Source organism: Allorhizobium sp. nf9_anc (assembly GCF_056323085.1).
Map to the genome: position 1 here is coordinate 2,373,399 of NZ_CM150481.1, position 54,947 is coordinate 2,428,345.

Consider the following 54,947-nt stretch of genomic DNA (forward strand, 5'->3'; position numbering starts at 1 on the left):
GACCACGGGATCCTTGCGCGCCCTGAACGAAGACATGGCGCGGCATGGCGAAGGTGAAGTTGGTATGGATCGCTTCCGGCCCAACATCGTGCTCGACTGCGACGAGCCCTGGGCCGAGGACGCCTGGACGGGGCTGGAGATTGGCGGCATCCACTTCGATTTCGTCAAACCCTGCCCGCGCTGCATCATGACAAGCCAAGACCAGCAGACCGGATCGCGCGAGGGCGCCAATCCCATGCCGGCCATGGGGCGGCTCCGGATGTCCGCAGACCGGCGCGTGCCGGGGGTGCTGTTCGGGTGGAATGCGGTACCGCTTGGCGAGGGGCTGGTGCGGGTCGGGGATGCGGTGACGGTGCTCGGCAGCCGCGAGGGTTGGCCGATCAAGCAGCGGTGAGGTTGCTGGGACTTACGGCTTAGAACGGTGGTTGCGGCTTTTGCCCCTCACCCTACCCTCTCCCCGCAGGCGGGGAGAGGGGGAGCGCGACGCTTGCGGAGTGGCCTTCTCCCCGCCTGCGGGGAGAAGGTGCCCGAAGGGCGGATGAGGGGCTTTGATGGCAGACGGCCGCGGATCGCCACCTAACATCCATCAAATCCCCTGATGGCCAGTTCATCAAAAGGCGTTTCTGCTCATCGATCGACTGCACTATTGTGTGATCGACAGAGGAGAATCCCCCATGACGACCACCAGCCGTCCTGCCATGCCCTGGCTCATCATTCTCGCGGGATCGCTGATTGCGGTGATGACCTTCGGGCCGCGCTCGGCCATGGGCTTCTTCCAGCTGCCGATGCTCGCGGATCGCGGGTGGGATCGGTCGACCTTTGGGCTCGCCATGGCCTTCCAGAACCTGTTCTGGGGTATCAGCCAGCCGTTTTTCGGCGCGCTTGCCGACAAATACGGGACCGGCCGCGTGCTCGTCATGTCCGGCGTGCTGTACGCGGCGGGCCTGGTGATGATGGCCCATGCAGCAGCGCCGATCTGGCTGCATATTGGCGGCGGCGTGCTGGTTGGCACCGCCATCGGGGCCGGCTCGTTCAGCGTCATTCTCTCGGCCTTTGCCCGCAATGTGACGCCTGAGCAGCGGTCGATGGCGTTTGGCATCGGCACGGCTGCGGGTTCGGCCGGCATGTTCCTGTTTGCGCCGCTCAGCCAGGGTTTCATCTCGGCCTTCGGCTGGTCGGACAGTCTCGTCATCATTGCCGTGATGATGCTGGTCGTGCCGCTCTTGGCCTTCCCGCTGCGCGGAAATGCGCAGTCCGGCAGCCAGTCGGGCAACCAGTACAAGCAGACGGTGGCGGAAGCGCTGAAGGAGGCGTTTGCTCACAAGAGCTACCTCCTGCTCACCACCGGCTTCTTCGTCTGCGGCTTCCAGGTCGCCTTCATCACCGCGCATTTCCCGGCCTATCTCGGCGATATCGGCATTGAAGCAAGCTATGCGGTCATTGCCATGGCGCTGATCGGCTTCTTCAACATCATCGGCTCACTCGCCGCCGGTTGGATCGGGCAGCGCTACTCGAAGCCCTATTTCCTCGCGTTGATCTATATCGGTCGCTCGATCACGGTGACGCTCTTCCTGCTTCTGCCGCAGACGCCGGCCTCCGTCGTCGTCTTTGCTGCCGTGATGGGCCTCTTGTGGCTTTCTACCGTACCGCCGACCAATGGGCTTGTGGCCATCATGTTCGGCACGCGCCACCTCGGTCTGCTGGGCGGCCTGGTGTTTCTGTCGCACCAGATCGGCTCTTTCCTCGGCGTGTGGATGGGCGGCTACCTCTATGACCTGTTCGGAACCTATGACCAGGTCTGGTGGCTGGGTGTAGCGCTTGGGATCTTCGCGGCTGTGGTGCATTGGCCGATCAGCGAAAAATCGGTCGAGCGACCAGAAATCGCAGTGGCGTAATTTTGCCCAAAGTAAGATCATATTTCGGCATTCGCCCTATGCCGGATCAAAATTCCTGTGTTTTCAGCTCACAGCGACTGTCACAGAAAATTATTTTATTTTTCCCGGACTGACCGTTGACGGATTCCGAGCCAGCACCTACCTTGTGCGAGCTGGTTCGGACACTGACGACGAACCTTGAACGGCCTCACCTTTTGAGGCCGCAGCCAAAGAAGGAGGTCAGCGAAATGCAAGTTGTGTTTCTTGATGCCATCCGATCCTGGCAGACGACCCCGCGCTTCGTGATGGTGAAACGCCATTCCGAATGCACCTGTCGAATGTGACGCTGCGCAAGCACTGATTTCATTTCATCGACATCTTAGACAACGCCGTGCCGCGCGCATGGGCGGGGAATATCGTTATGAAGAAGCAAGTTATCGAATATGCCGGGATCCCGGTTGGCATCACCATCCCCGATGGCGACAGGGTCAAGTTCATCGCCGTCAAATATCCGGTCATCGACCTCGACGGCGGTAGCTATCGCAATATCAGCGAGCTGCAGGCCGCCATTCACGATCACATGGCGAAATCTGCGCCCGAGGATCAGGCCGTGTTTCTGGGGGCGGCCAATTCGCCGGGCGCTTCCAGCGAGCGCAAGGTCTTCAACGCCGCCTGACAGAAGCCCTCCCGTGCCGCGCCGGGTTCCAGCCCCCGCGGCACGTAGACGTGCCGATCCAGGAAATAGGCCGTGAGCCGGAAGGCTGCCGCCAGGGTCTCCGGATCGGCCGCGCGGTTCGTGCCGGGGGTGAGGAAATCCGGCAAGGCCAGCATCTTGTCTGCCCAGGGCTCACCTGCCTCGCGACTGACCGCCCTGCCCGACTTCGGCGAGACGTAAGCGAGATCGTGGCGCGTGCCCGTCGCCGCACACTCCTCCAGATCCAGACCAAATCCCAGATCGTTCAGCAGCGCCAGTTCGAAGCGGACGAAGAGTTCGCCTGCTGTCGCCGGGTCTTCCAGATGGTCGAGAATCACATCCAGCGCCTGGAAGAGATGCGGATGGGGATCACGTTCGGGGAGAAGGCGCAGCAGCGAGGCCAGCGCCTGGACGCCGTAGACGGCGGTCGCCGTTTCCATCAGCCGGCCGGCGCGCAGCATTACTGGTTCTACCCTGTATTCACCGAGATGTTCGTCGAGACGGGCGCGCCAAGTGACTTCGAGGCGATTGCCGGGCTGCAGGACGGGCTGCATGGTGCGCGAGCGGCCTGAGCGCACCATGCCGAGATGGCGTCCACGGCTGCGCGTCATCATCTCGGCGATGACGCTTGTTTCGCCATGCCGCCGCACCCCGAGAAGGATCGCCTCATCTGTCCATTGCATGATCCGGTTTTACCGCAGAGCCCCCGGGAGAGCGAGGGATTTCGGCACGCGGATCAGATTTCGGTCAAATAGCGCTGCACCCAGCCGCGCCAATGGGCAATCGCCTCGGCCTTGCCGGGATAGCGTTTCTCTTCATGCAGTTGCACCAGCGACTTCATCGCCTGAAGCAGGACGACTGCCATGACCTGCGCCTGTTCCTCGGCGATTGCCGGACGCCAGACCGAGAGGATTTCGGCGATCCGCCGACGCAAGCCTTCGCGCAGCAGGCCGGGGCGCACGCCCGGCTGCTCCCAGCGCGCATCGAGAAGGCTGAGTGCGAGGCTCCGTTCGGTCGCATGGGCGACCAGGACATCGAGCAGCCGGTCACCGAGCTGCATGGCATCCAATCCCGAGGCATCCGCCTTGATGCGGTCCAATGCTGCCTCGACATGCTCGGCATAACGGGCGATCAAGGCGTCGGCGAGGAGATCCTTGTTGGGGAAGAACTGGTAGAGTGAGCCGATCGGTGCGCCGGCGCGAGCGGCGATCTCGGTCATGGTCGCGGCCTTATAGCCCTGCTCGGCAAAAACGGCGGCACCGGCGTCGAGAAGCTTTGCCACGCGAGCAATGCCGCGCTTGCGCTTCGGCTCCTTGGCGGTCGGCGCTGGAGCCGGCTGGGATGCTGCCGAACTTGACTTTTGCGAGGTCATTCTCATAAAACTCGATTGTGAGGTGCGCCTCATTTATTTGATGAAATCACGCTTTCGTCCAGAACTTTCCCGGAAACGGATCTCAGACGAAGGACGGAGACGCTCATGGCTTCGGACAAGGATCCCGAGACGTTCAAGCAGCCCGACCCGGACGGCGTTGCCGCTTCCGCCGTCTCGCCGGCATCCGCGGCAAGCCCGCCGCCGCAACCCGGCCTGCTGACACCGCTTCCGGTTATCCTGCGCTGGGCCATTCTTCTCGGGCTGTCCTTCGCCATATCAGGCGGCCTCTTCCTCGCGCATATCCCGGGCGCCCTTCTGCTCGGACCCATGGTCGCGGCAATCCTGGTTGCCACCAATGGAGCGCGGCTTTCCGTCCATCGCTACCCTTACATCTTCGCCCACTCGCTGATCGGCTGCATCATTGCGCGCTCGATCGATCTCGGGACACTGTCGACGGTCGCAGACGACTGGCCGATCTTCCTGTCGGTCGTGCTGTCGATCATCGCGGCAAGCAGCCTGCTCGGCTATTTCATGGCGAAGGCGGAGATCCTGCCGGGGACCACGGCGATCTGGGGAACCTCGGCGGGTGCGGCTTCCGCCATGGTGCTGATGGCGGAGGCCCATGGCGGCGATCCCAGGCTCGTCGCCTTCATGCAATATCTGCGGGTCGCCTTCGTCGCGACCGGAGCCTCGCTGATGGCGGCCTTCGTCTTCAACATCGAAGGGGGCGCCGCCCAGCCCGTCATCTGGTTTCCGGAAACGAACTGGCTCGATCTCGGCCTGACACTTGCGGCGGCAATCGCTGCGGCTTCGGTCGGCGCCTGGCTTCGCATACCGGCCGGGACCATGCTCCTGCCGCTTATTGCCACGACGATCCTGCATGTGATGGGCTACGTAACCCTGCAACTGCCCGAATGGCTGCTGGCGCTCGGTTATGGGGTGATCGGCTGGCGGATCGGGCTGTCGTTTACCCGGCGCATCCTGCGGCATGCGGCAAGCGCCCTGCCCCAGATCGTCGGCTCGATCCTCGTGCTGATGGCGTTTGGCGGCGGGCTCGCCTTCCTGCTCTGGTCGCTGCATGGCATCGACCCGCTGACCGCCTATCTCGCGACCAGCCCCGGCGGGCTCGATTCGATCGCAATCATCGCCGCGACGACGCCTGTCGACATGTCCTTCATCATGGCGCTGCAGACCATGCGACTGATCCTGATCATCCTGATCGGACCGACGATCTCTGATTTCGTCGCAAGGCGCGTGGCGAAGGGCTGAGCGCCCCTCGCCCAATCATATTCAGTCGCGGGGGAATTCGAGACCCATTTCGCGGAAGCGCTCCGGGTCGTTGCCCCAGTTCTCGCGCACCTTGACGAAGAGGAAAAGGTGGACAGGCTGTTCGAGGATCTCGGACATCTCCTTGCGAGAGGCCGTGGAGATCGACTTGATCGCATCGCCGTTCTTGCCAAGCACGATCTTCTTCTGGCTGTCGCGCTCGACATAGATGACCTGCTCGATGCGAACGGAACCGTCCTTGCGCTCTTCCCACTTCTCCGTCTCGACATGCGACGAATAGGGAAGCTCCTGGTGCAGGCGCAGGAACAGCTTCTCGCGGGTGATTTCGGCTGCGAGCTGGCGCATCGGCAGATCGGAGATCTGGTCTTCCGGATAATACCAGGGGCCTTCCGGGAAGGTTTCGGCCAGATAGTCCATGATGTCGTCGCAGCCCGAGCCTGTGGTCGCCGAAATCATGAAGGTGCGGTCGAACTTGACGGCTTCGTTCGCCGTCTCGGCAAGCTTGAACAGATCTTCATGGCGCACCCGGTCGATCTTGTTCAGGACGAGGATCTTCGGCTGCGGCACATCCTTCAGCGCTTCCAGGATCGCCTCGGCATCGCCGCGTAGGCCCCGTTCGCTGTCAATCAGCAGCAGGATGATATCGGCATCCTTGGCGCCACCCCAGGCCGACGTCACCATGGCGCGGTCCAGCTTGCGGCGCGGCTTGAAGATGCCGGGCGTGTCCATGAAGACGATCTGGGCGTTCTTGTGGATCGCGATGCCGCGCATCACAGCGCGGGTCGTCTGCACCTTGTGGCTGACGATCGACACCTTGGCACCGACGAAGCGGTTTACCAACGTCGACTTGCCGGCATTGGTGGGGCCGATCAAGGCTACGAAGCCGGATCGGGTCGGGGTGTTGACGATGGCTTCGCCGCCGTCCTCTGTCTCTATCTCGGTCATGGTGTCCAATCAGTTGGCGTCGGAGGGCTTTGCCCAGACGCCTTCGCGTTCGAGTATCTTGGTCGCGGCCACCTGTTCGGCGGCACGCTTGGAACGATCGATGCCGATCTCGGGCTTCAGACCCGGGATCTCGACGATCACCGTGAAGCGGGGATCATGATCCGGTCCGGAGCGATCGGCAACCTTGTAGTTGGGCGGCGCGCCATACCTGGCATGCGTCCATTCCTGCAATTCGGTCTTGGCGTCACGGCGAGCGCCGTCGGCACGGGCGGCCCGGCCCTGCCAGTATTTTAGGATGAAGCCGCGCGCGGCCTCCAATCCTGCTTCGAGATAGATCGCGGCGATCAGGCTTTCGACCACGTCGGCGCGAACATTCAGCATATTCTTCGCGGTGATCTTCTTGACGTCCGAGCCGGTGCGGATGAAGCGGTGCAGCTCCATCTCGTCGGCAACCGAGGCGCAGGCTTCGGCGCTGACCAGCTGGTTGAAGCGCACCGAGAGCTCGCCCTCGGCCGCATCGCGAAAGGTGGTGAAAAGCATCTCGGCGACACACAGCCCGAGCACGCGGTCGCCCAAAAACTCAAGCCGTTCGTAGTCGCCCTTCTTGCCCCGCGAGACCTGGGCGCTGGCATGGGTCAGCGCCCGCATCAGGCGGTCGCGGTCGGCGAACTTGTGGCCGATCGCAGCTTCGAGCTGCGTCCAATCCTTTTCGCCGACCACCTTCTTGTTCGTCATTCGACCACCTTGAACAGGCGATCCCAACGCATGTTGGCCGGCCACTTCCAGACTTCGCGGAACGAGGTGTCGTTGCCGAGCGAGAAGAAGATCAGCGAGGCCTTGCCGATCAGGTTCTCGGCCGGCACGAAACCGACGTCGAAGCGGCTGTCGAGCGAGTTGTCGCGGTTGTCGCCCATGGCGAAATAATGGCCTTCGGGCACGATGAATTCGCGCGTGTCGTCACCGCGGGTGCCCTGGGCCTGGTCGAGCGTGTCATAGCTCACGCCGTTTTCCAGCGTTTCGCGGAAGACCGGCACATCCGTGCCCGGATCCATGCGGTAGTCGGAGGTAAAGACACCATCCTGAATCTTCGGCACCGGCTGGCCGTTGACCTGCAGCACGCCGCCGATCATCTGGATCCGGTCGCCCGGCAGGCCGACGATGCGCTTGATGTAGTCAATGCTGGGGTTCGGCGGGAAACGGAAGACGGCGATATCGCCGCGCTCTGGTTCGCTTGCGAAAATGCGGCCTTCGAAGAGGTTCGGCGAGAAGGGCAGCGAATACTTCGAATAGCCGTAGGAGAACTTGTTGACGAAGATGTAGTCGCCAACCAGCAGCGTCGGCATCATCGAGCCGGATGGGATCGTGAAGGGCTGAAAGAACACGGTCCGGATCACCATGGCCAGGAGCAGAGCCTGGATGATGACCTTTACGTTTTCCCAAAGGGCACTTTGCTTCTTTTCGTCGCTCACGCGGATCGGTTCCTTCTTGCGAAAATCCTGCTCTCTCTAGTCGGTTCGGGCGAGCGCGGCAACCGCGTAGCCCCGCCGACCAGCGCGACCAGTTAACTCAGCGGCTTTCTGGCAGGGCTTCAACGATGACGAATGCCTGGGCATAGGGGAATTCGTCGGTGATGGTCAGATGGATCTGGGCGACATGCCCTGGCGGCAACAGACGCTCAAGGCATTTGGCGGCGCCGCCGGTCAGTTCAAGGCCGGGCTTGCCGTTCGGCAGATTGACGACGCCCATCTCCTTCCAGAAGACACCCTCGGCGATGCCGGTGCCCAGCGCCTTGGCCATGGCCTCCTTGGCAGCAAAACGCTTGGCATAGGAAGCAGCACAGTCCTTGCGGCAGTTCGAGCGCGCCTGCTCTTCATCGGTGAAGCAGCGTGCGGTGAACTTCTCGCCGAATCTGTCGATCGACTTCTCAATTCTTCTGATGTCGACGAGGTCGCTTCCAATGCCGATGATCATGTCAGACGCTCGATCCCTGGAGAGCTTCGGTGAGACGGGCGCGGGCTCGTTCGGCAAGGCGTTCGCGGCGACGCGCCTGAAACTTGGCCACGGTGAAGTAGATCACGCAGTAGCTGATGGCACCACTGACGACGGCCAGGGGCACGGCCCCGACCAACATCGGCTTTAGGATGGGCTGCCACATGCTCTCGATCGCATAGAGGGAAAACTTGTGTTCGAGATCGACGCTGTCTCCGGCCGGCGCCCCGTTGCCGATCAACCGGTGCCCGACCTCCCAGGTCGCAGCCCAGATGAACGGAAACGTCAGCGGATTGCCGAAGGCCGTGCCGAGCGCTGCAGCCACCATATTGCCGGCAACAAGGTAGGCAATCGCGAAAGCCAGGAGGAAATGCAGGCCGATGAACGGCGTCCAAGAGGAGACAATTCCGGCCACGACGCCGGCGGCGATGGCATGCGGCGTTGCCGACAGGCGCAGGATGCGCTTGCTCAGGTAGTGGAACGACCGGATGAAGCCACGACGCGGCCAGAGAAGCTCACGCAACTTCGTCAGGGAGGAAACCGGTTGGCGTCGTCGAAACAGCATGCGGGATATGTAGTTGATCCGAGGCGGTTTCGGCAAGGAAAAGCGGCTCGCGGCGTGGCCAAAAAGCAAAGACGCCGGCATTGAACCGGCGTCGCATCTCAGACCAGAGATCACTGATTGTTAGACCGGTGACCAGATCTGGTCCGTCGGCGCATCAGCCGCGGCGGAACATGCCACGGTCGATTTCGCGCTGGCGGTATTCCAGGTCGACGAGATCGCGGGCGCCGTTCAGGTAGCTCATTTCACGCTCTGCAACGGTCGGAACGCGAAGGGCGCGGGCGAATTTGCGGATCGGAGTAAACATCGTTTTGTCCTCGGTTCTTTGTCTTCATCTGTTGACCGAGATATAATGGTGCGGCGCACAATCAACCAGAGACAAGAACTGACGTCAGCCATGCGCAAAGCGCATAGCGGAAGGGTCGAGGTTTACGAATTAGGCAGGATTGTGATGAAAAGTGAGGCAGAGAGGGCGGCTGCGAGGCGACCGGGCGGATATCATCCGCACCGGTCATGTCTTCGAGACGGCAGATCGCCTCAATCGTAAACGCGCTTCACCGTCGAGATGCAGTCGAGCTCCTTGAGCTCGCCGAGCAGCTGGCTCAGCTGGCGAAGATCCCAGACCTCGAGATCGATCCCCATCTCCGTAAAGTCGGTGGCGATGCGGATCATGTTGAGGACGCGGATGTTGATGTCGAGGCGCGCGACGCATTGCGCGACGGTTGCGAGCGTGCCCGGCTCGTTCAGGGCGTTGATCAGAATGCGGGCGACGAAGCGCGACTTGTTCGCCTCATCGAGATCCCAGCGCACATCGATCCAGCGCTCCGGCTCGTTTTCGAAGCGCTGCAGGGCAGATGCCTGGATCGGGTAGATGGTGATGCCCTTGCCGTCTTCCATGATGCCGACGATTCGATCCCCGGGCACAGCACCGGCAGGTGCAAAATGCACCTCGGCATTGCCGGAAAGACCGCGGATCGGCAGCGGGTCGGGGCCGTCGCCTGCCGTCGGCACATCGCCCTTGGGATGGGCGGGACCGGGGATCTTGAAGACCATGCCATTGGCACTGTTCATCGCGAACCAGCCCTCGTCCGACGAGGGCTTCACCGTGACGCGCTCATCCTGGTAGTCGGGGAAGACGGCGCGCAGGACGTCGAGAGAAGAGGTTTCGCCGCGACCGACGGAGGCGATCGCGTCTTCCACATCGCGCTGGCCGAGTCGATGCAGCGCCGGACGCAGCGTATCCTTGGAGAAGATCTTGCCGGCGCGCTCAAAGGTGCGCTCGAGGATGCGTTGACCAAGGCCTGCATATTGCTTGCGGATCGCCATGCGGGTGGCGCGGCGGATGGCGGCGCGCGCCTTGCCCGTCACCACGATCTCTTCCCAGGCGGCGGGCGGCACCTGCACGCCGGAGCGGATGATCTCCACTTCATCACCATTCGACAGGCGCGTGACGAGCGGCATGATCGAGCCGTTGATCTTGGCGCCGACACAGGTGTCGCCGACATTGGTGTGGACGGCATAGGCAAAGTCGATCGGGGTCGCGCCACGCGGCAGCGCGATCAGCTTGCCCTTGGGCGTGAAGCAGAAGACCTGGTCCTGGAAGAGTTCGAGCTTGGTGTGCTCGAGGAATTCTTCCGGATTGTCGCCTTCGGCCAGCGCCTCGATCGTGTGGCGAAGCCAGGAATAGGCGTTGCTCTCGCGCTTCAGCGGCTCGTTCGGATCGCCGTTCTCGCCATCCTTATAGAGGCTGTGGGCGGCAATACCGTATTCGGCGATGTCGTGCATGCGGCGCGTGCGGATCTGCAGCTCGATACGCTGGCGGGACGGACCGACGATCGTGGTGTGGATCGAGCGGTAGTCGTTCTGCTTCGGCGTCGAGATATAGTCCTTGAAGCGACCGGGCACGACGCGCCAGCGGGTGTGCACGATGCCGAGCGCCCGGTAGCAGCCGGGGATATCGTCGACCAGGATGCGGAAGCCGTAGACGTCGGAGAGCTGCTCAAAGGAGAGCGACTTCGACTGCATCTTGCGGAAGACAGAATAAGGCTTCTTCTGGCGGCCCTTGACCGAAGGGGTCAGCAGGCCGTTTGCCACCAGAAGATCACGCAGTTCGTCCTCGATCTTGGTGATCAGGCCTTCGTTGCGGGTAGAGAGTTCCGACAGACGGTTGGTCACCGTCTCATAGGCTTCCGGGTTCATGTAACGGAAGGACAGGTCCTCCAGTTCGTCGCGCATGTCCTGCATACCCATGCGGCCGGCGAGCGGCGCATAGATTTCCATCGTCTCTTCGGAAATGCGGGCGCGCTTGTCGTCGCGCATGTGCTCAAGCGTGCGCATGTTGTGCAGGCGGTCGGCGAGCTTGACGAGGAGAACGCGCACGTCGTCGGAAATGGCGAGCAGCAGCTTGCGCAGGTTTTCCGCCTGCTTGGCCTTCTTGGTGACGAGGTCGAGCTTTTTGATCTTGGTCAGGCCCTCGACCAGGCGGCCGATATCCTCGCCGAAGAGTTCGTCGATCTCGGCGCGTGTGGCTGAGGTATCCTCGATCGTGTCGTGAAGGAGCGCGACCGCGATCGTCGATTCGTCGAGATGCATGTCGGTGAGGATGGCGGCAACTTCGAGCGGGTGGGAGATATAGGGGTCCCCGCTGGCGCGTGTCTGCTTGCCGTGCTTCTGCATGGCATAGACATAGGCCTTGTTCAGCAGAGCTTCGTTGGCATCGGGCTTGTATTTCTGCACCCGCTCCACGAGCTCGTATTGCCGCATCATTCCACTCGTCTCCACAAACGAAAAAGCGCGCCAGTCGATAAGACTGGCGCACAATCATCCTACAGTCAGATCAAGACTTAAGTCTGATCTATTGACGATTAGTAATCGTCGCTCTTTTCCGGCGGTACGAGGCCTTCGATACCGGCCAGAAGCTCTTCTTCCGACATCTGGTCGAAGGTGAGCGTTTCCGGCAGTTCGTCCTCTTCGTCGCCCTTGCCGGCGGTGCCGGTGTTGGAGAGCATCGAGCTCGGCTCCTGCTCCGGCTCGTCGACTTCGACGTGCTTCTGCAGCGAGTGAATCAGATCTTCCTTCAGGTCGTCGGGCGAGAGCGTCTCGTCGGCGATTTCGCGAAGCGCCACGACCGGGTTCTTGTCCTTGTCGCGATCGATGGTGATCGGCGCGCCCTGCGAGATCTGGCGGGCGCGGTGGCTTGCGAGCAGAACGAGCTCGAAGCGGTTCTCGACTTTGTCGATGCAATCTTCAACGGTGACACGGGCCATTGCCTGTCCTTTGCGGTCATGAATGCGAGGGATTGACGGCTGCGATACAGGCAATGGAGGGCAAATTCAAGTTTTTCGTGCCGACGCCCCGCCAAGCCCAAAAATGAAGGCCGGAAAATACCCTTATTACACCACATTTCAACCTCAAGCTGCTTGGATTGGACCATGCGATGCCCTAGATAGATTTTTATATGATCATTTCATAATTTAACGGAACGATCATATCTTGAGGGGCAAGGTATTGTTTTGATTGCCGTTTGCCGAGACTGTTCATATTTGACCTAAGGATATCGGAATGTTCGATCCTCGCGAGAAAATTGCTCTCTTCATCGACGGCGCCAATCTTTACGCCGCGTCCAAGAGCCTCGGCTTCGACATCGACTATCGCAAGCTCCTGAAGGCTTTCCAGAAGCGCGGCTATCTTCTTCGCGCTTATTATTACACCGCCCTCATCGAGGATCAGGAATATTCCTCGATCCGCCCGCTGATCGACTGGCTGGATTATAACGGCTACAAGGTCGTGACCAAGCCGGCGAAGGAATTCACCGACTCTATGGGCCGCCGCAAGGTCAAGGGCAACATGGATATCGAGCTTGCCATCGACGCGATGGAACAGTCGGAAACGGTCGACCATCTCGTGCTCTTCTCCGGCGACGGCGATTTCACCACGCTGGTGGAAGCGCTACAGCGCAAGGGCCGCAAGGTCTCGGTCGTCTCCACCATGGCCACCCAACCGCCGATGATCGCCGACGACTTGCGCCGCCAGTCGGACCATTTCATCGACCTGATGACGCTGAAGCCGGAAATCGGCCGCGACCCCTCGGAACGCGGCATGCCCCGCGCACCGGAGCCGGCGACGGCCAGCGAAGACGAACACTGAGGGATTTGGGGCGCCTTGCCCCGTATGCCCTAAAGCCGCTGCGTTTCCAAAAACGCCCCCTCTGGTCCCCTGAGCTTGTCGAAGGGCGGCCATCTCCCCCACAAGTGGGGAGAAGACTCGCGGCTGCGACGCGGCCACACCCTCCCCTTGAGGGGGAGGGTCGGAGCGAAGCTCCGGGGTGGGGTGACGGCCTGAAGCTTAGAAAGATCGAGAAAACGTCGAACTCGAAGTAGGGTTCACCCCCACCCGCCGCTTTGCGGCGACCTCCCACCTCAAGGGGGAGGTGGGGAGCGCGTGGCCGGGTTAAGCCCTCCCCCTTGTGGCGAGGGTTTGGGAGGGGACTTCCTTACAAGCCTTCTCAGGACAGCTTCACATCGCCTCGAAGGCGATATCCTGCGCGCCCTGCCACAGGACCATCTTGCCCATGGCCTCCAGCTGCTCCTGTCCCTTCGTCACCGTCAGGAAATGGTTGCCCGCCAGCACGCCCATCTTGCTCGCGAATTGCGAGGAGCCATAGGCGAAGAGCAGTTCGGTTTCGCTGAAACCACCGGGATAAAGCAGGATATCGCCGCGCGAGGGATGCGCGGTGTGGTTCTCGAAGCCTGCCCCGAACTGGAAATCGCCCAAGGGCACCCAGACCGCCTCGCCCGACCAGCGCGAATGGATCGCCTGGTTGCGGAACGGCAGGAAGCTTTCAAAGATGCGGCAGGTCTCGGGCGCCTTTTCGCGCTCGAAACGGGCCTCGAAGACGAAGGGGCCGACGGTGACCTTCAGGAATTCCAGGGACATGCCACTCAACCCGTCTTCAGAATGCGCTGCTTCTGGCGGTTCCAGTCGCGTTCCTTCTCGGTCTCGCGCTTATCGTGCAGCTTCTTGCCCTTGGCGAGCGCCAGCTCCAGCTTCGCCCTGCCCTTCTCGTTGAAATAGATCTTGAGCGGCACAAGCGTCATGCCCTCGCGATTGATCGAGGCGCGCAGGCGGTTGATCTCGCGCTTGGAGAGCAAAAGCTTGCGACGGCGGCGGGGCTCGTGATTGAAGCGGTTCGCCTGCAGATATTCCGGCAGATGCGAATTGATCAGCCAGATTTCCTCGCCCTCGTCAGAGGCATAGGATTCGGCAATATTGGCCTTGCCCTCGCGCAGCGACTTGACCTCCGTGCCGGTCAAAACCAGACCGGCCTCGTAGGTGTCGACGATCTCATAATTGAAGCGCGCCTTGCGGTTTTCCGCGACGATCTTGTTGACGGTGCGCTGCGAGCCTCTGGGGGCCATGGTCTCATCTTCCGTTTCGCCCGGGATTTTGTCGTGTGTCGCCTGCGCCCGGGCGGGCGTGGCTGTTGTCATGGATATGTAATGGAGGATGGGGGGGAAATAAAGGTGGATGAGGATCTGGTGCGCAGACAGCGCGTAAGGTGGGGATCGACCTGCGGCATCTGATTGTTTTGCACGCCGGCTTCGACCGGCATCGCAGCATTGTCAGACGGCTCAACGCCGCTTCTGGGAGAGGTGACGACGGCAATCATTTCCGTCGACTTTCCGGGATGGCAGTGCAAAATGTGCTGGCATCGAACTTCCAATGATCTGAGGACAGACCATGAATCTCCATCGCGCTCGTCTCGGCCTGTTTGCAATTGCTTTCGCAGTTACCGGAAACGGGATGATGTCTACCGTTGCCCACGCTGACGAATTCTCGTTTACGGCGACCAACTCGACCAACACAGCTATCACCGGAATATTGGTGTCCGAAAACAAGAGTGACTGGGCTAACTTCGACATCGGAAGCGGCATCCAGCCGGGAGCGACTGTCAATCTCGTCTGGGATCAGAGCACAAATACTTCAAGCTGCGCGCAGTGGGTGAAGGCGGCATTTGCCGACGGCAGCGAGTCGGAGCCTGCGCAGTTCGATTTCTGCGAAGATGGTCTTGAACTGGACTTTTGATTGGTTTCTCGTCTATGCGAGTGAGCGCGGCAGGTTACCTTTGGTGACCTGCCGTTTTCTTTTGCGGGGGCGACGAAGGATGGGGGATAAAAGTGGGAGCGGCGGGAGACACTTTGCTCCCTTGATTTGGCCATGCCGACAATTTCTCGTTCATCGTATATCAGGCAAATTATCTTGATGTCCGTGTCATCTTTCACCGACGTCAAAATTACAGCTGATTATAACTGTCGTACTCCTTCAATAATTCTGCCTGCTGCTTTGCTAACTTACGTATTTCCGCACGGCCTATGCGTTCCAATTCCGCTCTTGGAGAAACGACTACTTGATCGGGCTTCGCGTCCACGTCTAGCCACCAGCTTTCTGCATCATTTACAAGAGCAGCTATGCTTTTGCTAAGCCCGGTCCCACGATCGTTGGTGCATGTGTGCGACGCCTTCACGTAGCGCATAGCGAAGAGGTTGCGGTGGTGTGAGACTGATAGGTCAGGAGAGGAAAAGTATTGGAACAGTTCCATAAGACTTGCTTCTGCCCGAGAAAATTTCATCGCCTGATCCCCATTTGACCAAACGGCAGCGACAGTGAAGGCCAAACGCAATCTTCGAGATTCAGCGGCTATCCTCTCGGCAAGCGCGGCCTGGAATATAGAAGGATCAATGTCCTCTCTGGCGACGATGATGATCGATGTTCCATCAGCCTGCGCGGCATACGAATATGCTCTGATCTTATTGGGATAGAACAGCTCACATATGCTGCCAGCCTGCTGCACCAGTTCTTGGAAGCTGCGATTCCGATCCCCGGCAGTCAGTTGTTCTTTGAGTAGCACCGTTTGCCATGCAGCAGCAGCAGCAGCAATTAATGACACCGCTAGCGCGGCAATCGCGATGAAGTTTGCATGAGCGTTCGACTGTTCGTACTGATGACAGGTCCGCACCCTAGGTTTTCGTGGCTTTCGCAATCTATGCTTGCTGAATTTGTACATCTTAGTACTGGCCCGCCAACGAATCATGCAATCAGATCGAAGAAGACAATGTACCGTCTGGCTCGGAGTGCAGAAAGCGTTTCGTCTTCCTCGCAGGGAAGACGAATGCAGCATTTGCCGCGCGCCTGACGGCCGCTACGGCATAGCCTACCCCTGGCAATTGAGCTGTTGAGGAAAGCCACGTGTCGATTGAGTTTCCCTTGGCGATTTTGAAATCTCTATGGACCCGGCGGACGGACGGGGGCTGGGGGATTTCCGATATAAAGGGGCTGACGCTCCGATCCGAGTCTGGACACGATGAGCGCTATTTTCTCTTGCGCGGCGACCTCGAACTGATGACCAAACATCCGAACGGAAATTTTACGGATGTCTTCTCATTGTTCGGCACAACCGACTACTTGATGCAGCAGAGCATCGTGCCCGTCGTGGCGTGGCTTGACGGAGAAACCGCGATCAGGTGCATAGGTACCGCATCAATTATTAGCTGTACTGGTTACGTTATCACTGCAGGGCACGTTCTGCTTGATCCGCTAGAATCCGGGTACGGTGCGACGTGCATTGCAGGAAAGGTCGAACATCGCGAAGACCTGAATTTCGGGGTCATGATCCCTTATATGGCGCCAGCGGGAGGCATCTACTTCGCTAAGGCGTTCCGTTTTTTTCCCTTTGAGAAAATGTGGACGTGGGGCAAATGGAATAAAAGTCCACTGCTTCATGAGGATGATCGATGGGAGTATCTTACTGATGTTGCAGTATGTAAAATCCCAGAGATGCCGAACGGACAAGCGCATCAACCATTAAACATGTCACTCAATCCATTCGTTCCAGGCGAAGAAGCATACTCGCTTGGCTATGCAGAAATGCCGGACATTCGAATTAACCCAGATACAAGCCGCATCTCGGACAATGCATTCCGACTGAACATCTACGTAACGGCTGGAAACATCCTCAACACATTTCCACAAAATCACGTTGCAAGAGAGGTACCGACACCCGGCCCTTGTTTTGACTTCAATGCGCGTGTGCCTGGAAAAATGAGCGGCGCACCAATATTCGGAGCGCAAGGAGCGGTAATTCGTGGTGTCATTAGCCGCAGTTTTTCGGGCGAAGAGCACGCGTTTGGGTCGATGCTCGGCCCCGCTATGGAGTTACCCCTAGACGAGCCGGAGCTCAGAGGACGCTCATTGCGCGCCTTGCTTGAGAACGGCAACGAGGGTATGTCTCTAGTTCGCGGGGTGGGCCTTTAACATGTTGGCGTTTGCGTTTCGATTACTTGATGCCAGCCCCGCTTTAGGGGCCACATAGCAGCCAAACTGAGTTATATTTTATCTGAACTGCTTTGCAGAAATCATCTTATCATTCAACTAGGCATTGCTTTGTGACCCGCGAGGGCAATTGGCTCGCTCTCGCCCGCGACAAAACTGAAGTGGCCGTTCTCAATCCTCCCCCATCAAAAAAAGGCCGGCGTCTCCGCCGGCCTTTTGTCATTCCCTCAGTTTACCAATCCCGCATGCTTCAGCGCCGCGTCGATCGCGGCTTCCGTCGACGCCTCCAGCGTGGCCATCAGCGGCAGGCGGACGGTGCGGTTCATGCCGCGGGTGCGGTTCAGCGCGTATTTCGCGCCGCAGAGGCCGGGCTCCAGGAAGATCGCCTTGTGCAGCGGCATCAGGCGGTCCTGGTAGGTGAGCGCCTTGGCATAGTCGCCAGCAAGCGTTGCCGCCTGGAATTCGGCCGAGAGGCGCGGGGCGACATTGGCGGTGACCGAAATGCAGCCGACGCCGCCATGGGCGTTGAAGCCAAGGGCCGTTGCATCCTCGCCCGAGAGCTGGACGAAATCCGGGCCGCAGGTGATGCGCTGTTCGGAGACGCGCTCGATCTTGCCGGTCGCATCCTTGACGCCGACGATGTTCTTGTGGGCTTTCGCGAGCGCCCCCATCGTCTCCGGCGACATGTCGATCACCGAACGGCCGGGGATGTTGTAGATGATGATCGGCAGCGAGACGGCCTCGGCGATCGCCTTGTAATGGGCAATCAGGCCCTTCTGGGTCGGCTTGTTGTAATAGGGCGTGACGACGAGCAGCGCGTCAGCGCCGACGGCTTCGGCATGCTGGGCAAGCTCGATCGCTTCCAGCGTGTTGTTGGAGCCGGCACCCGCAATGACAGGCACGCGCTTGGCGGCCACTTCGACGCAGAGTTCGACCACGCGCTTGTGTTCGTCATGGGACAGGGTCGGCGATTCGCCCGTGGTGCCAACGGGCACGAGGCCGGAGGATCCTTCGGAAATCTGCCATTCCACATGGGCGGCAAAGGCTTGCTCGTCGACGGCGCCCTGATCTGTGAACGGCGTGACGAGTGCGGGAATGGATCCCTGATACATGCAATGAACTCCTCGGGGGCCGAGATCCACGCTTCGGCCGCATTCTGAACCTAAATCGAGGGCACATTACTGCGCACCTTCGGGTGCGACAAGCGCATGCAAGGGAGATTTGTGACGCTTTTCCTAGGCTTCGTTCGAGAGAATGTGATCGCTCGCGTCAAGGCTTTGTTAACCGCGTTCTCGGCCTACTCGGGGCGTTGTGTTATGGTTGTGGTGTGTGGATGAAGACGACCTTTCTCAAAGCCTCTGTTTTCGGCCTCGGTCTTGCCGTGCTGTCGCTTCCGGCGCATGCCCAGGAACCGGCCTCCGTTCCCGTGCCTGCGGTCAAGCCGCTCGGCTTTGCGCCGACGAGGGCGACACCGCCTTCTTTCGAGACGACAGGCGCCATTCCGCGCGGTGAACGGCTGGCAGCCGTCAATCCGCAGCTGAAGGCCGGCCTTGACGCGCTTTCCGACCGCGACGGCGCAGAGGCGATCGCTATTCGCAACCGCATGCCTGACAGCCTCGACCGGCACATGCTGACCTGGTCGATCGCGATGTCTGGCCTGCGCGACGTGCCGGCGACCGAAATCGCCGCTGCCCAGCGGCAGCTTCAGGGATGGCCGGGGCTCAAAGCCTTCCGGGCGAATTCGGAAAAGGCGCTTTTCCGCGAAAACCCGGCACCGTCAGCCGTTCTTGCCGCCTTTGGCGACACCGCGCCCGAGACCACCGAAGGCACGATGCTGCTCGCCCGCGCGCATCTGGCTTCGGGTGATAAGGCGAAGGGTCAGAGCCTGATCCGCAAGCTCTGGCGCACGGAAGCGCTGGACGACGCAGCGGAAGACAAGATCATGGCCGAGTTTTCCGGCCTGCTGACGACCGCCGACCACCGCGCGCGCATGGACTATCTGATGTATCGCGAGCGGGCATCTCAAGCGAAGCGGTTCTCGACGCTCGGCGAGGCGCAATCGCTCTACAAGGCCTGGGCCGGCGTGATTTCCCGCGCCAAGAATGTCGATGCGCTGATCGCCGCCGTCGATAAATCCTGGTCCAAGGACCCGGCTTTGCTGTTCATCCGCATCGAGAACCTGCGTAGACAGCAAGATTTCGAGGCGGCAGCGAAGCTGCTCGAGCAGATGCCGCGCGACCGCAAGGCGCTGATCAACGGCCGCGCCTGGTGGGACGAACAGCGCATCATCGCCCGCGGGCTTGCCGATCTCGGGCAGTTCCGGGAGGCCTATCGCATCGTGTCGCGCCATGCAGCGACGGAGGCGACCGATATTGCAGACGCCGAATTCCATGCGGGGTGGTATGCGCTGAGGGCGCTGAACGATCCTGGCACTGCGAGCCGGCATTTCGCCCGCATTCTCGAAGTTTCAAACCGTCCGCTTTCGGCAAGCCGCGCCTGGTATTGGCTGGGCCGCGCATCGGAAGCATCGAAGGACGGCAAGGCGGGGCAGCATTTCGCCCGTGCCGCACAACATTCCAGCACCTTCTACGGCCAGCTTGCCGCCGCCCGCATCGATAAGCCCGGCATCGAGATCCCCTATCCGCGACCGAGCAGCGCGGATCGCGCGCGTTTCGAGGGCCGCGAGGCGATCCAGGCGATCGCGCGGTACGAGGCGGCCGGCCATGGCTGGCGGGCGCAGAGCCTTTACCGGGCGCTGGCCGACCAGCTGGATAGCCCCGGCGAACTGGCCCTCTTGAGCGCGCGGGCGGAGAAATCCGAAGGCGGGCATCAATTGTCGCTGCAGATCGGCAAGACGGCTTATTCGCGGGGGATCGATGTGCCCGCACTTGCCTTCCCCGTCGGCGTCATCCCGTCTTCCGCCAATATTGCGGGTTCCGGCAAGGCATTGGCTTACGCGATCGCCCGCCAGGAAAGCGCCTTCAACCCGGCCGCCGTTTCGCCTGCCGACGCACGCGGGCTATTGCAGCTTCTGCCGTCGACCGCCAAGGGGGTCGCCGCCCGCCACGGCATCGCCTATGCGCCTGACAAGCTGACGCGCGATCCCGGCTTCAACGCTACGCTCGGCGCGCATTATCTCGGCGAGCAGATCGACGCCTTCGGCGGCTCTTATATCCTGACCTTCATCGCCTATAACGCCGGACCGCGCAAAGTGCCGGAGTGGATCGAGCGTTACGGCGACCCGCGCGGCAAGTCGATCGACGAGGTTGTCGACTGGATCGAGCGCATCCCCTTCCCCGAGACACGCAATTACGTGATGCGGGTGATGGAGAATTATCAGGTCTACAAGAGCCGGCTTGGCCAGAAGACCCACATCGTGCACGACCTGCGCTTCGGGCGGTAGTTCGCCCGCCCTCCCCTGATTGATGGATGACCTGCGGCCTCCGCTCGGCTAGGCTCGCATGACATCACCACGCGAGGGAGTGCCGCATGGCGGACAGCATCGACCGTTTCATCACCGTGCCGGATGGCTTGAAACTGCATGTGCGCATTTACGGTGAAGCCAATCCGGGGATCCCGGTCGCCTGCCTGCCGGGGCTGACCCGCAACCTGCTGGATTTCGAGGATCTCGCCCGCATACTGGCGGCAGCACCCTATCACCGCAGGGTGGTTGCGATCTCATCCCGTGGCCGCGGGCTCTCCGATCGGGACCCGCAGCCGGCGCGCTACACCATCCCGGTCGAAGCCGGCGATGTCATCAGTGTTCTTGACCAATTGGAGATCGACAGTGCCGCCTTCATCGGCACCTCGCGCGGCGGGCTCATCCTGCATGTGCTGGCAATGACGCATCTGGAGCGCATCGAACGGCTCGTCCTGAACGACATTGGCCCGGTGCTGGAGGTGGAAGGCTTAAGACAGATCCAGGGCTATCTTGGCAGCCGGCCGACACCAAAAAACTTCAGCGAGGCGGCGGATATCCTGCGTGCCACGCATGGCGCGGAGTTTCCAGCGCTTAGCTCCGGCGATTGGGAGGGCATGGCGCGGGCGCTTTATCGCGAAGTGGACGGCAGGCTGATGGCGGATTTCGATCCCGCTATCGCCGAACAGTTCCGCGCTGCGGATCTGAGCCAACCACTACCCGATCTCTGGGCGCAGTTCGGCCTCCTGGTTGAAAAGCCTGTGATGGTGGTGCGAGGAGAGTTTTCGCAGCTGTTGTCGCATGAGACCGTCGCCGAAATGGTGCGGCGGCATGAGCAATGCGTTGGTATAGAGGCCAAGGAACAGGGGCACGCGCCATTGCTGCATCTGGGTGGGCTGGCGGCCGAGATCGGGGCGTTCCTGGAGCGCTGAACCGCCAAAGGTCCTCGAGACCCCGCCTTCCCTCTTTAAGTCAGCCGATGACTGACACATGGGGGCAAAAGAAAAGCCCGGCACAAGGCCAGGCTCCCCTTATCCGATCTGGAGATCGAATTAGAACGAACGAGTCAGGCGAACGAAGCCATCCCAGTTGCTGTCAGCAGCGCCGTCGCGGTCGCGATAGCGAACGTCAGCCGAAGCCTTCAGGCCAGAAGCAAGCTGGTACTCGACCAGAACGTCTGCGCCCCACTGGTCGGCAGTCGTGAAGCCAACGTCGCCCCAGTATACGACCTGCGGAGTGATGGAGAGCTTGTCGGTAGCCTTGAAGGTGTAAGCGGCACCAATGGTCCACTCAGACGTGAAGTTGTAACCAACAGACTGACCAGAAGCCCAAGCAGCGGCGAGAGCGAAAGTGCCCGGACCGACATCAGCAGACAGAACGCCAGCGATTGCGCCTTCTTCCGAACCGAAGTCATAGACGCCGTTGACCGTTACGGTCGCGGCACCCAGAGACGCCGATACCATGCCTTCGATACCGACTTCATTTCCACCACCGACGACGCCAGCTGTGCCAGCTGCGGTACCGGAGTCCGAAAGGTCGTCAATGCCGAGACCGACAGTGAAAGCATCAGCTGCGTAGGTGTACGAAGCCATGTTGAACTTGGTGTTACCGAAGAAATCATCGGTTTCGCCAGCCAGACCCCAGTCGTCAGCGAACGTTACAGAACGACCGACCTTGAAGCCGCCGACTGTGATGTACGCCTGCTCAAGCGTTACGCCTACATCGGTACCAGTCGCGCCCTGGCTGTCGGCCTGGATGCGGATGTAAGAACCAACAGTGCCGATTTCCGAGTCGTTCTTGGCGTCGAAGGAGAGACGCGCGCGAACAGCGCTGTCCCAGTCATCGTTTGTCGTTGTCGAATACGGTGCGTTGTTCTCGTTGACGGAGAGCGTTACGCGAACTTCGCCACCGATCTTAAGGCAGGTTTCGGTGCCGGGGATGTAGAAGTAACCGGTGCCGAAGGCGTCGCAAACGCGAACGTATTCCATGGGCTCGGGCTCAGCGGCGACGATTGCGTCAGCAGCCTGAGCGCCGGAAACTACAGCGAGAGCTGCAGCGGAGCCGAGAAGAAGGCTCTTGATGTTCATTATTGACCTCCAGTCAAGTTTCGTATGGGTCTGGGTTATTTGGCTGAAGGACAGCATTCCCTGCCCCATCCCCGTCGGTTTCAGAAGACGGACGATCCACCGCCTCGCTTCCGAGGTTGAAAATACAAAACCCCGTCGGTCATGCAATCACCAAAGAGTGGAATGGTGGAAAAGGGGCCACCCTTCCGCCGGGCCTGTTGCTCAAACGCCACAAAGTCACCGACCCACCCCCTTATTCATTTAGGTTTCATTAAGAAAAGCCAGACAAAACCGCCGCTTACTAGGGGATTTTGGCTTCGTCGCCACCCTGCGTTTTTGCCGCTTCCTTCCCATTTTGGCACAGGATTCCGCAAAAAGTTGCACCGGGAACCATCATCCTTCGCGCTTCGGTAGCATCGCGACATTCTGTGTTTTCCACCCTTAGCGGGTGAAATCGACCGTATGAGGTCCTCCAGGTGACAGAATCATGTCGTTCTCCGGCGCGATTCGCCGTCCTTAGAGATCAGGCGCTTGGCCAGGCGGCTTCAGCTAAAATGTTGAGAGCGGAGAAAAGGCCTTGCAATCACTGATTCAAGCAAATAATCAGGCGGCACCGGAGAGGTGGCCGAGTGGTCGAAGGCGCTCCCCTGCTAAGGGAGTATACGTCAAAAGCGTATCGTGGGTTCGAATCCCATCCTCTCCGCCATTCCTGATTTCCCCCACATGATTGAATGAGCGCTCGGTAGCGGACTTTTGCACTGCTTCGCGAGCTCGGATTCCGCCTGGAAACGAGCGGGATAACGCTCGCAATTTGCGCTCAAGGATACCGGTTTACCGGAATCTTTGTGACGCCGAAAATCGACACACCGACCTAAGTGTCTGTAATTAATGAATTAAGAGACTTTAGGCTCGTGTTGACCTCTATAATTGACTGGAGGTCAATAATGAACATCAAGAGCCTTCTTCTCGGCTCCGCTGCAGCTCTCGCTGTAGTTTCCGGCGCTCAGGCCGCTGACGCAATCGTCGCCGCTGAGCCCGAGCCCATGGAATACGTTCGCGTTTGCGACGCCTTCGGCACCGGCTACTTCTACATCCCCGGCACCGAAACCTGCCTCAAGATCGGCGGCGAAGTTCGTGCGACCCTCGGCTTCGACGACTCTTCGACTGAAGACTGGGACAGCAACGTCCGTGCGCGCGTCTTCTTTGAAGCCAAGAACGACTCGGAGATCGGTACGGTTGGCTCTTACATCCGCCTTCAGGCCGTCCAGGGCGCCGAAGCCGACATCACTGTCGATGATGAAAATGGCGGCGTAGAAGTAGAGCAGGCCTACATCACCGTTGGTGGCTTCCTCGTTGGTCGCGATCTGACCTGGGTTGACGACTGGGGTCTGGCCGGTGAATCGGATGCGTTCTTCAACAATGCATATTTCAACACGGTCTCTTACACCTACACGTCCGACGCCTTCACCGTTGGTCTGGGCGTAGATGACCTCTCCGACGAGTTCGTCGACAACGAAGTTGGCGTTCAGGGTACCCTGTCGGCAGCTATCGGCCCGGCGTCGCTCGCTGCCTACGCAGTTTACGACTTCGGCAGTGAAGAAGGCGGCATCGCCGGCGTCCTCTCTGCAGACATCGGTCCGGGTACGCTCGGCATTGCTGCTGGTTGGGCTTCTGGCCAGTCTGTTGGCTATGACTTCGAATCCGAATGGACTGTTGGCGCTGCGTACACCTTCAAGGCGACCGAGAAGCTCTCGATCACCCCGCAGGTCATGTACTACGACTCCGTCGACTTCACTGCTGCTGACGCATGGGCTGCCGACATCTACGTCGAATACCAGCTCGCTCAGGGCCTGAAGGCTTCGGCTGACCTCGGCTACCGTGACGAAGACGGCGTTGATGATAGCTGGAATGGGTTCGTTCGCCTGACCCGTTCGTTCTAATCCACAGCGGATTGACGAAAAAGTGTGGGGTCCGGCTTTTCACGAGCCGGACCCTCTTCGTGCATTAGGCACTCAGCTCTGCAGTTAAGCAAATACAACGATTTAGCCCTGCGGCAGGCCAGCCGGTTTCCAGAAGAAGGATGTCTCATCGGTACCATCTGACAGGCTCGAAGCGAGCCGCTCCGGACAGTTTGTGCTGTTTTGCGCTATACTTGTTGTCATTCATAACGATATGTACGCCCGTGGGGACGGGCGGTGAGCTCCTTCGCGTGCTCACCAAAAGGGAAATTTGGGGGATATATGCAGGTGGAAATGCCGGCCGTGAAGGGTTTTGACGTCTTCGTAGGCGTGCCCGATTATTCGGTACATTATCAATACAGACAGGGTACGATCCTGCACGAGGTGCGCGAGACGAATTTGCGCGAACTGTTCGGCAAGTATGGCGACCTGTTATGGATGAATGGCAGCCACAAATATAACGTAACCAATTTTATCGGAGAGCTTCACGATCTCCTTGATTTTCCGAGCTTCTCGACTTTTTCCCAGGAGATGCTCGACCAATTGATCGGCAAATTGCGCAAACGCGGTAACAGCAATGCCACCATCAATAGAAAGATGGCGGCCTTAAGCAAACTGCTGCGAAAGGCGTCCAAAATGGGAGACGTTCACAGTCTGCCGGAATTCAAGCGTCAGAAAGAGAAAGCGGGCCGAATTCGGTTCCTCGACAAGGATGAAGAGAACCTCCTGTTTTCGGAAATCCGGGCGCATTCGGAACTTTACTACCGGTTTTGCCTCTTCCTGGTCGATACCGGAGCCCGCCTGAGCGAAGGTCTCAACCTGCGTTGGGGCGACATACACAAGGATCGGGTGACCTTCTGGGTGACGAAATCGGGCCGCTCGCGTTCCGTTCCCCTCACCCATCGTGCCTTAGCTGCAATCGAAGCCTCGGACCGGCGCCATTCGGGGCCGTTTGCCGAGATCGACCAGCAGCGTTTCCGCGTCGCCTGGCACAATGCCAAAGATGCGGTCGGCTTTGCCGATGACAAGGACGTCGTGCCGCACGTTCTGCGCCATACCTGTGCATCGCGTCTCGTCCAGGGCGGCATCGATATCCGCCGTGTCCAGATGTGGCTCGGGCACCAGACACTGACCATGACCATGCGCTACGCCCACCTGGCATCGCATGACCTCGACATGTGCGTTCCCATTCTGGAGCGCGCGGCCAACGGCTGAAAGACCTTGAATTGCGCAGAAGTGTGCTCAAGACCTTGATATAACTGCCCAGTTCGCGCCGTGCCACAACAGATTAGACATGAAAAAGGCCGGCTTTACGCCAGCCGCTTTCGTTTTATCTCAGTGTCGCAGTCACAGACTAGCTGCCCGAGCCTTTGTTTCAAGCAATCAGCGTTTTCAGATCCAGCGCAGGATCCGCAATCGTTGCGCGGTCGACCAACCGCCCCATGTCCAGGAGCTTCTTGCCCGTGACATAGGCTTTCGCATCGTTGATCGCGTCGACGGCAATGAAGTCGCCGGCGTGAAAATACCAGATCGACAAACTGCCTTCCCGAGCGCCGGGTCTGACCACTGTCTCGTCATAGCCGAGATTGAAGCCTGCGATCTGCAGTTTCACATCATACTGATCCGACCAGAACCACGGTTTCGGACGATAAGGCTCAGAGCCGCCGGCCAAAACCGCAGCAACCGCCTCGGCCTGGTCGACAGCGTTCTGGACGGATTCGATCCTCACCTGCTGCCCCTTCCAGTCCTGCACGGCGCAGTCGCCCATGGCAAAGATCGCCGGATCGCTTGTCCGGCCAAAGCTATCGACCACGATGCCGTTTTGCACTTCGAGACCGGCATCGGCTGCCAGCCGATCATTCGGCGTGACGCCAATCCCGACGATCACCATGTCTGCATCGATCACGCGGCCATCGGAGAGTTCGGCCGCCTTGACCCTGCCTTCGTCGCCGATAAGCCGTGTGAGGCCCGTCTTTTCGAAGATCTGCACACCTTCTGCTGCGTGGATCGCGCGGATGGCATCTGCTGTCTGAGGAGCGGCGACGCGGGCAAGGATACGATCCGCCATTTCGATCAGCGTCACGTCTAGACCGAGTTTGCGTGCCACGGCGGCGGCTTCTAGCCCGATGTAGCCACCGCCAATGATCAGCAATCGGTGGCCTGGTTTCATTTCGGTCGCAAGGCGATCGGCGTCAGCCTTGTCGCGCACCGTGAACACGCCCTCGAGATCGCCACCAATGGCAGAGGGCAAGCGACGCGGGGTCGCGCCGGTTGCGAGCGCCAGCGTCTCATAGGCGATTTCGCTGCCGTCGAAGAGCTTGACGCTCCTGCTGTCCCGGTCGATCGCCTCGACAGGCGTGGACAAACGGATCTCGACATCATTTTCGGCATACCAGGCTTCGGGCCGAAACAGCAGCCGGTCAAAGCTCATCTCGCCAAGCAGATATTTCTTCGACAGTGGCGGGCGCTGGTAGGGCAGAACCGGCTCGCTTCCGAGCACAGTGATCGGGCGTGTATCCTTCAGCATCCGCAGCTTGGCGGCCAGCGCGAAAGCCGCCTGCCCTGCCCCGACAATGACCAATCGTCCCGCCACGTTCTGCACTCCCGAATGCCTTGCTCAATAGAATCGCTGCCGGAGATCCGACGGCGATGATATGCAGCAAGGCCTAGCTTTGTGGCGAATTGCGGTCAAGTTTGTCCGCAGTCTGCCCCCATCCTCAGACATCGCATTTCGCTGGTCTGGCGGGATGCCCAGTCCGCTCCTCAGAACCAGCGGTGTCCGAAATGGGACATACAGGGCCAAGCGAAGTTGCTGTCATGACTGGCAAAATCCGATATCCGCGACATTCGATCAAATGCATCCATCATCTGGTAACGACCATGCGCTACCCTGACAGTCATATTTGAAGCCGTAGGAGGGTGGCATGCCCTTGCAGAGGATACCGGACGCAAAATCGGACATCCCTCGGGATCAGATCTTCGAGAAATCCAAGATCGATCGCCCCGGCAAGATCGTGTTTGTCGGCCACCATCTGAGCGTCGCGAAGACACAGCGCTGCCTCATCCGGACCATCTCCCTTTATGGTGCAGAACTCGACGTCTCGCCTCACGTGATCGTCCCCGCGAATTTCTTCCTGGAAATACTGGGGATCCACGACGATATCGGCTGCACGTTGATCCGTCGCGAAGCCGAGAAGCTGACGGTCGGCTTCAACATGCTGATCGATCCGGAATTCCTGCACCATGTGGTTCGGCTCTCGTTCGAGACCAGCCACTAAACCATCCCACGATACGACCTTCTTGACCCGGCGCCGCAAACGCTTGCCGGCATGCGCGGCGTGCCGAGAACCCGCGCAAATACGGCGTCCGCGCATTTAAAGCTGAATATCAGGCATACTTAAAACTTGATCGAACTTGTTGATGCTAATGCAAATAATCATCTCCAAGGTGCAAGGCAGACGAGTTGGGAGAGCCGGACATGGCGATGGAGAATGCGACGCATCTGGCCGGGGTTCGCTCGGAAATGTACGAGCGGAAATGGGAGCGCTTCTATGTCCGCCGGCCTGCCAAGGTCATGTCGGTCCGACCTGGGCTCACCGGCATCACGATCCGCAGTTGTGAGGTGGTCGACATCTCACAAGGTGGGGCGGCCATCGAACTGACGACGGCGATCGGTCTTTCCTCTCATTATTATCTGCAGATCGTCGGCCTTGCCGATCGGATCGGCTGTGCCGAAGCCTACCGAAACGGCAACCGCGTCGGGGTCAAGTTCATCGCCCCGATCTCGGAACACATGCTGCACCGGATCGTGCGCGCCGACTTCATGCTGGGCGAAGCCGTCAATACACCGCTCAAGCCGTTCCAGAACGGCAACGGCGCGCGCCTCGGTCGCTGAGGAGACCTCTGCCGATTGAGGTCTGATCCCTGCGGATCCGGCCTTGCGTCCGAAGCTGTGCTTCTTATTGTGAGCGGATCGACATCGATCTGCCGGAACCCGCTTCGCAATGACCGCATTTTCCCGCTTCACGCCGCTTGCCGCCTCCCTTCCTGCAACCGTTCCATTTGTCGGCCCCGAAGCCATCGAGCGGCAACGCGGCCTTGCGGTGCGCGCCCGGATCGGCGCCAATGAAAGTGGTTTTGGCCCGGCGCCCTCGGTTCTTTCGACCATCGCCGAAAAGTCGGGCGAGATCTGGAAATACAACGATCCGGAAAACCATGCCTTGAAGGGCGCGCTTGCGGCCCATTTGGGTCTCACGCCCCAGAACTTCGTCATCGGCGAAGGCATCGACGACCTGCTCGGTCTTATCGTGCGGCTTGTCATCGAGCCCGGCATGCCCGTCGTTACCTCGCTCGGTGCCTACCCGACCTTCAACTTCCATGTGAACGGGTTTGGCGGGCGCCTCGTGACCGCGCCTTATCGCGACGACCGCGAGGATCTCGACGCGCTTCTGGCGCTGGTGCGTCAGGAGGATGCGCCGCTGGTCTACTTCGCCAATCCGGATAATCCGATGGGCAGTTGGTGGGATGCTGATAGTATCGTCGCCTTCGCGCGCGCCCTGCCCCCGACCACGCTTCTCATCCTCGACGAGGCCTATAGCGAAACGGCACCTGAAGGTTCGATCCCGGCCGCAGATGCGCTGATCGATCTGCCGAACGTGATCCGCACCCGAACATTTTCAAAGGCTTACGGCCTGGCGGGCGCTCGCGTCGGCTATGGCATCGGCACGCCGGGCACAGTCTCGGCCTTCGACAAGATCCGCAATCATTTCGGCATGCCGCGGCTCTCGACGGAAGCCGCCCTCGCTGCCCTTGCCGATCAGGCCTATCTCACCGACGTGGTCGGACGGATCAAGGCTGCACGCGACCGCATCTCGACAATCGCCAAGACAAACGGTCTGACGCCTCTGCCCTCCGCGACCAATTTTGTCGCCATTGATGGGGCGCGCGACGGCGTCTTTGCCCGCGCCGTCGTCGACGGGTTGATGGAGCACGGCGTCTTCATCCGCATGCCGGGAGTGGCGCCGCTCAACCGCTGCATCCGCGTCTCCACCGGCCTGCCCGCCGATCTCGACCTGTTCGAAGAGGCGCTACCGAAAGTGCTGGCTTCGCTCCGCTGAGCAAGCCGCAATGAAAAAGACCGCGCCGGCCTTGTTCCTGCCGGTCGCGGTCTTGAAAAGTGTTGGCCCTGGCCCCGTCCAAAGGTCCCCGCCACGTTCCCCACTGGGTTGTTGTTGTGGATTCTCCTGCCGCGGTCGCGGCCGGAATTGGTCAGTGCATGGTCATCCATTCGCGGGCGGCACGAAGCGCCTCGGCGAGCTGGACCTTGCTCATGGTCTGGGCGAGATCGGCGCGCAGCTCGGCGGCGCGGTCACAGCCCTTGATCGCAGCGATGTTCAGCCACTTATGGGCCGAGACGAGATCAATCGGGCAACCGCGGCCGGTCGCATACATAAGGCCCATGTCGCGGAAGACGTCGGCCCGGGTTTCGCCACCCATCGTGGCATTTTCGGAATTGTGCATTTCAAAGCGTGCCATTGGTTTTGTCCCTGTTTGCCTAGTTTCTCAGTCGTCCCTGTTTTCCCTTGCGGGCCCTTCCGGAACGGCGCCGGATCTTTGTCCGGTCATTCTCGCTTCGGTTGGGTTTGGCGGGGTTTTTCCCTGCTCGTTTGATGGGTTCACTATGCCAAACGGTCTTCAAAACTCGCTTAAAATGCATCCTTAATTTGCTGAAAACAAAGTACAAAAGCTTCGTAAACTTCGGATTCCGTTAAGTATTACTCCCCCTGTAACCCAAGGATTTCGAGACAAAATTTACGAAAGTTTCACGCTGTGAAATCAACCGAATTTTCACCACGTTTTCCGAAGCGATTTTGGGAAAGTGCTGAAATTGCAGTGTTCGGCGGCTTTCCACGGCTCCGTTTTCGAGCCGGATTGCATTTTACCTTTACGTGTGCGTAAGATAATTCTTAACCGTTGGCCGGATGCGGAGAGGACCGTTTACGACTGCGGGAGAGGATCATCATCTCAGGAGGAGAGATCAGACCATGCGTTCCATCATCATTGCGGCAGCATTCGCGCTTTCGGCCTTCACGGCACAGGCCGCCGAACCCATCGAAGGCAACTGGAAGACTGCGTCGGGTGCAACGGCCCAGATCGCGCCTTGCGGCGGTTCCTTCTGCGTGACGCTGAAGAGCGGCCAGCATAATGGCAAGCAGATCGGCAAGATGGCCGGCAGCGGCGACAGCTACAAGGGCGAGATCACCGACCCTGAAACCGACAAGACCTATTCCGGCTCTGGCTCGGTCTCCGGCAACTCGCTGAAGATGAAGGGCTGCGTCATGGCCGTGCTCTGCAAGAGCCAGACCTGGACGCGCCTCTAAGGCCATCGAGATTTAGAGTACAAAAGGGGCGCCGGCTGCAACCGGCGCCCCTTCTGCTTTCAAGGGCGGATCAGATCGGCTGGCCGACATCGATGCGATTGCCGTCGGGATCCTCGAAGACGAAGGCGCGCAGGCCGTAGTCCTTGTCCTGGAGGCGCTTGACGACCTTCAGACCTCGCTGCTGCACGAGGTCATGCAGATGGTCGATGTTCTCGACCATCATATGGGCAACGTTGAAGTCGGCCGCCTTGTGGTTCTTCTGAAGGGTGAGATGCAGTTCGGCCTCGTCACGCTGCAGGATCATGAAGCCGACGGGGCTGCCGTTCTCGAAGACCTTTTGAAATCCGAGCAGGCCGACATAGAAGGCTTGAGCCCGCTCGATATCCTTGACGGGCAAGGTCGCGGCAATGCGCCCGAAGCGGAGGGCGCCTTCGTGTTTTTCAGTCATGGGTGAAACCCTGTTGCCGGAGGGCGGGTCGGATGGTGACGGTGCACCAAGCGCGAGGCCATTCGGTAAGGAGAGCAAGACGGGACGGTGCCCATCGGCCGCCATTATGACCAGAAGCCGCCGAGAGAAAAGAGGGGTTCCGTGAGGGAGCGTGAATTTCAGTTAACCCTTCTGAATGCCAGATGAACCCTCGTCTCAGACCGCATTCAGGCAGGCCTTGCTAAAACACTCCCATCAGATCGGAAGGGAGCAAGGACATGGCCAAGCTGACACGGCGTTTCACCATCATCTCGCTGACCATGGCGCTTTTCGCCTTCATGTTCGGCCAGCTCGTCGTCCACAATCAGCCGGGCGTTCGCCACATGTCGTCATCGGGACTGGTCGCAAGCTGCGCACCGACAGGCCTCAACAGCTGCCGCCCGACCTTTTGATCCGAACTCTGGCGCAGGCGGCATCGGATACCGCCTTCGAAGAATCTTGATGATGCGTCGACGACGTCGTTTGCTTGTCAAGTTTCGTTTCCTATAATGCGCCATGAACACACGAATCTTGTCCCCAGCACCCCAGAACTCCATCAGCCCCGAGCCTTATCAGCCTCAGGTCTTCACAGATGCAACGGCGGCGGTCGATGCGCTGACCGTGCTCTATGAGCGCAATACGACCTTCCTGATCGAGGCCTTTTCGGCGCTGGCCAAGGGCGGGCCGATCGAGGGCCGCTACCGGGCCTTCTATCCGCAGGTCAGCATCGAGACGACGAGCTTCGGCCATGTCGACAGCCGTCTCTCCTATGGCCACGTCACATCGCCCGGCATCTACACGACGACGATCACCCGGCCGCAGCTCTTCCGGCATTATCTCAAGGAACAGCTGGCACTTCTGATGCGCAATCATCAGGTGCCGATCACCGTGTCGGAATCGACAACGCCGATCCCGCTGCATTTCGCCTTCGCGGAAGGCGCGCATGTCGAGGCCTCGGCCGGCGGCCTCGTCGACATGCAGCTGCGCGACATCTTCGACACGCCTGACCTCACCGTCACCGATGACGAGATCGCCAACGGCGAATACGAGCCGCTGCCCGGCGAGCCGCATCCGCTGGCACCGTTCACCGCGCAACGCATCGACTATTCGCTGGCGCGGCTTTCCCATTACACGGCGACCAGCGCCAACCACTTCCAGAACTTTGTGCTGTTCACGAACTACCAGTTCTATGTCGATGAATTCTGCGCCTATGCGCGCAAGCTGATGGCGGATGGCGGCGGCGACTACACCGCCTTCGTCGAGCCCGGCAATATCCTCACGCCGGCCGGCCATACGGAACCGACGGAAGGCGTGGCGCTGGGGCGCCTGCCGCAGATGCCGGCCTATCACCTGAAGAAGAAGGGCCATGGCGGCATTACCGTCGTCAATATCGGCGTCGGCCCTTCCAACGCCAAGACGATCACCGACCATATCGCGGTGCTTCGCCCGCATGCCTGGCTGATGCTCGGCCACTGCGCCGGGCTTCGCAACAGCCAGCGCCTCGGCGACTACGTGCTGGCGCATGCCTATATGCGCGAGGATCATGTACTCGACGACGATCTGCCGGTCTGGGTGCCGATCCCGGCGCTGTCGGAAGTGCAGCTTGCACTCGAAGACGCGGTCGAGGAGATCACCGGCTACGAAGGTTTCGAGCTGAAGCGCATCATGCGCACCGGCACGGTTGCCACGATCGACAACCGCAATTGGGAACTGCGCGACCAGCGTGGACCAGTCAAACGCCTTTCCCAGGCACGCGCCATCGCACTTGACATGGAATCGGCGACGATCGCCGCCAACGGCTTCCGCTTCCGCGTGCCCTACGGCACGCTGCTCTGCGTTTCCGACAAGCCACTGCATGGTGAGCTGAAGCTGCCGGGCATGGCGACGGCCTTCTACAAGACGCAGGTCAGTCAGCATCTGCAAATCGGCATCCGGGCGCTCGAAAAGCTCGGCGCCATGCCGACTGAGGCGCTGCATTCGCGCAAGCTCAGAAGCTTCTTCGAGACGGCATTCCAATAAAGAGATCAAGCGGGCGGCTCACAGGCCGCCCGCTTTCATTCAGGCCCTTTGCCATGCCGACACTCTGGAACCACCGAAGAGAGCTTCGGAGGGCATCTTGAAGATGAAGTAGGGATTGAGCAGCGGCAGCGCGCCGACCTCATCGAGCCGGCGCAGTTGATCCGTGTCGAGGGTGATGTCGAGCGAGGCGATGTTCTGGGTCAACTGTTCCACGCGGCTGGCCCCGACGAGCACGGAAGAGACGCCCTTTCGTCCGGTGACCCAGGCGAGCGCGACTTCCGCCGGAGACCGGCCGAGTTCAGCGGCCACCTCTTTCACGACATCGACGATAGCGAAGTTGCGCTCGGTAAACAGCATGCCGCCATAGGGATTGTCGCCATTCAGACGGCCGTCGCTTTCCCTCTCGGCGCTCTTCGCACCGCTGTCGGGCAACTCTGTCGGCCGGTTTGCGTGCTCCAGCATGCGGCGGTCGTATTTGCCGGTAAGTAGGCCGAAGGCCAGCGGGCTCCAGGGCACGAGCCCCATGCCGAACTCGGCGGCTGCCGGCAAGACTTCCAGCTCGACACCGCGCTCGATCAGCGAATGGCCATATTGCAGACCGATCGGGGTGGGCAGGCCATGGGCGGCCGCGAGCGTCGCCACCTTCGCGACATACCACGCAGGTGTGTTGGAGAAGCCATAGTGCAGGATCTTGCCGGCGCGCACCGCCCGGGTCAGCGTCTCCAGCACCTCTTCAGCCGGCGTCACCTGATCCCAGACATGCATCCAATAGATGTCGATGTAATCGGTCTTCAGCCGCGTCAACGAGCCCTCGATGCCAAGCCGGATATTCTTGGCACCGTTGCCGCTCCAGAGCGGCGTTCCCTGGCCACGGGCAAAGCCGGATTTGTTCGAGATGACCAGACGGTCGCGCAGACCGCTGTCGGCAACGAACCGCCCCAGCATTTCCTCGCTCTGCCCTGCGGAATAGATGTCGGCGGTATCGAGAAAATTGCCGCCTGCTGCGACATAGGTGTCGAACAGGTCTCGCGAGACCTTTTCCCCTGCGCCCCAGCGCTCGGCGCCGAAGGTCATGGTGCCCAGCGCCAGAGGACTGACGATCAGGCCTGAGCGACCCAGCGTGCGATAATCTGTCAGGTTCATGTAGAAGCTCCTTGGTTGGCGTCTGGAAGGAGATAGGCCGCCCGAGCCTCGAGGATTAGCGCTTGCGTCCTGCATGTCTTTGTGAGCAGGATTCATGAATGGAGCGCAATGAACTCAATGATCTTCTCGCCTTCGCCACGGTCGCCCGCGAGCGCAGTTTTACGCGCGCGGCTGCCAAGCTCGGCATCTCGCCCTCGGCACTCAGCCATGCCATGCGCAGCCTTGAGGCACGGCTCGACGTGCGGCTTCTTGCCCGTACCACCCGCAGCGTCGCTCCGACCGAAGCCGGCGAGCGTCTGCTCGATACCGTGTCGCCTGCCCTTGCCAGCATCGAGGAGGGTCTGGCGTCTCTCGCACATTGGCGGCACAACGTATCCGGAACCGTGCGACTGACCGCCTCGACCTATGCCGCGCAAACCGTGCTGCTCCAGAAGCTTCCCGCCTTCCTGCTCGCCCATCCAGAGGTCAAGGTCGAGATCAATGTCGAGGATCGCCTGAGCGATATCGTCTCGGAAGGCTTCGATGCCGGCATCCGCTTTCACATGTCGGTCGACAAGGACATGATCGCCATCCCGGTCGGCCCGACGCTCCGAACGGTCATCGTCGGCACGCCTGCCTATTTCGAGCGATATCCGCCGCCGCTGGTTCCAGCCGACCTGCAGGACCATGTCTGCGTCGGCTTCCGCCTGAAATCCGGTGCGGTCATGGCCTGGGATCTGGAAGAGAATGGCCGGGAATTTCGCTTCCGTCCGACCGGGCAATTCATCGCCAATGATGGCGCCCTGATGGCCGCTGCCGTCCGGGCAGGCGCCGCGCTCGGCTACATGATGGAAGAGGAAGTGGCAGGCGAAATCGCCGACGGACGGCTGATCCAGGTGCTCGATGCCTGGTGCGTGCCTTTCCCCGGCCTGCATCTCTACCACCCCAGCCGTCGCCAATCGCCACCTGCTCTAAGAGCGCTGATTGCGGCGCTTCGGGAGTGATCGAACTCCTCAAACCTCCACGATCTCGGCCTCGCACCGCACCGGAAAGTTCACCGAATTGGCGATGAAACATTTCTCGTGGGCGTCGCCATGGAGCTCCAGCGCGAGTTCGGGGAAGGTGCCGCGCTTAATGGTGACCTGGGGTTTGAGCACGACGTCGACGAAGCGGCCTGTGCCGTCCGCGTCCATTTCCATCACCCCTTCGGCGTGATCCTCGTAGGCCGTGACGATGACGCCTGAGACCGCGCAGAAATGCAGGTACCAGAGCTTGTGACAGGCAGACAACGAGGCCAGGAACAGGTCTTCGGGGTTCCAACGCGCAGGATCGCCACGAAAGGCCGGATCGGCGGAGGCGAGGATATCCGGCTTGCCCTCCGCTGAAATCAGGTGGTCGCGACCGTAGTCACGATAGGCGGAGGTGCCCGTTCCGGCATTGCCCTGCCACGTGACGGTGACCCGGTATTCGTGCCGCTTTTCACCCATCGAGCTTCCTCCCCTTTGCGAATCCGTTGCCATCATAGGCTCCGACAGCGGTAGGCGCCAAGCGTGGACGATCGCAGAATTTTCAGAACGCCCTCTTGCACAGATCAAACTAAGATATATCTTAGATGCAATTCCAATTGAGAGAGAACCGATCATGAGACATTGCAATTCCAGCCGCGGCGAACGCGGCAATCCATTTTTCGCTTTCCGTGAAGCCATGCACGCCATGCGCCACGGCGGTCCCTTTGGCGGCCCCATGGGCGGCGGCCCGCGCGGCCGGGGCGGCGAGCGTCGGCGCATGTTCGAAGGCGGCGAGCTGAGACTCGTGCTCCTTAAGCTGATCGAAGACCAGCCGCGCCACGGCTACGACCTGATCCGCGAAATCGAGAGCCTGTCCGGCGGCGCTTATGCGCCCTCGCCTGGCGTCGTCTATCCGACCATGACGCTGCTGCTCGACATGGGTCTTGCCGAGGAAGTGGAAAGCGACGGCCCGCGCAAGCTGATGACGATCACGGATGCCGGTCGCCAGCATCTGTCGGAGCGGGCGGACGAGGTCGCAACCGCGATCGGCCGGTTGACCGCCCTTGCAAAGGTCAGCGAAAGAACGGATGCAGCGCCTGTTCGGCGCGCCATGCACAACCTCAAGCAGGCCCTGCACGACTGTCTGTCACGCGAGGGCTCAACCCGCGAGACGCAATTGGAGGTCGCCCGCATCCTCGACGAGGCGGTCGGCAAGATCGAAAGGCTCTGAGAATGGCAATATCCACCACCACCGTTCCGACCGAAAACGGCTGGAAGTATCTCCAACAGCTCTGCAAGCACTGGGCGCACAAGCTTGACGTCGAGCTGGACGAGCAGAACCACAAGGCCACCGTCAAATTCGACGAGGCCGTGGCATTCATGCAATCCGATGCAGCGACGCTGACGGTCTCGATCGAGACGGACGATGCCGCAAAGCTCGAGACCTATCAGGGCGTCGTGGCGAGCCATCTCGACCGCTTCGCCTTCCGCGAGGCGCCCCTGCCTTTCGACTGGAAGGCCGCCTGAACCGAAAGCCTGACCTCCAGGCGGCAGTCATTCCCATGGGGTCACTGCTGCCTGGATTGCCCCCTCCGGGGTTTACCATCTTTTCGTTTCGCGCTTGTCAGACGGCATGGACGGCCTTTCTTAGCGGAAGGCTGACGATGCCGTCGCCGAGAGACAGGATCGAGACCGTGACGAAATTCTCGCTTATCACCAGCACGCTTGGACGACGAGAACCGCTGACGCGACTGCTGCGATCCCTTGAGCAGCAAACCTATCGCAACTTCGAGATAATCGTGGTCGATCAGAACCCGGCCGGGTTTCTGGAGGCTACGCTTGCCCCCTTTGCAAGCACGCTGGATCTCAAGCATCTGCATTCGCCGAAAGGCCTGTCGCGCGGCAGGAATGCAGCTTTGCCGCAGGCATCCGGAGACATGATCGGCTTTCCAGATGACGATTGCTGGTACCGACCCGAGACCCTCGCCGAGCTTGCCGAACTCGCAGCGCGTTACCCCGACTATGGCATGTTGCTTGGCCGAACGACGGATGCGCATGGCAAGAACTCCATCGTGCGCTCTCTCGACGCAGACTGCGACATCGATAGGCTGAACGTCATCGACGCTGCCAATTCCAACGCCATCTTCGTTCGTCATGAAGCGGCGACCGCCATCGGCCCCTTCGACGAACGGCTCGGTGTGGGGGCGCAGACACCTTTCCAGGGCGCCGAGGATCGCGATTACATCGCCAGGGCGCTCGCCCTTGGCCTGACATGCCGGTTCGTCGAAAACCTGACCATCTTCCATGACCAGATCGAGACGACAGACGGCAATCATCTCGCGCGGATCCGGAAATATGCATTCGGAGACGGTGCCTACTATCGCAAACACCAATATGGCATCGGTCGCATCCTGATGATGTCGGCAAAGGCGATCGGGGGCATCCCCCTCCGCATCTTGCGGCGGCAGCCTCCCGAGGTCCGCTTCAAGATCACCTATTGCCGCGCGCTCATCGACGGCTTCAGGGCCTGGAATGCCGAAACCGGCATGGGCAATCGCTGACACTGCCACCGGGCTTGCCCTGCACAAACCGCCCCTACCCCACGAAGATGGCAGATCAACTGATCTTGCGTCCGTAGAAGAAAAACCGGCCTTGCCAAAGCGAGATAAGGCCGGTCTAAGCTTGTCCGACAACAGGAGGACATCGCCATGACCGCACTCACCATTCCCGATCTTGCCGGCAAGGCCGTGCTTATCACCGGCGCTTCGAGCGGGATCGGCGAAGCGCTTGCCCGCGGCTTCGCCGCCCAGGGCGCGCTGGTTGGATTGCACTACAATTCCAACGCCGAAGCCGCCCATGCGATCGCAGGCGATATCGAGGCAGCGGGCGGCAGTGTCGTTCTCGTCAAGGCGGACGCGGCGTCCTCTGAAGCCATGGCCGAGGCTGTGGCACATGTGGCGAAGACCTTCGGGCGGCTCGACGGTGTGATCAACAATGCCGGCAGCATGATCGCCCGTGTGCTCTATGAGGACATGACAGACGCGCAATATGACAAGGTAATGGATGTAAACGCACGTTCGGTGCTGTCCACCACGCAAGCGGCCGTCAGCCATCTCAAGCGCGAAGGGGGCTTCATCATCAACACGACCTCAGTCGCCGCCCGCACGGGTGGGACGGCGGGCTCGGGCGTCTATGGCTCGTCCAAGGCGTTTGTTGCTGCGGTCACCAAGGGCATGGCGCTGGAATTCGGGAAATACAACATCCGCGTCAACGCGGTGGCGCCCGGCGTGATCACCACCCCATTCCAGGACAAATACGCCCTGCCAGGCCAGCTCGATCAGGTGGCCGGAAGCGTGCCGCTCAAGCGCACCGGCACGCCAGCCGATTGCGTCGGCGCCTATCTCTTTCTGGCGTCAGAGATGCTGTCCGGCTACATCACGGGGCAGACGATCGATGTGAATGGTGGGCAGTTCATGCCGTGAGGGCGAGGCCGCCATGTCTGGTAACTTCACCCTTCCCATTCTGATCGAAGCTTGCGCTGGGCAGTAAGTCCGTCATCGCCTCGCCGCCCCCACAAGCCGAAACCGGCTTTGACAACATCCAACTTTCGGCTGCGAGCATGTCCTCGACAGCCCTCCTAATCAGGGCAGCGCGCGAAACCTCCATTTGCTGTGCAAGCCGGTCCAGCGCTTCGACCTGCGCATCCGGGATATTGACCGAGAAACGCATCCTGCCTCCATATGCGTCAGCCGGGGAAGGCGACCGTGCCCCTCACCCCTCGCCGCGATTGTCCTTCAGCCAGTCCAGACCATTGCGCAGCGTGTCGACCGCCTGGTCGATCTGCGACCGCGAGATGATCAGCGGCGGGGAGAAGAGCATGCGGTCGCCGGTGGCGCGCAGCACGACGCCGGCGTTCACACATTGGTTGCGGACAGCTGTGCCGGTATCATCAGGCTTCTTGAAGCGGCGGCGGGTGGCCTTGTCGGCGGTGATCTGGACGGCGCCCATCAGGCCGACGCTGACAGCTTCGCCGACGAGTTCGTGGTCGGTGAGCGAGGCGAGCGCCTGCGCGAGATAGGGGCCGGTGTCGTCGCGCACGCGCTCGACCAAGCCTTCTTCCTCGATGATGCGGATGTTTTCCAGCGCTGCAGCTGCTGCCACCGGGTGACCGGAATAGGTGTAGCCGTGGTAGAAATCGCCGAGCTCGTTGACCATGACTTCCGCCACGCGGTCGGAGACGAGAACGCCACCGATCGGCAGATAGCCAGAAGAGAGACCCTTGGCGATCGGGGCGAGATCCGGCTCAAAATCATAATGCTGATGGCCGAACCACGAGCCGAGGCGGCCGAAGCCCGAGATGACTTCATCGGCGACGAGCAGGATCTGGTACTTGGCGCAGATGCGCTTGATTTCCGGCCAATAGGTCGAGGGCGGCACGATGACGCCACCTGCCCCCTGGATCGGCTCCGCAACGAAGGCTGCAACATTCTCCTCACCGAGCTCGATGATCTTTTCTTCCAGCTCGCGGGCAACCTTCAGGCCGAAATCCTCAGGTGTCAGATCGCCGCCCTCGGCATACCAGTAGGGCTGGTTGATGTGGTGGATGCCTTCGATCGGCAGGTTGCCCTGCTCGTGCATCCACTTCATGCCGCCGAGCGAGGCGCCGGCGACGGTCGAGCCGTGATAGGCGTTCTTGCGGGCGATCACCTGCGTCTTCGTCTCGTGGCCGAGCGCCTTCCAATAGACACGGGCCATGCGGAACCAGGTGTCGGAAGCTTCCGAGCCGGAATTGGAGAAAAAGACCCGGTTCAGCTTCGGGCCGGTCTTTTCGGCGATCTTCTGGGCAAGCAGCGTGGTCGGCGGCGTCGTGGTGCCGAAGAAGGTGTTGTAATAGGGCAGCTCGAGCATCTGGGCGTGGACCACATCGGCGATCGACTTGCGGCCATAGCCGACATTGACGCACCAGAGGCCGGCAAAGGCGTCGAGATACTGCTTGCCGGTGGAATCCCAGATATGCACGCCCTCCGCCCGGGTGATGATCTTGGTGCCGGCCGCATTCAGCTTCTTCATGTCCGAGAAGGGATGAAGATGATGGGCGGCATCGATGGCACCGAGATTGGAGAGGGCGGTCACTGGCTTGTTCATAGGTCTGGTCCTTGACCGGGGCGGAAGCTCTTGCTTTCACGGCCAAACTTGGTCCGCGTGCCTGCCTTGCCCCGCATTGAAAGGCGGAACATTATCGGCTACGAACATGACCGTCCAAAACGCGTTTGGCAAGGCACCGATTGCCGCGTTCCTCCGGCCAAATCCGCCCCGAAAGCCAACGAGAGTTTTCCCATGACAGCACCGACCGAGGCCGCCGATCAGACCGCAGCCGACCCTTCCGCGCGCATCGAGGTGCTGCTTGTCGGCATGAATGGCGACCTGCGCGGCAAGATGATCCCGCTGAAAGCCGAGGACAAGGTCTGGAAGAACACCGTGCGCCTGCCGGCCTCCACCCAGTCGCTCGATATCTGGGGCGACGACAATGACGACATCACCAAGATCTCGCTGACGCTGGGCGATCCCGACGGCATCTGTACACCGGACAAGAATTCGCTGACCACGCTTCCCTGGGGGCCTGCCGGCTCCAAGCAGGTGCTCGCCACCATGCACACACTGTCAGGAGAGCCGCATTATGTCTGCCCGCGCGCCATCCTTGCCAATGTGATGAAGCGCTTCGAGGAGAAGGGCCTGACGCCAGTCGTTGCCACCGAACTCGAATTCTATGTGATGGAGCCTGATTTCCGCGACACCGGCGTGCCGATGCCGCCGAAGGCGCTGGTCATGAACGGCGAGGTCGAGGGCTACCAACTCTATGACATGCGCGCGACCGCTGCGATGGAAGACTTCCTCGATACGGTGCGCGAATATTGCGACCACATGGGCCTACCGGCGGATGCAACGACTGCCGAATTCGGCCCCGGCCAGTTCGAGGTCAACCTGCTGCACAAGCCGGATGCCATGGCGGCTGCCGATGACTGCATCTATCTCAAGCGCGTTGTGGATTTCGCCGCCCGCCGCCACGGCTTCAAGGCGACCTGCATGGCCAAACCTTACGGTGACCATGCCGGCTCCGGCCTGCATGTACATGCCTCGATCATCGACAAAGACGGCCGCAACATCCTCGACGCCAAGGGCGGCGATCCGGTGAAGCTGAAATCGATCACCGCCGGCATGCTGAGAAGCATGCAGGACGCCCAGCTGATCTTCGCGCCCTTTGCCAATTCCTATCGCCGCTTCCAGCCGGGCTCCTTTGCGCCCGACAAGATCGACTGGGGTTTCGGCAATCGCGGCACCGCGATCCGCATTCCGGACAAGGACGGCCCGGCCGCCCGCATCGAGCACCGTGTCGCGGGAGCGGACGCCAATCCGCACCTGCTGCTCGCTGCCATCCTCGGCGGCATCCTGCTTGGCCTCGACGAGGATCTCGATCCCGGCCAGGTCACGACGCCGGATAGCGCGCCTGAGAACCCCGACATGCTGACCTATGATTTCCTGACCGCCGTCGAGCGGTTCCGCGCATCCGCCTTCATCGCCGACATCTTCGGGGCCGAATATCAGCGCATCTATGGTGACACCAAGCGCAAGGAAGCGATGGCCTATCTGCGCACCGTCTCGAGCTTCGACTACCAGACCTATCTGCCGCGGATCTGACCCCCGATCAGACCTCTCCAAGCGACCGATCATCAGACAGGGGCGGCCCTCAAGCCGCCCCTGTCGCATTTTTGACAGCAGATGACGCGATAATTTTATTTCGTCATAAAACGGTCACACGAAATCTTCGGTCCAAGTCACAGGTAAGCCATCAAATTTCCTCCCCAAAATTGGGGTAGCCGCACAAAATGCGGGTTGTGTCGGCTTCCTGAATAATCTTCTCTCCCTTTCCGTTAACGTGAACTGGGAGTTCCAAAACGATGTCTATCCAGACGCGCCGGCTGCTCGGCACCTCTCTTCTCCTCACCTCCTTGATGTTTGGCGCGAGCCAGGCGCTGGCCGAAGTCGTGCTTCATCGCGGCAATTCCGGCGAGCCGCAGACGCTCGATCAGGCCAATACCTCGATCGATATCGAGGCCTTCATTCTGAAGGATCTCTATGAGGGTCTGACCATCTATGACGCCAAGGGCGAGATCGTCCCGGGCGCTGCCGAAAGCTGGACAATTTCCGACGACGGCACAGTCTACACCTTCAAGATCCGCGAAAACGCCAAGTGGTCGGACGGCTCGCCGGTAACGGCTGAAGACTTCGTCTACTCGATCCAGCGCGTCCAGAACCCGGAAACCGCTGCCAAATACGCCAACATCCTTTACCCGATCAAGAATGCCGAAAAGGCCAACAAGGGTGAAGCGAAGCTGGAAGAAATCGGCGCGAAAGCCGTCGACGCAAAGACGCTGGAAATCACGCTGGAGCGCGCAACGCCGTTCTTCCTCGAACTGCTTGCCCACCAGACCGCCCTTCCCGTTTCCAAGGCCAGCCTCGAAAAGAACGGCAAGGACTTCGTCAAGCCGGGCGTGATGGTGTCGAACGGCGCCTACAAGCTCGAAAGCCATGTGCCGAACGACAACCTCGTCGTGGTGAAAAACGAAAATCACTGGGATGCCGCCAATACCCAGATCGACAAGGTCGTCTTCTACCCGATCGACGACCAGGCCGCTTCGGTACGTCGTTTCGAAGCCAAGGAAATGGACCTCGTCTATAACTTCTCGGCCGACCAGATCGACCGCCTGAAGGAAAGCTATGGCGAGCAGGTCCGCGTTTCGCCGTCGGCTTCGACCTATTACTACGTCTTCGACACCCGCCAGGAGCCCTATAGCGACGTTCGCGTCCGCCAGGCGCTTTCCATGGCCGTCGATCGCGACTTCCTGGCCGAGGAGATCTACTCCGGTGCGCAGCTGCCAACCTACTCCCTCGTTCCGGATGGTCTCGGCGGCTATGCTGCAGCCAAGGCCGACTTCGCCGAAATGTCGCAGCTTGACCGCGAAGACAAGGCGATCGAACTGATGAAGGAAGCCGGTTACGGTGAAGGCGGCAAGCCGCTCGCCATCGAGATCCGCTACAACACCAACCCGAACCACGAGCGGGTCGCCACCGCGATCGCCGACATGTGGAAGAACACGTTCGGCGCCAGCGTCACCATGACGAACCTCGACGTCGCCTCGCACTACGCCTACCTGCAGGAAGGCGGCGCCTTCAACGTTGCCCGCGCCGGCTGGGTGTCCGACTATGCGGACGCGGAAAACTTCCTCGCCCTCAACGTCTCGACCAACACCTCGTTCAACTACGGGAAGTACAACAACCCGGAATTCGACGCGCTGATGGCCAAGTCCTATACCGAGGCCGATGCCGAAGCCCGCAAGAAGATCATGCATGACGCCGAAGTCATCCTGATGCGTGATCAGCCGATCGCTCCGCTGATGAGCACGGCCAATCTGTGGCTGGTTTCCGACCGCGTCAGCGGCTGGCAGGATAACGCCGCCAACGAGCATCTCAGCCGCTTCCTTCGCGTCGCTGAATAATCTCGTCACGTGACCGGACGACGCACGGGCAATCCGCGCGTCGTCCTCTCAGGAGCAGGACATGACATCCTTCGTACTCCGGCGGCTCATGAGCGCCGTTCCGACGATCTTCATCGTCGTCACCATTTCATTCTTTCTGATGCGGTTTGCGCCCGGCGGCCCCTTCAATCTTGAACGCCCGCTGCCGCCCCAGACGATGGCCAACATCATGGCCACCTACAAACTCGACCAGCCGCTGATCAGCCAGTATCTGAGCTACATCGGCAACGCCTTAACCGGCGATCTCGGTCCGAGCTTCATCTACAAGGACAACACCGTTTCCGAACTGATCGGCAAGGCCCTGCCCTATTCGATCCAGCTCGGCGGGATCGCGATCCTGGTCGCCCTCATCGGCGGCGTCTTGCTCGGCACGGTCGCCGCACTCAGGCAAAACAGCACGATCGATTTCGCCGTCATGTCGTTTGCGACTGTTGGCGTGACGATCCCCAATTTCGTCGTGGGTCCGGTGCTGACGCTCCTGTTTGCCGTCGTGCTCAACTGGCTGCCCGCCGGCAGCTGGGGTGATGGATCACTGCGCTATCTCATCCTGCCGGTCACGGCGCTGGCGCTGCCGCAACTCGCAGTCTTCGCCCGCCTTACCCGCGGCGCGATGATCGAGGCCCTGCATACCGACCATATCCGCACGGCACGCGCCTACGGCCTGCCATCGCGCGTGGTCGTCGTCACGCATGCGATGCGCGGCGCGATGCTGCCGATCGTCTCCTATCTCGCGCCCTGTGCTGCAGCCCTTTTGACTGGCTCCGCCGTGGTCGAGACGATCTTCACCATCCCCGGTGTCGGTCGATACTTCGTGCTCGGCGCGCTCAACCGCGACTATCCCCTCGTCATGGGCACCGTCATCCTCGTCGCCGTGTTCGTGATCGTCTTCAACCTGTTGGTCGACATCGCCTATGGCCTGCTCGATCCGAGGGTTCGCAATGACTGATACCACCCTTTCCCCTCAGCCCGAGATTGCCGGACGCAGCCTGGCACAGCTCGCGATGATGCGCTTCCGGCGCAACAAGGCCGCCATTACCGGCTGCGTGCTCCTCGTCTTCATCACGCTGTTTTCCTTTGCCGGCCCCTTCTTCGTAGCCCACAGCTATGACCAGGTCTTCTCCTCCTATGTCAGCGTGCCACCGAGCCTCTCGCCGCGGCCCGCCCCCGAGACCCTGCAGGGCGTCGCCGAAAGTGTCGCCCAGCGGGCAAGAGTGACCCTCGACAGCTTCACGGTCGAGGATGGCCGCTTCACGGCCGTGGTCAGCTCGGATGGGGAAATCGATCCCCGCACGATCCGCTATTTCGACCGCAACAACGAGTTCAAGAATTCGGAAGTCGTGGAACAGGCAGCGGACGGTCGAAGCCTTACCGTGTCCGGAACCGTGGATCAGGTTACCTTCCCCTTTGGCACGGATTCGAACGGCCGTGACCTGCTCGTCCGCGTCATGCTCGGCGGGCAGATCTCGCTTGCCGTCGGCCTCGCCGCGAGCCTCGTCTCGCTTGGCATCGGTGTCGTCTATGGCGCGACCTCGGGCTATCTCGGTGGCCGCGTCGACAATGTGATGATGCGTATCGTCGAGATCCTTTATTCGCTGCCCTTCGTCTTCCTTGTCGTCGTGCTCGTGGTCTTCTTCGGGCGATCGGTGATCCTGATCTTCCTGGTGATCGGCGCGGTGGAATGGCTTGAAATGGCCCGCATCGTGCGCGGCCAGACGCTGTCGCTCAAACGCCGCGAATTCGTAGGTGCGGCCGAAGCGCTGGGCCTGACCGACTGGCAGATCATCCGCCGCCACATCATCCCGAACACGATCGGCCCGGTCATCGTCTTCGTCACCGTCATCGTGCCGAAGGTCATCCTGCTCGAGAGCTTCCTGTCCTTCCTCGGCCTCGGCGTTCAGGCGCCGCTTGCCAGCTGGGGCACGCTGATCTCGGAAGGGGCGGCCAGCATGCAGAACGCACCATGGCTGCTGATCTTCCCGGCAATCTTCTTCGTGACGACACTGTTTTCGCTGAATTTCGTGGGTGACGGCCTGCGGGATGCACTGGATCCGAAGGACCGATGAGCATGGACGACAAGACAAACAACGAAACCGTGCTCGACGTTTCCGACCTCAAGGTGACGTTCGCGACACCCGACGGCACTGTCGAGGCGGTCAAGGGCATCAGCTTTTCGGTGAAGAAGGGCGAAACGCTCGCCATCGTCGGCGAAAGCGGCTCGGGCAAAAGCCAGACCATGATGGGCATCATGGGCCTGCTCGCCAAGAACGGCGACGTCAGCGGCACGGCCGTCTATGGCGGCCAGAACCTCGTCGGCCTTCCGGTCGGCGAGCTCAACAAGGTGCGCGGTGCGAAGATCACCATGATCTTCCAGGAGCCGATGACCTCACTGGACCCGCTCTACCGGATCGGCAAGCAGATATCAGAGCCGCTGATCCATCATCGCGGCATGAGCAAGACGGAAGCGCGCGCCCGCGTGCTGGAGCTCCTGAAGCTCGTCGGCATTCCCGACCCCGAGCGGCGCATCGACAGCTATCCGCATGAGATGTCCGGCGGCCAACGCCAGCGCGTGATGATCGCGATGGCGCTCGCCAACGAGCCCGACGTACTGATCGCGGACGAGCCGACGACCGCTCTTGATGTCACCATCCAGGCGCAGATCCTCGATCTGCTGGCCGACCTGCAGAAGCGCTTCGGCATGGCGATCGTGCTGATCACCCACGATCTCGGCGTGGTCAAGCATGTGGCCGACCGCGTCGCCGTCATGCGCAAGGGCGAGATCGTTGAGACGGGCAGCCGCGACGCGATCTTCGGCAATGCGCAGCACGACTACACGAAGATGTTGCTCGCTGCCGAACCGACGGGCACCAAGCCGCCGCCGGCAGATGATGCCCCGGTCGTGTTGGAAGGCCGGAATGTCACCGTCGATTTCGACATCGGCAGCGGCGGCTTCCTGCGTCCGAACCGTACCTTCCGGGCGGTCGATCAGGTGAGCGTGCGGCTTCGCCAGGGTCAGACGATCGGCATCGTCGGTGAGTCCGGTTCGGGCAAGTCGACGCTCGGACGGGCGCTGCTGAAGCTGCTCGCAGCCGATGGCGCCTTCCGCTTCGAGACGGCTGATATCACCAAGCTCGACCGGGCCGGCATGCGCCCCTTCCGCAAGCAGCTGCAGCTGGTGTTCCAAGACCCCTATGGCTCGCTCTCCCCGCGCCAGACGGTCGGCGAGATCATCACCGAGGGTCTCTACGTGCACGAGCCGCAGCTCAGCCGCGCCGAGCGTGACGCGCGCGCCATTGCTGCTCTCAAGGAGGTCGGCCTCGATCCGGCGGCGCGCAATCGCTATCCGCATGAGTTCTCCGGCGGCCAGCGTCAGCGTATCGCCATTGCCCGCTCGATGATCCTGAAGCCGAAGGTGGTCATCCTCGACGAGCCGACCTCGGCTCTCGACCGGTCGGTCCAGCGGCAGGTGATCGAACTCTTGCGCGACCTGCAGGACAAACACGGCCTGTCTTACGTCTTCATCAGCCACGACCTCTCGGTCATCAAGGCGATGTCGGACCATGTGATCGTCATGAAGAATGGCAAGATCGTCGAACAGGGCTCGACCGAAGAGATCTTCGAGCGCCCGGCGGAAGACTACACCCGCGACCTGATCGCGGCGGCCTTCAGCCATTGAGACGACAGCGCCCGGCTGGTCCGGGCGCCCTTCCCTCACGCTACCGGCTGCGGTTGGGGGACGAGAACCTTGAGTTCGCCGGCATGGATCTTGATCTCGACGTCGGCCGGCATGCGCAAAAGTTCGCCGTCAAGAACGCAGGCTGCGCCCTTGCGATGCCTCGGGAAGTGCAGCCGCACCATGTCGGCAGTCGACGCCGTGACCGCCTCGTTGTCCTTGAACTTGCCCCTGATGATGTCGAAGGCGAGAAGCCCGACCCCGGTCGGCTCGAGCGGCGCGGCTAGATAAACACCCAGCTTGCCGGTGTCGACGCGATCGGCAAAGAACAGCGAATTGTTGCCCAGCGGATTGTTGGAGACGGAGATCGCAGAGACGGGTCGTTCATCGCTCTTGCCATCGCCGTTCATGTCGAAGACGACATCGAAACGCGGCGGGTCGAGCATGACGCCAAAGGCCGCACTGGTGCTTGCTCGCATCTTGCCGAGGCGTGAGGCGAAGTTCATCTGGTTGCGCATGCGGACCATGCGGGCGTGCAGGCCTGCGGAAAACTGGTGAACGAAGGGGCGGCCATTGGCGGTTGCGATATCGACATCGGCAATCTCGGCACTGGCGAGCACGTCCAGGACCTTCCAGATGTCGAGCGGCAGCTTCAGCGACCGGGCAAAGAGGTTCATCGTGCCGGCCGGGATCACGCCGAGCGGCAGCTTTGCCTTCCAGGCGACAGCTGCGGCCGTCGAGATGGTCCCATCACCGCCGCCTGCGAGCAGGGCTTCAACGCCAGGCGTTGCCGCAGCCTTCTCCAGCGCCTCGACGATCTCATCCCCACCGACCACCGTGCAGTCGAGCTCATGGCCTCTTGCGGCAAAGGCGCGGTTCGCGTTTTCGCAATAGGTCTGCATGTCGGTGGTCTTGAACGTACCACCGTCGCGATTGAGTACTGCCTTGATCTTCATCTCGCCCTTTCGCGGCCCAGAAAGGGCCGAAGCTCAGAACGCCTCGGCCTGTGAAAAGTTTCCTTGTGGCAGAGATCGATAGCATTTGAGCAATTTTCAAGGCCAGGAGCAAAAGCCTTTGCCGCAGTGCACACCGATATGATAAATAACAATTCTCATTTCAGCTGGCTTCCGGGCCTTTCTTCCATCGCCGCTTCCTGAAGAAGCTTTTTGCGCCACGTGTCCCGCGCCGGCGCGCAAGGTGTTTGCATGACCGATTGTTCGACCTTGGCCCAGCCCCTCGATTCACGAGGGAGCGAAGCGCAAACGCTGACCGCCACCACCATCCTCCTGATCGAAGTGGCGCTTGCCGCCGGCGGCTTCGGGATCGGCACCGGCGAATTCGTCATCATGGGCCTGCTGCCCGAGGTCGCACACACCTATGGCGTCTCGGTCCCCCAGGCCGGCCATGTGATCAGCGCCTATGCTCTGGGTGTCGTGATCGGCGCACCGATCATCGCAGCACTGGCCGCGAAACTCCCGCGCAAGACACTGCTCCTGATGCTGATGGGCCTCTTTGCCGTCGGCAATTTCGCCAGTGCACTCGCCACTGAATTCTCGACCTTCACTCTGCTGCGCTTCGTCACCGGCCTGCCGCATGGCGCCTATTTCGGTGTGGCAGCGCTCGTTGCGGCCTCGATGGCGCCACCGCATCGCCGGGTGCGGGCCGTAGGCCGCGTCATGCTGGGCCTCACCATCGCGACGCTCATTGGTACGCCGATTGCGACCTTTCTCGGCCAGTTGATGAGCTGGCGCGCCGCCTTCTTCCTGGTGGCGGCAATCGGCGCCATCACCGTGGCGCTGATCGCGCTCTATCTGCCGAAGGACGAAGTGGCCGAAGGCGCCAGCATCCGCCGCGAACTCTCCGCCTTCGGTCGCCTGCAGGTCTGGCTGTCCTTCGGTGTCGCAGCCGTCGGCTTCGGGGGGATGTTTGCGATTTTCAGCTATATCGCCAAGACGGTGACCGATACCGCAGGCCTTCCGGCCAGCATGATCGCTGTGGTGCTCGCCCTCTTCGGCATCGGCATGAATGTCGGCAATATCGTCGGCAGCCGGATGGCGGACTATTCGCTGAAAGGCACGATCGGCGGGATGCTCGCCTTCAACATTGCGCTGATGGCGGTCTTCTCGCTAACCGCTCACAATCCGATCATGCTGTGCATCTGCGTGTTTCTCACCGGCTGCGGCTTTGCCGCCTGCCCGGCCGTGCAGACCCGTCTGATGGATGTCGCAGCCGATGCACAGACGCTGGCCGCCGCCACCAACCATTCCGCCTTCAACATCGCGAACGCGCTCGGCGCCTGGCTTGGTGGTCTGGTGATCGCGGCCGGCTATGGCTACGGCGCCACCGGTTACGTCGGCGCGGTGCTCTCGGCCTTCGGCCTGATCATCTTCCTGATTTCCGTGGCGCTCGAAAAGAAGCCGTCACGCGGCTGAGGCCGTCTCCACGATTGCATCGGGCTCGATCATGCGCCGCTCGCCATCCCGGCATTCGACATGGCGGGTACCCCACTGTTCGAGCACCATGATAACAGGACGCAGGCTCTGTCCGAGCGGCGTCAGCGCGTAGTCAACGCGTGGCGGCACCACCGGATGGACTGTGCGCGTCACGAGCCCCTGCTCTTCCAGCTCGCGCAACTGCTTGGTCAGCATGCGCTGGGTGACGGCCTGCAGCCTGCGGCGCAGCTCGCTGAAGCGCAGCGTGCCGTCGACCAGCAGATGATAGAGGATCACGCCCTTCCATTTGCCGTCGAGAAAGCTGAGCGTCGTCTCGACCGGGCAGCCTGGAAACACGTTGGTCATCTTGGCGCGTGGTCGCGACATGGGCAGTATCCTTTCTGATACCGAGGTTCATTTCTGTGCCTACGAACACAAAATGTGCATTCTTGCGCAGACCCCATCTATGTCCTTAATGGGCAGCGTGCAAATGCAAGACAGGAGTTGCCCCATGCGAGCCATCGGTTTCCACAAGCCCCAGCCCATCACGTCGGACGAGGCCCTGGTCGATCTCGATCTGCCTATCCCTGAGGCTTCCGGCCATGACCTCCTGGTCGAAATCAAGGCCGTCTCGGTCAATCCCGTCGACACCAAGGTTCGCCGCAACCACACGCCGGTAGCCGGCGAAGCCCGCATTCTCGGCTATGACGCGGCCGGCGTGGTCAAGGCGGTGGGGTCGGACGTGACGCTCTTCAAGCCAGGTGACGAAGTCTACTATGCCGGCGCGATCGGGCGCCCTGGCACCAATGCGGAATACCATCTCGTCGACGAGCGGATCGTCGGCATCAAGCCGAAGTCGCTGTCCTTTGCAGAGGCTGCCGCCCTGCCGCTGACCGCCATCACCGCATACGAGGCGCTGTTCGACCGGCTCAAGGTCGCCGATCCCGTGCTCGGTGCGGAACGGGCGATCCTGATCACCGGCGGTGCGGGCGGCGTGGGCTCGATTGCCATCCAGCTCGCCAAGACGCTAACCGACCTCAAGGTCATCGCGACCGCCTCGCGGCCCGAGACGGCAGACTGGGCAAAGTCACTCGGTGCCGATCACGTGATCGACCACAGCAAGCCGCTCGCTGAGGAATATGCAAAGCTCGGCATCGGCGCACCCGCCTTCATCTTCTCGGTCACGCATTCGAGCCAACATCGCCTGGCCATGGCCGAGATCATCGCGCCGATGGGCCGCATCTGCCTGATCGACGACTTTCCGGAAGGGTTCGACATTCTTGCCTTCAAGATGAAGGTGGTGTCGCTGCATTGGGAGTTCATGTTCTCGCGTCCGATGTTCCAGACGCCTGACATGATCGAGCAGCACAAGCTGCTGACGCATGTCGCTGAGCTGATCGACAGCGGCAAGATCCGCACGACGCTCGACACTGTGCTGGGGCCGATCACGGCGGAGAACTTGCGCAAGGCGCATGCCATCATCGAAAGCAACCGGGCGCGCGGAAAGATCGTGCTGGAAGGCTTTCCCGCCTGAGCAAAGGCAGATTGGCCGCCGCACCCCGCGGCGTCCAATCAAGACCCGGACTTCAGGAACGGGCGGGGAGCTTCAACGGCGCCCCGGTCTTGACGCTCCGGATGGCGAAATTCGACCGGATATCGGTGACACTTGGCAGGACGAGAAGTCTCTCGGTCAAAAGGGTCTCATAGGCGGACAGGTTCTCGACGACGACTTCCGCCAGAAAATCCGACTCGCCTGATATCATATAGCAGGCGACCACTTCCGGAATGTCGAGCAGGGCGTCATGCAGCGCGTCGGCATTTTCCCGGGTGTGGCGTGCGACCTTGAAGGCCACAAAGACCGTGAGTTCGAGCCCGAGCGCACGGCGATCCAGGTCGGCACGGTATCCCCTGATGATACCGCTCTCCTCCATCAGGCGGATCCGCCTCAGGCAGGGTGATTGCGAAAGACCGACCTTGTCGGCGATCTCAACATTGGTGGTGCGCGCATCTTCCTGGAGCAGCCCCAGTATCGCATGATCGAATTTGTCGAGTTTTGGCATGAACCCTCACCAGGGCGGACAATATTGGCAGAACCTGTCAATCCACTAGTGATCTGAGGCGAAATTGGCAAGGACATGCCCCGTCGGCAGCCCTAGAATGGCGGGCACAGAACTCGTTCGGAGTCCCGCATGTCCACCGTCGGCACCTCTCAAATCCCCGGCTCGCGTCGCTCGGCACTTGGTGCCCTGTCTGCACTCTCCGTCGTGCTCATCTGGGCCGCTTGGCTGGTCTCCACCCGCCACAGCGTCGGTGCGGGTCTGGGGCCACTCGACCTCAGCCTTTTGCGCTATGGCATTCCGGCTCTGGTCCTGACGCCGGTCTGGTGGCGGACAGGCCTGTTTCCGAAGGGTGCCACAGGGGCACTCGCTCTCATGGTTGTCGGATCCGGGGCCCCCTTCTTCCAGATCGTCGCCTTCGGCATGCGCCACACGCCAGCTTCGGCGGCGGGCGTCCTCCTGCCGGGGTTGATGCCGCTGGCCGTCGCGCTCATTGGAATGCTGTTCCTCGGTGAAAAACCGGACAACTGGCGCAAGCTGGGCATGCTGGGGATTCTCGCGGGCGGCGGTGTACTTCTGTACGGCAATCTGGGCGGGGATGGACTGGGATGGATCAGCTTCACCATCCTACCCATCGGAGCGACGCTCTGGGCCGTCTACACCCATGCCTTCCGACGCAGCGGGCTCAATGCCTTCGAGGGCGCGGCGCTGATCTGCGTCTGGTCGACGATCCTCAACCTCGCCGCCCTGCCCTTCGTGGGTACGCGTTTCCTGTCGGCGCCATCCTCGGAAATCGCCCTGCAGGCGGTCACGCAGGGCCTCTTGTCCGGTCTTGTCGCCACGCTTCTCTATGGCGCTGCGGTTCGGACACTTGGCGGAACGCAGGCCGCGGCTTATACGGCGATCACGCCGGTAGCGGCGGCCATCGGTGGAACACTCTTCCTTTCGGAACCACTCGGTGCAGCAACCATTGTCGCTGCTCTCGTCACCGGCTTGGGTGTCCTCTTGTCAACTGGCCTTCTGTCGAAGCGCTGATCGCGCATACCTGCTGCGTCAGGCCGCTGAACGCATGATCGCTTCACTGCCAACAGGCATTTCGCACGGCTTCAGCGCCGCGTCTTCCACGGCCACCAGGTTTTCTTGGCCCCAGCGGCCAAGGGCCTGGATGACCGGCTCGAGGCTGCGGCCGAGCGGGGTCAGCGAATAGTCGACGCGGGGCGGTACGACCGGGTAGACGGTGCGGGCGACGAGGCCCGCGACTTCCATCTCGCGCAACTGCTTGGACAGCGTACGGTGGGTGATGGTGGACAGAAGCTTGACCAGTTCGTTGAAGCGAAGGACCTCGTCACGCAGAAGATGATGAAGGATGACACCCTTCCATTTGCCGTCGAGGAGCTGGAGGGTCGCCTCGATCTGGCATCCACCAAGGTCGGATAAGCCGGATTTTGTCTCGCGAGCCATTCAAATTTCCTTCTCAAATCTCGACACGTCGACCTAGACGCGTCTGTTCCCACTTAGTCCTGACCGACGAAGGCGCAAAGCCTCAAACCGGTCGGATTTGGTCGACACAGCGTCAACACCTGCTTCGACGCGCAACGGCACCGAAAAGTTTCACTGCGGGGAGATTGGGGCGAAGTCGCGAGTCGGAAAGGCTGATTTCGCACTCGTGAGTTTGCGTGACAAGAGACTGTCACGGACCGATCAAAAAAGCGTGGCGCCGGTCGCGAGACCAGCGCCACTCAAAATCATAGGGATCGATGCGGCGATCAGGCCTGCATGACAACGACCTTGGAGCCGACGTCGACGCGGGCATAGAGGTCGATCACATCATGGTTCATCATGCGCACGCAGCCGGACGACATGGCCTGGCCGATCGACCAGGGCTGGTTGGTGCCGTGAATGCGGAACATGGTGTCGTTGCCGCTGCGGTAGAGATACATGGCGCGCGCGCCGAGCGGGTTGTTCGGGCCGCCGGGCAGACCGCCTGCATATTTCAGGTTCTTTTCCGGATCGCGGCGGATCATGTTCGGTGTCGGCGTCCAGGTCGGCCATTCGGCCTTGCGACCGACATAGGCGTTACCGGCAAGCGCGAGACCCGCGCGGCCAACGCCGATGCCGTAGCGCATGGCGCGGCCACCGCCCAGCACGTAATAGAGCCGGCGCTCGGGCGTATTGACCACGATCGTGCCTGCCGGATGCGATGTCTCATAGGCAACTTCCTGACGGCGCAGCTCCGGCTTGATCTTCTCGAGCGGCACCTTTTTCAGCGGATGCGGTTCATCCGGGATGTCGCCATACATGGCCTGCTGGTTGGGAACGGACTGGCAGCCGGCCAGAAAGAGCGGCAGGCCGAACAGGAGACCGCGGCGGGAAATGGTCATGATTCAGGCGTCCTCGGGATACGATTCGTTGCCGAGGAGCCTAGAAATTTATGGTTAATGCCGGGTTAAATCTCAGGGTCGACGTTAAGAGAGATGGCGAAGATGGGGCAGCGGGCAGTCGTGTTCAACCTAGCCGTCAGAGGCAAAAAGGGCGGCCTTTCAACCGCCCTTTAAGATAGTCACATGTTCGGATAGACCGGCCCCTCGCCGCCAAGTTCCCGTCGGCGGTCCGTGCGGGCCTGCCTCCCGAACATTTACATGTTCGGATAGACCGGCCCTTCGCCGCCAAGTTTCCGGCGGCGGTCAGTGCGGGCCTGCCTCCCGAA

General features: G+C 60.9%; 56 protein-coding genes, 1 tRNA gene and 1 pseudogene (1 of these 58 only partly in view). 31 read left to right on the forward strand and 27 right to left on the reverse strand.

Annotation, left to right across the window (positions count from 1 at the left end):
• The 3 genes and pseudogenes from AC02Y0_RS11480 to AC02Y0_RS11490 form a co-directional block, all read left to right on the forward strand.
• A protein-coding gene (locus AC02Y0_RS11480; protein ID WP_476379018.1) for an MOSC domain-containing protein crosses the window boundary here: on the forward strand, positions 1–394 show its 3' portion. It extends 452 nt beyond the left edge of the window; only the last 394 of its 846 coding nucleotides appear in the window; its start codon lies beyond the left edge, outside the window; it ends in the stop codon at positions 392–394.
• Positions 395–674: 280 nt separating this feature from the next.
• Positions 675–1,895 carry an MFS transporter gene (locus AC02Y0_RS11485; RefSeq protein WP_476379020.1) on the forward strand — a complete coding sequence of 407 codons (1,221 nt, stop codon included), beginning with the start codon at positions 675–677 and terminating at the stop codon, positions 1,893–1,895.
• A gap of 400 nt (positions 1,896–2,295) precedes the next feature.
• Positions 2,296–2,475, forward strand: a pseudogene (locus AC02Y0_RS11490) (hypothetical protein); the annotation flags it as partial.
• A gap of 2 nt (positions 2,476–2,477) precedes the next feature.
• Here the strand turns inward: AC02Y0_RS11490 and recO are convergent.
• Both recO and AC02Y0_RS11500 read right to left on the reverse strand, forming a co-directional pair.
• On the reverse strand, positions 2,478–3,251 hold the full coding sequence (recO, locus tag AC02Y0_RS11495) for a DNA repair protein RecO (protein WP_476379022.1): 774 nt from the start codon (positions 3,249–3,251) through the stop codon (positions 2,478–2,480).
• 53 nt (positions 3,252–3,304) lie between these two features.
• The gene (locus AC02Y0_RS11500) at positions 3,305–3,940 is read right to left on the reverse strand and encodes a TetR/AcrR family transcriptional regulator (protein WP_476379024.1); all 636 of its coding nucleotides are present in this window, start codon (positions 3,938–3,940) and stop codon (positions 3,305–3,307) included.
• Positions 3,941–4,045: 105 nt separating this feature from the next.
• Here AC02Y0_RS11500 and AC02Y0_RS11505 point away from each other — a divergent pair, with 105 nt between their 5' ends.
• A complete protein-coding gene (locus tag AC02Y0_RS11505) occupies positions 4,046–5,209 on the forward strand; it encodes an AbrB family transcriptional regulator (RefSeq protein WP_476379025.1) in 1,164 nt (387 codons plus the stop codon).
• Between the two features lie 21 nt (positions 5,210–5,230).
• Here the strand turns inward: AC02Y0_RS11505 and era are convergent, their stop codons facing one another.
• The 8 genes from era to rpoZ form a co-directional block, all read right to left on the reverse strand.
• Positions 5,231–6,172, reverse strand: a complete 942-nt coding sequence (era, locus tag AC02Y0_RS11510) for a GTPase Era (protein ID WP_102021715.1) — start codon at positions 6,170–6,172, stop codon at positions 5,231–5,233.
• A gap of 9 nt (positions 6,173–6,181) precedes the next feature.
• Positions 6,182–6,907: a ribonuclease III gene (gene rnc / locus AC02Y0_RS11515; protein WP_444557737.1), complete on the reverse strand. Its 726-nt coding sequence runs from the start codon at positions 6,905–6,907 to the stop codon at positions 6,182–6,184.
• Positions 6,904–7,641, reverse strand: coding sequence for a signal peptidase I (gene lepB, locus AC02Y0_RS11520; RefSeq protein WP_476379028.1), 738 nt, complete (start codon positions 7,639–7,641; stop codon positions 6,904–6,906). Before lepB ends, rnc begins: the two co-directional genes overlap by 4 nt.
• 97 nt (positions 7,642–7,738) lie before the next feature.
• Entirely contained in the window at positions 7,739–8,143 is a 405-nt protein-coding gene (acpS, locus tag AC02Y0_RS11525; protein ID WP_476379030.1) for a holo-ACP synthase, read from the reverse strand.
• Position 8,144: 1 nt separating this feature from the next.
• On the reverse strand, positions 8,145–8,726 hold the full coding sequence (locus AC02Y0_RS11530; protein ID WP_476379031.1) for a DUF2062 domain-containing protein: 582 nt from the start codon (positions 8,724–8,726) through the stop codon (positions 8,145–8,147).
• 154 nt (positions 8,727–8,880) lie between these two features.
• A complete protein-coding gene (locus tag AC02Y0_RS11535) occupies positions 8,881–9,030 on the reverse strand; it encodes a DUF3563 family protein (protein ID WP_069041758.1) in 150 nt (49 codons plus the stop codon).
• A gap of 230 nt (positions 9,031–9,260) precedes the next feature.
• Complete coding sequence (locus AC02Y0_RS11540) at positions 9,261–11,489, reverse strand: RelA/SpoT family protein (protein WP_102021469.1); 2,229 nt, start codon at positions 11,487–11,489, stop codon at positions 9,261–9,263.
• A 98-nt stretch (positions 11,490–11,587) separates the two neighbouring features.
• The gene (gene rpoZ, locus AC02Y0_RS11545; protein ID WP_102021470.1) at positions 11,588–11,989 is read right to left on the reverse strand and encodes a DNA-directed RNA polymerase subunit omega; all 402 of its coding nucleotides are present in this window, start codon (positions 11,987–11,989) and stop codon (positions 11,588–11,590) included.
• Positions 11,990–12,284: 295 nt separating this feature from the next.
• On the opposite strand from rpoZ, the gene AC02Y0_RS11550 reads away from it, so the two are divergent.
• Complete coding sequence (locus AC02Y0_RS11550; RefSeq protein ID WP_102021471.1) at positions 12,285–12,869, forward strand: LabA-like NYN domain-containing protein; 585 nt, start codon at positions 12,285–12,287, stop codon at positions 12,867–12,869.
• 369 nt (positions 12,870–13,238) lie between these two features.
• On the opposite strand, the gene AC02Y0_RS11555 is transcribed toward AC02Y0_RS11550, so the two are convergent.
• Positions 13,239–13,658 carry a DUF3830 family protein gene (locus AC02Y0_RS11555; RefSeq protein ID WP_476379034.1) on the reverse strand — a complete coding sequence of 140 codons (420 nt, stop codon included), beginning with the start codon at positions 13,656–13,658 and terminating at the stop codon, positions 13,239–13,241.
• Positions 13,659–13,663: 5 nt separating this feature from the next.
• Positions 13,664–14,140, reverse strand: coding sequence for an SsrA-binding protein SmpB (gene smpB / locus AC02Y0_RS11560; protein ID WP_102021472.1), 477 nt, complete (start codon positions 14,138–14,140; stop codon positions 13,664–13,666).
• A gap of 322 nt (positions 14,141–14,462) precedes the next feature.
• Between smpB and AC02Y0_RS11565 the strand changes: the two genes are divergently transcribed.
• The gene (locus AC02Y0_RS11565) at positions 14,463–14,807 is read left to right on the forward strand and encodes a hypothetical protein (RefSeq protein WP_476379036.1); all 345 of its coding nucleotides are present in this window, start codon (positions 14,463–14,465) and stop codon (positions 14,805–14,807) included.
• A gap of 208 nt (positions 14,808–15,015) precedes the next feature.
• On the opposite strand, the gene AC02Y0_RS11570 is transcribed toward AC02Y0_RS11565, so the two are convergent.
• Positions 15,016–15,786: a hypothetical protein gene (locus tag AC02Y0_RS11570; RefSeq protein WP_476379038.1), complete on the reverse strand. Its 771-nt coding sequence runs from the start codon at positions 15,784–15,786 to the stop codon at positions 15,016–15,018.
• A gap of 182 nt (positions 15,787–15,968) precedes the next feature.
• On the opposite strand from AC02Y0_RS11570, the gene AC02Y0_RS11575 reads away from it, so the two are divergent.
• Positions 15,969–17,033 carry a trypsin-like peptidase domain-containing protein gene (locus AC02Y0_RS11575; RefSeq protein WP_476379040.1) on the forward strand — a complete coding sequence of 355 codons (1,065 nt, stop codon included), beginning with the start codon at positions 15,969–15,971 and terminating at the stop codon, positions 17,031–17,033.
• A gap of 245 nt (positions 17,034–17,278) precedes the next feature.
• On the opposite strand, the gene dapA is transcribed toward AC02Y0_RS11575, so the two are convergent.
• Entirely contained in the window at positions 17,279–18,163 is an 885-nt protein-coding gene (gene dapA / locus AC02Y0_RS11580) for a 4-hydroxy-tetrahydrodipicolinate synthase (protein ID WP_476379041.1), read from the reverse strand.
• A gap of 221 nt (positions 18,164–18,384) precedes the next feature.
• Here dapA and AC02Y0_RS11585 point away from each other — a divergent pair, with 221 nt between their 5' ends.
• Positions 18,385–20,454 carry a lytic transglycosylase domain-containing protein gene (locus tag AC02Y0_RS11585; RefSeq protein WP_476379043.1) on the forward strand — a complete coding sequence of 690 codons (2,070 nt, stop codon included), beginning with the start codon at positions 18,385–18,387 and terminating at the stop codon, positions 20,452–20,454.
• A gap of 86 nt (positions 20,455–20,540) precedes the next feature.
• Complete coding sequence (locus tag AC02Y0_RS11590; protein WP_476379045.1) at positions 20,541–21,401, forward strand: alpha/beta fold hydrolase; 861 nt, start codon at positions 20,541–20,543, stop codon at positions 21,399–21,401.
• A 120-nt stretch (positions 21,402–21,521) separates the two neighbouring features.
• On the opposite strand, the gene AC02Y0_RS11595 is transcribed toward AC02Y0_RS11590, so the two are convergent.
• Positions 21,522–22,556, reverse strand: a complete 1,035-nt coding sequence (locus tag AC02Y0_RS11595; protein WP_476379047.1) for a porin — start codon at positions 22,554–22,556, stop codon at positions 21,522–21,524.
• 594 nt (positions 22,557–23,150) lie between these two features.
• Between AC02Y0_RS11595 and AC02Y0_RS11600 the strand changes: the two genes are divergently transcribed.
• The 3 genes from AC02Y0_RS11600 to AC02Y0_RS11610 all read left to right on the forward strand — a co-directional run bounded on the left by AC02Y0_RS11600 (position 23,151) and on the right by AC02Y0_RS11610 (position 25,708).
• A tRNA-Ser gene (locus AC02Y0_RS11600) sits at positions 23,151–23,241 on the forward strand.
• A 238-nt stretch (positions 23,242–23,479) separates the two neighbouring features.
• Positions 23,480–24,475: a porin gene (locus AC02Y0_RS11605; protein WP_476379049.1), complete on the forward strand. Its 996-nt coding sequence runs from the start codon at positions 23,480–23,482 to the stop codon at positions 24,473–24,475.
• A 300-nt stretch (positions 24,476–24,775) separates the two neighbouring features.
• Positions 24,776–25,708, forward strand: coding sequence for a tyrosine-type recombinase/integrase (locus tag AC02Y0_RS11610; protein ID WP_102021481.1), 933 nt, complete (start codon positions 24,776–24,778; stop codon positions 25,706–25,708).
• Positions 25,709–25,868: 160 nt separating this feature from the next.
• On the opposite strand, the gene AC02Y0_RS11615 is transcribed toward AC02Y0_RS11610, so the two are convergent.
• Positions 25,869–27,086: an NAD(P)/FAD-dependent oxidoreductase gene (locus tag AC02Y0_RS11615; RefSeq protein ID WP_476379051.1), complete on the reverse strand. Its 1,218-nt coding sequence runs from the start codon at positions 27,084–27,086 to the stop codon at positions 25,869–25,871.
• Between the two features lie 331 nt (positions 27,087–27,417).
• On the opposite strand from AC02Y0_RS11615, the gene AC02Y0_RS11620 reads away from it, so the two are divergent.
• The 3 genes from AC02Y0_RS11620 to AC02Y0_RS11630 all read left to right on the forward strand — a co-directional run bounded on the left by AC02Y0_RS11620 (position 27,418) and on the right by AC02Y0_RS11630 (position 29,610).
• Positions 27,418–27,771, forward strand: a complete 354-nt coding sequence (locus AC02Y0_RS11620; protein WP_476379053.1) for a hypothetical protein — start codon at positions 27,418–27,420, stop codon at positions 27,769–27,771.
• Between the two features lie 200 nt (positions 27,772–27,971).
• Positions 27,972–28,388, forward strand: coding sequence for a PilZ domain-containing protein (locus tag AC02Y0_RS11625; RefSeq protein ID WP_102021484.1), 417 nt, complete (start codon positions 27,972–27,974; stop codon positions 28,386–28,388).
• A gap of 109 nt (positions 28,389–28,497) precedes the next feature.
• Positions 28,498–29,610 (forward strand): pyridoxal phosphate-dependent aminotransferase, encoded by a 1,113-nt coding sequence (locus tag AC02Y0_RS11630; protein WP_476379056.1) that lies wholly within the window; start codon positions 28,498–28,500, stop codon positions 29,608–29,610.
• 151 nt (positions 29,611–29,761) lie between these two features.
• Here the strand turns inward: AC02Y0_RS11630 and AC02Y0_RS11635 are convergent, their stop codons facing one another.
• On the reverse strand, positions 29,762–30,028 hold the full coding sequence (locus AC02Y0_RS11635) for an SEL1-like repeat protein (protein ID WP_102021486.1): 267 nt from the start codon (positions 30,026–30,028) through the stop codon (positions 29,762–29,764).
• A 509-nt stretch (positions 30,029–30,537) separates the two neighbouring features.
• Here AC02Y0_RS11635 and AC02Y0_RS11640 point away from each other — a divergent pair.
• Positions 30,538–30,873 carry a DUF2147 domain-containing protein gene (locus AC02Y0_RS11640; RefSeq protein ID WP_444558631.1) on the forward strand — a complete coding sequence of 112 codons (336 nt, stop codon included), beginning with the start codon at positions 30,538–30,540 and terminating at the stop codon, positions 30,871–30,873.
• A 70-nt stretch (positions 30,874–30,943) separates the two neighbouring features.
• Here AC02Y0_RS11640 and AC02Y0_RS11645 read toward each other — a convergent pair whose 3' ends face one another.
• Positions 30,944–31,321 (reverse strand): glyoxalase superfamily protein, encoded by a 378-nt coding sequence (locus tag AC02Y0_RS11645; protein ID WP_476379058.1) that lies wholly within the window; start codon positions 31,319–31,321, stop codon positions 30,944–30,946.
• 257 nt (positions 31,322–31,578) lie between these two features.
• Between AC02Y0_RS11645 and AC02Y0_RS11650 the strand changes: the two genes are divergently transcribed.
• Both AC02Y0_RS11650 and AC02Y0_RS11655 read left to right on the forward strand, forming a co-directional pair.
• On the forward strand, positions 31,579–31,752 hold the full coding sequence (locus AC02Y0_RS11650; RefSeq protein ID WP_476379060.1) for a hypothetical protein: 174 nt from the start codon (positions 31,579–31,581) through the stop codon (positions 31,750–31,752).
• A gap of 103 nt (positions 31,753–31,855) precedes the next feature.
• Positions 31,856–33,358, forward strand: a complete 1,503-nt coding sequence (locus AC02Y0_RS11655) for an AMP nucleosidase (protein WP_444558634.1) — start codon at positions 31,856–31,858, stop codon at positions 33,356–33,358.
• Positions 33,359–33,397: 39 nt separating this feature from the next.
• Here AC02Y0_RS11655 and AC02Y0_RS11660 read toward each other — a convergent pair whose 3' ends face one another.
• Entirely contained in the window at positions 33,398–34,501 is a 1,104-nt protein-coding gene (locus AC02Y0_RS11660) for an aldo/keto reductase (protein ID WP_476379062.1), read from the reverse strand.
• A gap of 98 nt (positions 34,502–34,599) precedes the next feature.
• Here AC02Y0_RS11660 and AC02Y0_RS11665 point away from each other — a divergent pair, with 98 nt between their 5' ends.
• Positions 34,600–35,484, forward strand: coding sequence for a LysR family transcriptional regulator (locus AC02Y0_RS11665; protein WP_476379064.1), 885 nt, complete (start codon positions 34,600–34,602; stop codon positions 35,482–35,484).
• A 9-nt stretch (positions 35,485–35,493) separates the two neighbouring features.
• Here the strand turns inward: AC02Y0_RS11665 and AC02Y0_RS11670 are convergent, their stop codons facing one another.
• Positions 35,494–35,967: an OsmC family protein gene (locus AC02Y0_RS11670; protein ID WP_102021495.1), complete on the reverse strand. Its 474-nt coding sequence runs from the start codon at positions 35,965–35,967 to the stop codon at positions 35,494–35,496.
• A gap of 154 nt (positions 35,968–36,121) precedes the next feature.
• Between AC02Y0_RS11670 and AC02Y0_RS11675 the strand changes: the two genes are divergently transcribed.
• From AC02Y0_RS11675 to AC02Y0_RS11690, 4 genes are all read left to right on the forward strand, one after another.
• Entirely contained in the window at positions 36,122–36,718 is a 597-nt protein-coding gene (locus tag AC02Y0_RS11675) for a PadR family transcriptional regulator (RefSeq protein ID WP_476379066.1), read from the forward strand.
• A 2-nt stretch (positions 36,719–36,720) separates the two neighbouring features.
• A complete protein-coding gene (locus AC02Y0_RS11680) occupies positions 36,721–37,014 on the forward strand; it encodes a DUF2218 domain-containing protein (RefSeq protein ID WP_476379068.1) in 294 nt (97 codons plus the stop codon).
• Between the two features lie 137 nt (positions 37,015–37,151).
• On the forward strand, positions 37,152–38,048 hold the full coding sequence (locus AC02Y0_RS11685; protein ID WP_476379070.1) for a glycosyltransferase family 2 protein: 897 nt from the start codon (positions 37,152–37,154) through the stop codon (positions 38,046–38,048).
• 147 nt (positions 38,049–38,195) lie between these two features.
• Positions 38,196–38,969 (forward strand): SDR family NAD(P)-dependent oxidoreductase, encoded by a 774-nt coding sequence (locus tag AC02Y0_RS11690; RefSeq protein ID WP_444558643.1) that lies wholly within the window; start codon positions 38,196–38,198, stop codon positions 38,967–38,969.
• Here the strand turns inward: AC02Y0_RS11690 and AC02Y0_RS11695 are convergent.
• Entirely contained in the window at positions 38,959–39,216 is a 258-nt protein-coding gene (locus AC02Y0_RS11695; RefSeq protein WP_476379072.1) for a ribbon-helix-helix domain-containing protein, read from the reverse strand. The two genes, AC02Y0_RS11690 and AC02Y0_RS11695, sit on opposite strands and share 11 nt — an antisense overlap.
• Positions 39,217–39,258: 42 nt before the next feature.
• On the reverse strand, positions 39,259–40,632 hold the full coding sequence (locus AC02Y0_RS11700) for an aspartate aminotransferase family protein (RefSeq protein ID WP_476379074.1): 1,374 nt from the start codon (positions 40,630–40,632) through the stop codon (positions 39,259–39,261).
• A gap of 192 nt (positions 40,633–40,824) precedes the next feature.
• On the opposite strand from AC02Y0_RS11700, the gene AC02Y0_RS11705 reads away from it, so the two are divergent.
• From AC02Y0_RS11705 to AC02Y0_RS11725, 5 genes are all read left to right on the forward strand, one after another.
• Positions 40,825–42,183 carry a glutamine synthetase family protein gene (locus AC02Y0_RS11705; protein ID WP_476379076.1) on the forward strand — a complete coding sequence of 453 codons (1,359 nt, stop codon included), beginning with the start codon at positions 40,825–40,827 and terminating at the stop codon, positions 42,181–42,183.
• A 260-nt stretch (positions 42,184–42,443) separates the two neighbouring features.
• Positions 42,444–44,042 (forward strand): peptide ABC transporter substrate-binding protein, encoded by a 1,599-nt coding sequence (locus AC02Y0_RS11710; protein ID WP_476379078.1) that lies wholly within the window; start codon positions 42,444–42,446, stop codon positions 44,040–44,042.
• Between the two features lie 61 nt (positions 44,043–44,103).
• Positions 44,104–45,027, forward strand: coding sequence for an oligopeptide ABC transporter permease OppB (gene oppB / locus AC02Y0_RS11715; protein ID WP_476379080.1), 924 nt, complete (start codon positions 44,104–44,106; stop codon positions 45,025–45,027).
• Positions 45,020–46,144 (forward strand): ABC transporter permease, encoded by a 1,125-nt coding sequence (locus AC02Y0_RS11720; protein WP_476379082.1) that lies wholly within the window; start codon positions 45,020–45,022, stop codon positions 46,142–46,144. Before oppB ends, AC02Y0_RS11720 begins: the two co-directional genes overlap by 8 nt.
• 2 nt (positions 46,145–46,146) lie before the next feature.
• A complete protein-coding gene (locus tag AC02Y0_RS11725) occupies positions 46,147–47,754 on the forward strand; it encodes an ABC transporter ATP-binding protein (protein WP_476379084.1) in 1,608 nt (535 codons plus the stop codon).
• Positions 47,755–47,789: 35 nt separating this feature from the next.
• On the opposite strand, the gene AC02Y0_RS11730 is transcribed toward AC02Y0_RS11725, so the two are convergent.
• Entirely contained in the window at positions 47,790–48,707 is a 918-nt protein-coding gene (locus AC02Y0_RS11730; RefSeq protein WP_476379086.1) for a diacylglycerol/lipid kinase family protein, read from the reverse strand.
• Positions 48,708–48,956: 249 nt separating this feature from the next.
• On the opposite strand from AC02Y0_RS11730, the gene AC02Y0_RS11735 reads away from it, so the two are divergent.
• Entirely contained in the window at positions 48,957–50,183 is a 1,227-nt protein-coding gene (locus tag AC02Y0_RS11735; RefSeq protein ID WP_476379088.1) for an MFS transporter, read from the forward strand.
• Here the strand turns inward: AC02Y0_RS11735 and AC02Y0_RS11740 are convergent.
• The gene (locus AC02Y0_RS11740; protein WP_476379090.1) at positions 50,172–50,570 is read right to left on the reverse strand and encodes a winged helix-turn-helix transcriptional regulator; all 399 of its coding nucleotides are present in this window, start codon (positions 50,568–50,570) and stop codon (positions 50,172–50,174) included. The genes AC02Y0_RS11735 and AC02Y0_RS11740 overlap by 12 nt on opposite strands.
• Positions 50,571–50,694: 124 nt before the next feature.
• Here AC02Y0_RS11740 and AC02Y0_RS11745 point away from each other — a divergent pair, with 124 nt between their 5' ends.
• On the forward strand, positions 50,695–51,717 hold the full coding sequence (locus AC02Y0_RS11745; RefSeq protein WP_476379092.1) for a zinc-binding alcohol dehydrogenase family protein: 1,023 nt from the start codon (positions 50,695–50,697) through the stop codon (positions 51,715–51,717).
• A 52-nt stretch (positions 51,718–51,769) separates the two neighbouring features.
• On the opposite strand, the gene AC02Y0_RS11750 is transcribed toward AC02Y0_RS11745, so the two are convergent.
• Positions 51,770–52,243 (reverse strand): Lrp/AsnC family transcriptional regulator, encoded by a 474-nt coding sequence (locus AC02Y0_RS11750; protein ID WP_476379094.1) that lies wholly within the window; start codon positions 52,241–52,243, stop codon positions 51,770–51,772.
• 129 nt (positions 52,244–52,372) lie between these two features.
• Between AC02Y0_RS11750 and AC02Y0_RS11755 the strand changes: the two genes are divergently transcribed.
• Positions 52,373–53,275 (forward strand): DMT family transporter, encoded by a 903-nt coding sequence (locus AC02Y0_RS11755; RefSeq protein WP_476379096.1) that lies wholly within the window; start codon positions 52,373–52,375, stop codon positions 53,273–53,275.
• 18 nt (positions 53,276–53,293) lie between these two features.
• Here the strand turns inward: AC02Y0_RS11755 and AC02Y0_RS11760 are convergent, their stop codons facing one another.
• Both AC02Y0_RS11760 and AC02Y0_RS11765 read right to left on the reverse strand, forming a co-directional pair.
• On the reverse strand, positions 53,294–53,701 hold the full coding sequence (locus AC02Y0_RS11760; RefSeq protein WP_476379098.1) for a winged helix-turn-helix transcriptional regulator: 408 nt from the start codon (positions 53,699–53,701) through the stop codon (positions 53,294–53,296).
• A gap of 305 nt (positions 53,702–54,006) precedes the next feature.
• Entirely contained in the window at positions 54,007–54,621 is a 615-nt protein-coding gene (locus AC02Y0_RS11765) for a L,D-transpeptidase (RefSeq protein WP_476379100.1), read from the reverse strand.
• Positions 54,622–54,947 lie beyond the last annotated feature (326 nt).

Coding starts and splice junctions, on each gene's coding strand:
- AC02Y0_RS11485 (WP_476379020.1), top strand. CDS start 675: ATGACGACCACCAGCCGTCCTGCCATGCCCTGGCTCATCATTCTCGCG.
- recO (WP_476379022.1), bottom strand. CDS start 3,251: ATGCAATGGACAGATGAGGCGATCCTTCTCGGGGTGCGGCGGCATGGC.
- AC02Y0_RS11500 (WP_476379024.1), bottom strand. CDS start 3,940: ATGACCTCGCAAAAGTCAAGTTCGGCAGCATCCCAGCCGGCTCCAGCG.
- AC02Y0_RS11505 (WP_476379025.1), top strand. CDS start 4,046: ATGGCTTCGGACAAGGATCCCGAGACGTTCAAGCAGCCCGACCCGGAC.
- era (WP_102021715.1), bottom strand. CDS start 6,172: ATGACCGAGATAGAGACAGAGGACGGCGGCGAAGCCATCGTCAACACC.
- rnc (WP_444557737.1), bottom strand. CDS start 6,907: ATGACGAACAAGAAGGTGGTCGGCGAAAAGGATTGGACGCAGCTCGAA.
- acpS (WP_476379030.1), bottom strand. CDS start 8,143: ATGATCATCGGCATTGGAAGCGACCTCGTCGACATCAGAAGAATTGAG.
- AC02Y0_RS11530 (WP_476379031.1), bottom strand. CDS start 8,726: ATGCTGTTTCGACGACGCCAACCGGTTTCCTCCCTGACGAAGTTGCGT.
- AC02Y0_RS11535 (WP_069041758.1), bottom strand. CDS start 9,030: ATGTTTACTCCGATCCGCAAATTCGCCCGCGCCCTTCGCGTTCCGACC.
- AC02Y0_RS11540 (WP_102021469.1), bottom strand. CDS start 11,489: ATGATGCGGCAATACGAGCTCGTGGAGCGGGTGCAGAAATACAAGCCC.
- rpoZ (WP_102021470.1), bottom strand. CDS start 11,989: ATGGCCCGTGTCACCGTTGAAGATTGCATCGACAAAGTCGAGAACCGC.
- AC02Y0_RS11550 (WP_102021471.1), top strand. CDS start 12,285: ATGTTCGATCCTCGCGAGAAAATTGCTCTCTTCATCGACGGCGCCAAT.
- AC02Y0_RS11555 (WP_476379034.1), bottom strand. CDS start 13,658: ATGTCCCTGGAATTCCTGAAGGTCACCGTCGGCCCCTTCGTCTTCGAG.
- smpB (WP_102021472.1), bottom strand. CDS start 14,140: ATGGCCCCCAGAGGCTCGCAGCGCACCGTCAACAAGATCGTCGCGGAA.
- AC02Y0_RS11565 (WP_476379036.1), top strand. CDS start 14,463: ATGAATCTCCATCGCGCTCGTCTCGGCCTGTTTGCAATTGCTTTCGCA.
- AC02Y0_RS11570 (WP_476379038.1), bottom strand. CDS start 15,786: ATGTACAAATTCAGCAAGCATAGATTGCGAAAGCCACGAAAACCTAGG.
- dapA (WP_476379041.1), bottom strand. CDS start 18,163: ATGTATCAGGGATCCATTCCCGCACTCGTCACGCCGTTCACAGATCAG.
- AC02Y0_RS11585 (WP_476379043.1), top strand. CDS start 18,385: ATGAAGACGACCTTTCTCAAAGCCTCTGTTTTCGGCCTCGGTCTTGCC.
- AC02Y0_RS11590 (WP_476379045.1), top strand. CDS start 20,541: ATGGCGGACAGCATCGACCGTTTCATCACCGTGCCGGATGGCTTGAAA.
- AC02Y0_RS11595 (WP_476379047.1), bottom strand. CDS start 22,556: ATGAACATCAAGAGCCTTCTTCTCGGCTCCGCTGCAGCTCTCGCTGTA.
- AC02Y0_RS11605 (WP_476379049.1), top strand. CDS start 23,480: ATGAACATCAAGAGCCTTCTTCTCGGCTCCGCTGCAGCTCTCGCTGTA.
- AC02Y0_RS11610 (WP_102021481.1), top strand. CDS start 24,776: ATGCAGGTGGAAATGCCGGCCGTGAAGGGTTTTGACGTCTTCGTAGGC.
- AC02Y0_RS11620 (WP_476379053.1), top strand. CDS start 27,418: ATGCCCTTGCAGAGGATACCGGACGCAAAATCGGACATCCCTCGGGAT.
- AC02Y0_RS11625 (WP_102021484.1), top strand. CDS start 27,972: ATGGCGATGGAGAATGCGACGCATCTGGCCGGGGTTCGCTCGGAAATG.
- AC02Y0_RS11630 (WP_476379056.1), top strand. CDS start 28,498: ATGACCGCATTTTCCCGCTTCACGCCGCTTGCCGCCTCCCTTCCTGCA.
- AC02Y0_RS11635 (WP_102021486.1), bottom strand. CDS start 30,028: ATGGCACGCTTTGAAATGCACAATTCCGAAAATGCCACGATGGGTGGC.
- AC02Y0_RS11640 (WP_444558631.1), top strand. CDS start 30,538: ATGCGTTCCATCATCATTGCGGCAGCATTCGCGCTTTCGGCCTTCACG.
- AC02Y0_RS11645 (WP_476379058.1), bottom strand. CDS start 31,321: ATGACTGAAAAACACGAAGGCGCCCTCCGCTTCGGGCGCATTGCCGCG.
- AC02Y0_RS11650 (WP_476379060.1), top strand. CDS start 31,579: ATGGCCAAGCTGACACGGCGTTTCACCATCATCTCGCTGACCATGGCG.
- AC02Y0_RS11655 (WP_444558634.1), top strand. CDS start 31,856: ATGAACACACGAATCTTGTCCCCAGCACCCCAGAACTCCATCAGCCCC.
- AC02Y0_RS11660 (WP_476379062.1), bottom strand. CDS start 34,501: ATGAACCTGACAGATTATCGCACGCTGGGTCGCTCAGGCCTGATCGTC.
- AC02Y0_RS11665 (WP_476379064.1), top strand. CDS start 34,600: ATGGAGCGCAATGAACTCAATGATCTTCTCGCCTTCGCCACGGTCGCC.
- AC02Y0_RS11670 (WP_102021495.1), bottom strand. CDS start 35,967: ATGGGTGAAAAGCGGCACGAATACCGGGTCACCGTCACGTGGCAGGGC.
- AC02Y0_RS11675 (WP_476379066.1), top strand. CDS start 36,122: ATGAGACATTGCAATTCCAGCCGCGGCGAACGCGGCAATCCATTTTTC.
- AC02Y0_RS11680 (WP_476379068.1), top strand. CDS start 36,721: ATGGCAATATCCACCACCACCGTTCCGACCGAAAACGGCTGGAAGTAT.
- AC02Y0_RS11685 (WP_476379070.1), top strand. CDS start 37,152: ATGCCGTCGCCGAGAGACAGGATCGAGACCGTGACGAAATTCTCGCTT.
- AC02Y0_RS11690 (WP_444558643.1), top strand. CDS start 38,196: ATGACCGCACTCACCATTCCCGATCTTGCCGGCAAGGCCGTGCTTATC.
- AC02Y0_RS11695 (WP_476379072.1), bottom strand. CDS start 39,216: ATGCGTTTCTCGGTCAATATCCCGGATGCGCAGGTCGAAGCGCTGGAC.
- AC02Y0_RS11700 (WP_476379074.1), bottom strand. CDS start 40,632: ATGAACAAGCCAGTGACCGCCCTCTCCAATCTCGGTGCCATCGATGCC.
- AC02Y0_RS11705 (WP_476379076.1), top strand. CDS start 40,825: ATGACAGCACCGACCGAGGCCGCCGATCAGACCGCAGCCGACCCTTCC.
- AC02Y0_RS11710 (WP_476379078.1), top strand. CDS start 42,444: ATGTCTATCCAGACGCGCCGGCTGCTCGGCACCTCTCTTCTCCTCACC.
- oppB (WP_476379080.1), top strand. CDS start 44,104: ATGACATCCTTCGTACTCCGGCGGCTCATGAGCGCCGTTCCGACGATC.
- AC02Y0_RS11720 (WP_476379082.1), top strand. CDS start 45,020: ATGACTGATACCACCCTTTCCCCTCAGCCCGAGATTGCCGGACGCAGC.
- AC02Y0_RS11725 (WP_476379084.1), top strand. CDS start 46,147: ATGGACGACAAGACAAACAACGAAACCGTGCTCGACGTTTCCGACCTC.
- AC02Y0_RS11730 (WP_476379086.1), bottom strand. CDS start 48,707: ATGAAGATCAAGGCAGTACTCAATCGCGACGGTGGTACGTTCAAGACC.
- AC02Y0_RS11735 (WP_476379088.1), top strand. CDS start 48,957: ATGACCGATTGTTCGACCTTGGCCCAGCCCCTCGATTCACGAGGGAGC.
- AC02Y0_RS11740 (WP_476379090.1), bottom strand. CDS start 50,570: ATGTCGCGACCACGCGCCAAGATGACCAACGTGTTTCCAGGCTGCCCG.
- AC02Y0_RS11745 (WP_476379092.1), top strand. CDS start 50,695: ATGCGAGCCATCGGTTTCCACAAGCCCCAGCCCATCACGTCGGACGAG.
- AC02Y0_RS11750 (WP_476379094.1), bottom strand. CDS start 52,243: ATGCCAAAACTCGACAAATTCGATCATGCGATACTGGGGCTGCTCCAG.
- AC02Y0_RS11755 (WP_476379096.1), top strand. CDS start 52,373: ATGTCCACCGTCGGCACCTCTCAAATCCCCGGCTCGCGTCGCTCGGCA.
- AC02Y0_RS11760 (WP_476379098.1), bottom strand. CDS start 53,701: ATGGCTCGCGAGACAAAATCCGGCTTATCCGACCTTGGTGGATGCCAG.
- AC02Y0_RS11765 (WP_476379100.1), bottom strand. CDS start 54,621: ATGACCATTTCCCGCCGCGGTCTCCTGTTCGGCCTGCCGCTCTTTCTG.